54 protein-coding genes (2 of these 54 only partly in view) are annotated in these 56,220 nt (G+C 64.5%); 20 read left to right on the plus strand and 34 right to left on the minus strand.

What is annotated here, in order from left to right; all coding sequences use genetic code 11:
* From SPO_RS00280 to secA, 3 genes are all read right to left on the minus strand, one after another.
* On the minus strand, positions 1-188 hold the 5' end (the start) of the coding sequence (locus tag SPO_RS00280; protein WP_011045828.1) for a substrate-binding domain-containing protein. The gene continues 1,369 nt to the left of window position 1, outside the view; only the first 188 of its 1,557 coding nucleotides appear in the window; its start codon is at positions 186-188; its stop codon lies beyond the left edge, outside the window.
* Between the two features lie 25 nt (positions 189-213).
* On the minus strand, positions 214-1,206 hold the full coding sequence (locus SPO_RS00285; protein WP_030003158.1) for a hypothetical protein: 993 nt from the start codon (positions 1,204-1,206) through the stop codon (positions 214-216).
* 99 nt (positions 1,207-1,305) lie between these two features.
* Positions 1,306-4,011 carry a preprotein translocase subunit SecA gene (gene secA, locus SPO_RS00290; RefSeq protein WP_011045830.1) on the minus strand — a complete coding sequence of 902 codons (2,706 nt, stop codon included), beginning with the start codon at positions 4,009-4,011 and terminating at the stop codon, positions 1,306-1,308.
* Between the two features lie 174 nt (positions 4,012-4,185).
* Between secA and SPO_RS00295 the strand changes: the two genes are divergently transcribed.
* The 4 genes from SPO_RS00295 (at position 4,186) to SPO_RS23400 (ending at position 6,992) form a co-directional block, all read left to right on the plus strand.
* Positions 4,186-5,037, plus strand: a complete 852-nt coding sequence (locus SPO_RS00295; protein WP_044027745.1) for a peptidylprolyl isomerase — start codon at positions 4,186-4,188, stop codon at positions 5,035-5,037.
* A gap of 7 nt (positions 5,038-5,044) precedes the next feature.
* A complete protein-coding gene (gene argJ / locus SPO_RS00300; protein ID WP_011045832.1) occupies positions 5,045-6,271 on the plus strand; it encodes a bifunctional glutamate N-acetyltransferase/amino-acid acetyltransferase ArgJ in 1,227 nt (408 codons plus the stop codon).
* Positions 6,268-6,666, plus strand: a complete 399-nt coding sequence (gene mutT / locus SPO_RS00305; protein ID WP_011045833.1) for an 8-oxo-dGTP diphosphatase MutT — start codon at positions 6,268-6,270, stop codon at positions 6,664-6,666. Before argJ ends, mutT begins: the two co-directional genes overlap by 4 nt.
* A 194-nt stretch (positions 6,667-6,860) precedes the next feature.
* A complete protein-coding gene (locus SPO_RS23400) occupies positions 6,861-6,992 on the plus strand; it encodes a hypothetical protein (protein WP_268957420.1) in 132 nt (43 codons plus the stop codon).
* A gap of 150 nt (positions 6,993-7,142) precedes the next feature.
* On the opposite strand, the gene infB is transcribed toward SPO_RS23400, so the two are convergent.
* From infB to pip, 6 genes are all read right to left on the minus strand, one after another.
* Positions 7,143-9,650: a translation initiation factor IF-2 gene (gene infB, locus SPO_RS00310; protein ID WP_011045834.1), complete on the minus strand. Its 2,508-nt coding sequence runs from the start codon at positions 9,648-9,650 to the stop codon at positions 7,143-7,145.
* An 8-nt stretch (positions 9,651-9,658) separates the two neighbouring features.
* Positions 9,659-10,282, minus strand: a complete 624-nt coding sequence (locus SPO_RS00315; protein ID WP_011045835.1) for an RNA-binding protein — start codon at positions 10,280-10,282, stop codon at positions 9,659-9,661.
* Between the two features lie 24 nt (positions 10,283-10,306).
* Positions 10,307-11,932 (minus strand): transcription termination factor NusA, encoded by a 1,626-nt coding sequence (gene nusA, locus SPO_RS00320; RefSeq protein WP_011045836.1) that lies wholly within the window; start codon positions 11,930-11,932, stop codon positions 10,307-10,309.
* Positions 11,932-12,558, minus strand: coding sequence for a ribosome maturation factor RimP (gene rimP, locus SPO_RS00325; RefSeq protein WP_011045837.1), 627 nt, complete (start codon positions 12,556-12,558; stop codon positions 11,932-11,934). The genes nusA and rimP overlap by 1 nt, the downstream gene beginning before the upstream one ends.
* A 156-nt stretch (positions 12,559-12,714) precedes the next feature.
* On the minus strand, positions 12,715-13,536 hold the full coding sequence (locus tag SPO_RS00330) for an ABC transporter substrate-binding protein (RefSeq protein WP_011045838.1): 822 nt from the start codon (positions 13,534-13,536) through the stop codon (positions 12,715-12,717).
* The gene (gene pip / locus SPO_RS00335) at positions 13,533-14,513 is read right to left on the minus strand and encodes a prolyl aminopeptidase (protein ID WP_044027748.1); all 981 of its coding nucleotides are present in this window, start codon (positions 14,511-14,513) and stop codon (positions 13,533-13,535) included. Before pip ends, SPO_RS00330 begins: the two co-directional genes overlap by 4 nt.
* Positions 14,514-14,562: 49 nt before the next feature.
* Between pip and ubiG the strand changes: the two genes are divergently transcribed.
* Positions 14,563-15,309, plus strand: a complete 747-nt coding sequence (gene ubiG, locus SPO_RS00340) for a bifunctional 2-polyprenyl-6-hydroxyphenol methylase/3-demethylubiquinol 3-O-methyltransferase UbiG (protein ID WP_011045840.1) — start codon at positions 14,563-14,565, stop codon at positions 15,307-15,309.
* Positions 15,310-15,399: 90 nt separating this feature from the next.
* On the opposite strand, the gene SPO_RS00345 is transcribed toward ubiG, so the two are convergent.
* The 4 genes from SPO_RS00345 to SPO_RS00360 form a co-directional block, all read right to left on the minus strand.
* Positions 15,400-15,840: a MarR family winged helix-turn-helix transcriptional regulator gene (locus SPO_RS00345; RefSeq protein WP_011045841.1), complete on the minus strand. Its 441-nt coding sequence runs from the start codon at positions 15,838-15,840 to the stop codon at positions 15,400-15,402.
* 12 nt (positions 15,841-15,852) lie between these two features.
* Positions 15,853-16,683 (minus strand): carbon-nitrogen hydrolase family protein, encoded by an 831-nt coding sequence (locus SPO_RS00350; RefSeq protein ID WP_011045842.1) that lies wholly within the window; start codon positions 16,681-16,683, stop codon positions 15,853-15,855.
* Complete coding sequence (gene grxC, locus SPO_RS00355; RefSeq protein ID WP_011045843.1) at positions 16,680-16,940, minus strand: glutaredoxin 3; 261 nt, start codon at positions 16,938-16,940, stop codon at positions 16,680-16,682. Before grxC ends, SPO_RS00350 begins: the two co-directional genes overlap by 4 nt.
* A gap of 92 nt (positions 16,941-17,032) precedes the next feature.
* Complete coding sequence (locus SPO_RS00360; RefSeq protein ID WP_011045844.1) at positions 17,033-17,761, minus strand: ComF family protein; 729 nt, start codon at positions 17,759-17,761, stop codon at positions 17,033-17,035.
* 16 nt (positions 17,762-17,777) lie between these two features.
* Between SPO_RS00360 and SPO_RS00365 the strand changes: the two genes are divergently transcribed.
* A complete protein-coding gene (locus SPO_RS00365; RefSeq protein WP_011045845.1) occupies positions 17,778-18,611 on the plus strand; it encodes a methyltransferase domain-containing protein in 834 nt (277 codons plus the stop codon).
* 58 nt (positions 18,612-18,669) lie between these two features.
* Complete coding sequence (gene hemH, locus SPO_RS00370; protein WP_044027749.1) at positions 18,670-19,719, plus strand: ferrochelatase; 1,050 nt, start codon at positions 18,670-18,672, stop codon at positions 19,717-19,719.
* A gap of 96 nt (positions 19,720-19,815) precedes the next feature.
* Here the strand turns inward: hemH and SPO_RS00375 are convergent, their stop codons facing one another.
* Together SPO_RS00375 and SPO_RS00380 are read right to left on the minus strand one after the other, a co-directional pair.
* On the minus strand, positions 19,816-20,001 hold the full coding sequence (locus tag SPO_RS00375; RefSeq protein WP_011045847.1) for a hypothetical protein: 186 nt from the start codon (positions 19,999-20,001) through the stop codon (positions 19,816-19,818).
* A 141-nt stretch (positions 20,002-20,142) separates the two neighbouring features.
* Entirely contained in the window at positions 20,143-20,742 is a 600-nt protein-coding gene (locus SPO_RS00380) for a L,D-transpeptidase (protein ID WP_044027751.1), read from the minus strand.
* Between the two features lie 167 nt (positions 20,743-20,909).
* On the opposite strand from SPO_RS00380, the gene SPO_RS00385 reads away from it, so the two are divergent.
* Positions 20,910-21,422 carry a CAP domain-containing protein gene (locus tag SPO_RS00385; RefSeq protein ID WP_044027753.1) on the plus strand — a complete coding sequence of 171 codons (513 nt, stop codon included), beginning with the start codon at positions 20,910-20,912 and terminating at the stop codon, positions 21,420-21,422.
* Positions 21,423-21,489: 67 nt separating this feature from the next.
* Here the strand turns inward: SPO_RS00385 and SPO_RS00390 are convergent, their stop codons facing one another.
* The 8 genes from SPO_RS00390 to betB form a co-directional block, all read right to left on the minus strand.
* On the minus strand, positions 21,490-21,954 hold the full coding sequence (locus SPO_RS00390) for a PTS sugar transporter subunit IIA (RefSeq protein ID WP_011045850.1): 465 nt from the start codon (positions 21,952-21,954) through the stop codon (positions 21,490-21,492).
* Positions 21,955-22,017: 63 nt separating this feature from the next.
* Positions 22,018-22,581: a ribosome hibernation-promoting factor, HPF/YfiA family gene (gene hpf / locus SPO_RS00395; RefSeq protein WP_011045851.1), complete on the minus strand. Its 564-nt coding sequence runs from the start codon at positions 22,579-22,581 to the stop codon at positions 22,018-22,020.
* 249 nt (positions 22,582-22,830) lie between these two features.
* Positions 22,831-23,589, minus strand: coding sequence for an LPS export ABC transporter ATP-binding protein (gene lptB / locus SPO_RS00400; protein WP_011045852.1), 759 nt, complete (start codon positions 23,587-23,589; stop codon positions 22,831-22,833).
* Positions 23,589-24,080 carry an LptA/OstA family protein gene (locus SPO_RS00405; protein ID WP_011045853.1) on the minus strand — a complete coding sequence of 164 codons (492 nt, stop codon included), beginning with the start codon at positions 24,078-24,080 and terminating at the stop codon, positions 23,589-23,591. The genes lptB and SPO_RS00405 overlap by 1 nt, the downstream gene beginning before the upstream one ends.
* A gap of 3 nt (positions 24,081-24,083) precedes the next feature.
* Entirely contained in the window at positions 24,084-24,692 is a 609-nt protein-coding gene (locus SPO_RS00410) for a hypothetical protein (RefSeq protein WP_011045854.1), read from the minus strand.
* A gap of 3 nt (positions 24,693-24,695) precedes the next feature.
* Positions 24,696-25,664 (minus strand): KpsF/GutQ family sugar-phosphate isomerase, encoded by a 969-nt coding sequence (locus SPO_RS00415; RefSeq protein WP_011045855.1) that lies wholly within the window; start codon positions 25,662-25,664, stop codon positions 24,696-24,698.
* The gene (locus SPO_RS00420; protein WP_011045856.1) at positions 25,661-26,275 is read right to left on the minus strand and encodes a ribonuclease D; all 615 of its coding nucleotides are present in this window, start codon (positions 26,273-26,275) and stop codon (positions 25,661-25,663) included. The genes SPO_RS00415 and SPO_RS00420 overlap by 4 nt, the downstream gene beginning before the upstream one ends.
* A gap of 266 nt (positions 26,276-26,541) precedes the next feature.
* Entirely contained in the window at positions 26,542-27,996 is a 1,455-nt protein-coding gene (gene betB, locus SPO_RS00425; protein ID WP_011045857.1) for a betaine-aldehyde dehydrogenase, read from the minus strand.
* A 181-nt stretch (positions 27,997-28,177) separates the two neighbouring features.
* Between betB and SPO_RS00430 the strand changes: the two genes are divergently transcribed.
* From SPO_RS00430 to SPO_RS00455, 6 genes are all read left to right on the plus strand, one after another.
* Complete coding sequence (locus SPO_RS00430) at positions 28,178-28,507, plus strand: hypothetical protein (protein ID WP_044027756.1); 330 nt, start codon at positions 28,178-28,180, stop codon at positions 28,505-28,507.
* A gap of 113 nt (positions 28,508-28,620) precedes the next feature.
* The gene (locus SPO_RS00435) at positions 28,621-29,883 is read left to right on the plus strand and encodes an imelysin family protein (protein ID WP_011045859.1); all 1,263 of its coding nucleotides are present in this window, start codon (positions 28,621-28,623) and stop codon (positions 29,881-29,883) included.
* Positions 29,884-29,946: 63 nt separating this feature from the next.
* Complete coding sequence (locus tag SPO_RS00440; protein ID WP_044028884.1) at positions 29,947-30,966, plus strand: porin; 1,020 nt, start codon at positions 29,947-29,949, stop codon at positions 30,964-30,966.
* A gap of 71 nt (positions 30,967-31,037) precedes the next feature.
* Positions 31,038-32,453 carry a di-heme oxidoredictase family protein gene (locus SPO_RS00445; RefSeq protein WP_051420295.1) on the plus strand — a complete coding sequence of 472 codons (1,416 nt, stop codon included), beginning with the start codon at positions 31,038-31,040 and terminating at the stop codon, positions 32,451-32,453.
* A 1-nt stretch (position 32,454) separates the two neighbouring features.
* Positions 32,455-33,450, plus strand: coding sequence for an imelysin family protein (locus SPO_RS00450; RefSeq protein WP_011045862.1), 996 nt, complete (start codon positions 32,455-32,457; stop codon positions 33,448-33,450).
* 3 nt (positions 33,451-33,453) lie between these two features.
* Positions 33,454-34,530, plus strand: coding sequence for a DUF1513 domain-containing protein (locus SPO_RS00455; RefSeq protein WP_011045863.1), 1,077 nt, complete (start codon positions 33,454-33,456; stop codon positions 34,528-34,530).
* A gap of 6 nt (positions 34,531-34,536) precedes the next feature.
* Here the strand turns inward: SPO_RS00455 and SPO_RS00460 are convergent, their stop codons facing one another.
* Positions 34,537-35,442 carry a rhodanese-related sulfurtransferase gene (locus SPO_RS00460; protein WP_011045864.1) on the minus strand — a complete coding sequence of 302 codons (906 nt, stop codon included), beginning with the start codon at positions 35,440-35,442 and terminating at the stop codon, positions 34,537-34,539.
* Positions 35,443-35,518: 76 nt separating this feature from the next.
* Positions 35,519-36,742, minus strand: a complete 1,224-nt coding sequence (locus SPO_RS00465) for an Hsp70 family protein (protein ID WP_011045865.1) — start codon at positions 36,740-36,742, stop codon at positions 35,519-35,521.
* Positions 36,743-36,889: 147 nt separating this feature from the next.
* Between SPO_RS00465 and pncA the strand changes: the two genes are divergently transcribed.
* The 3 genes from pncA (at position 36,890) to pncB (ending at position 41,164) form a co-directional block, all read left to right on the plus strand.
* On the plus strand, positions 36,890-37,480 hold the full coding sequence (gene pncA, locus SPO_RS00470; RefSeq protein WP_011045866.1) for a bifunctional nicotinamidase/pyrazinamidase: 591 nt from the start codon (positions 36,890-36,892) through the stop codon (positions 37,478-37,480).
* Between the two features lie 78 nt (positions 37,481-37,558).
* Complete coding sequence (locus tag SPO_RS00475) at positions 37,559-39,790, plus strand: ATP-binding protein (protein WP_011045867.1); 2,232 nt, start codon at positions 37,559-37,561, stop codon at positions 39,788-39,790.
* A 30-nt stretch (positions 39,791-39,820) separates the two neighbouring features.
* Complete coding sequence (gene pncB / locus SPO_RS00480) at positions 39,821-41,164, plus strand: nicotinate phosphoribosyltransferase (RefSeq protein WP_011045868.1); 1,344 nt, start codon at positions 39,821-39,823, stop codon at positions 41,162-41,164.
* 56 nt (positions 41,165-41,220) lie between these two features.
* Here pncB and SPO_RS00485 read toward each other — a convergent pair whose 3' ends face one another.
* The 6 genes from SPO_RS00485 to SPO_RS00510 form a co-directional block, all read right to left on the minus strand.
* The gene (locus SPO_RS00485) at positions 41,221-42,111 is read right to left on the minus strand and encodes a DMT family transporter (protein WP_230981756.1); all 891 of its coding nucleotides are present in this window, start codon (positions 42,109-42,111) and stop codon (positions 41,221-41,223) included.
* Positions 42,112-42,137: 26 nt separating this feature from the next.
* Positions 42,138-43,589, minus strand: coding sequence for an aldehyde dehydrogenase family protein (locus SPO_RS00490; protein WP_011045870.1), 1,452 nt, complete (start codon positions 43,587-43,589; stop codon positions 42,138-42,140).
* A gap of 464 nt (positions 43,590-44,053) precedes the next feature.
* Positions 44,054-45,652: an ABC transporter ATP-binding protein gene (locus SPO_RS00495; protein WP_011045871.1), complete on the minus strand. Its 1,599-nt coding sequence runs from the start codon at positions 45,650-45,652 to the stop codon at positions 44,054-44,056.
* Positions 45,649-46,464, minus strand: a complete 816-nt coding sequence (locus tag SPO_RS00500; protein WP_011045872.1) for an ABC transporter permease — start codon at positions 46,462-46,464, stop codon at positions 45,649-45,651. The genes SPO_RS00495 and SPO_RS00500 overlap by 4 nt, the downstream gene beginning before the upstream one ends.
* Entirely contained in the window at positions 46,461-47,408 is a 948-nt protein-coding gene (locus tag SPO_RS00505) for an ABC transporter permease (RefSeq protein WP_011045873.1), read from the minus strand. Before SPO_RS00505 ends, SPO_RS00500 begins: the two co-directional genes overlap by 4 nt.
* 108 nt (positions 47,409-47,516) lie before the next feature.
* The gene (locus SPO_RS00510; RefSeq protein ID WP_011045874.1) at positions 47,517-49,004 is read right to left on the minus strand and encodes an ABC transporter substrate-binding protein; all 1,488 of its coding nucleotides are present in this window, start codon (positions 49,002-49,004) and stop codon (positions 47,517-47,519) included.
* Positions 49,005-49,174: 170 nt separating this feature from the next.
* Here SPO_RS00510 and panB point away from each other — a divergent pair, with 170 nt between their 5' ends.
* The 3 genes from panB (at position 49,175) to glpK (ending at position 52,417) form a co-directional block, all read left to right on the plus strand.
* A complete protein-coding gene (gene panB / locus SPO_RS00515) occupies positions 49,175-50,014 on the plus strand; it encodes a 3-methyl-2-oxobutanoate hydroxymethyltransferase (protein ID WP_011045875.1) in 840 nt (279 codons plus the stop codon).
* Positions 50,011-50,868, plus strand: a complete 858-nt coding sequence (gene panC / locus SPO_RS00520) for a pantoate--beta-alanine ligase (protein WP_011045876.1) — start codon at positions 50,011-50,013, stop codon at positions 50,866-50,868. The genes panB and panC overlap by 4 nt, the downstream gene beginning before the upstream one ends.
* 70 nt (positions 50,869-50,938) lie before the next feature.
* Positions 50,939-52,417 (plus strand): glycerol kinase GlpK, encoded by a 1,479-nt coding sequence (gene glpK, locus SPO_RS00525; RefSeq protein ID WP_011045877.1) that lies wholly within the window; start codon positions 50,939-50,941, stop codon positions 52,415-52,417.
* On the opposite strand, the gene SPO_RS00530 is transcribed toward glpK, so the two are convergent.
* The 3 genes from SPO_RS00530 to recQ all read right to left on the minus strand — a co-directional run.
* Positions 52,414-53,673, minus strand: coding sequence for a flavin-dependent oxidoreductase (locus SPO_RS00530; protein WP_011045878.1), 1,260 nt, complete (start codon positions 53,671-53,673; stop codon positions 52,414-52,416). The two genes, glpK and SPO_RS00530, sit on opposite strands and share 4 nt — an antisense overlap.
* Positions 53,674-53,734: 61 nt before the next feature.
* Positions 53,735-54,505 (minus strand): peroxide stress protein YaaA, encoded by a 771-nt coding sequence (yaaA, locus tag SPO_RS00535; RefSeq protein WP_011045879.1) that lies wholly within the window; start codon positions 54,503-54,505, stop codon positions 53,735-53,737.
* A gap of 33 nt (positions 54,506-54,538) precedes the next feature.
* On the minus strand, positions 54,539-56,220 hold the 3' portion of the coding sequence (gene recQ, locus SPO_RS00540) for a DNA helicase RecQ (RefSeq protein WP_011045880.1). 358 nt of this gene lie beyond the right edge of the window; 1,682 of the gene's 2,040 nt are visible here — the last part of the coding sequence; the start codon falls outside the window, past its right edge — the gene reads right to left on this strand; the stop codon is at positions 54,539-54,541.

The raw sequence follows: 56,220 nt of genomic DNA on the forward strand, positions 1-56,220 counted from the left end.
CCGGAACCGTCCACCGTCAGTTCACCGAAGCGGGTTTCGACGCGATAGAATTCGCCGTCGAAACCAAGCAAGTTTCCGCTGATCTCGACCTTGCCGTCATGCGAGGTGAGGGTGATGTCCTGCGCGGCGGCCGGGACCGCCGGGAAAACGGAAAGTGCGGCGAGAGCCGCCGCACGAAGCCAATTCATGAGATACCTGAAAATTGCCTGCGGATTACCTGGCGGCGATCTTCAGGTCTTCGACCAGATTATTCAACACCAGAAAGTCACCGGCAGCAGAACAATCGGGCATGGACATGTCCAGATCATGGGTTGTCAGCGATCCGGCGCCGCGCAGTTCCAGCGACTGTGCCGAGATGTCGCGGCCGCAATTGGTGGCGGTCACCTCGGCCTCGATCGACAAGGTGATGGTACCTGCGGTATCGCTCTCGCCGTTCGGATAGCTGTAGATCTCGGCCAGTTGCGGTTCCAGCGTGTCGGGCTCTCCCAGACGGATGACCTGTCCGATACCCTGGTCAGTGGACTGGGACCAGACATGGCCGGTCTCGCCATAGCCGGCGCCGAATTCGCGCGCGTGCAGCTGAAAGCCCGCCGCGCCCGACCATTGCACGACAACCCGGTCGATCCGGTCGAGCCCCTCGACAGGGCTCATCGCGACGGCACCACGGCCATTCTGGAAAGCCACGACAAAAACGGCGGTCTCGGACAGGGCCGGGACGGTCACCGACAGGGTGCCCGCGTCATCTGTCGTATCGGTAAAGATCAGGCCGCTGTGATGCACGGTGACACGCTGGTTGCCATAGCAGGGCGCGCTGACGTCAAGGGCGACGCTGGCCATGGGGGCAGGTGCGGCGTTTGCGATAATCGCACAACCCAGTTGCGGCTCTTCGGGGTCGCTGGGCGCGTCAGGCAGAAGGATGTCCCGCGCGGGCAGGGGCAGGGCGCCTTCGAGCGCCGGTTCGGGCAGGCGGCGGGGCTGTTCCAGAGCGGGCTGGGCCGAGGTCAGCTTGATCGCGTGCAGTTCGAACTGGGCAAAGTCATCCACATCGGATGCGCCCGAGGGTTTCAGAACCGATTGCTGGATGAACGATTTGCGTGCCGCCACCTGCTGCGTCTCGCGCGCGGCGTTCTGCTGCATCAGAAACCCGATCAGCGCCGCGCAGAGAACGGTTCCGCCAGCTGTCAGTATCTTGCGTCGTTGTGCCATGACCACACTCCATCGCCCATTGGTGCGCGAGAAGTGTCGTTAAAGAAGGCGGCCAGTTTATGGCCGCCCGGGGGAGTCATTGTGGCGGGGGGGGCGGCCTCAGGCGAGCCGCCCGTGGCAATGCTTGAACTTCTTGCCCGACCCGCAGGGGCACAGATCGTTGCGCGCGGGGTTGCCCCAGGTGCTGGGGTCATCCTCGACAAAGCCGGGGCGCGCATCGCCCGAGGCCTTGGCCTCGGCCACCGCTTCGGCCTGAACAGCCGCCTGTTCCGCCTGGTTTTGCTGCGCCATCATCTGCGCCATCATCTGGCGCTGTTCCTCTTCGCTCAACATGCGCACGCGCGACAGTTGCTGTGTCACTGTCTCGCGCAGGCTGTCCAGCAGCCCCTCGAACAGCTGAAAGCTTTCGGTCTTGTATTCGTTCAGCGGATCGCGCTGCGCGTAGCCTCGGAAACCGACGACCGAGCGCAGGTGTTCCAGCTTGAGCAGGTGTTCGCGCCATTTGCTGTCGATGGTCTGCAACAACACCTGTTTTTCGATGTTGCGCATGTTCTCGGCACCGAAGTCGGCGGCCTTGCTTTCCATGTAGTCGCCCGAGGCCTTGATCAGGCGTTCGCGGATCTCGTCATCGTCCACGCCCTCTTCGGCGGCCCATTCAATCACCGGCACGTCGATGCCCAGCTTTTCGATAACGGCGGCATAAAGGCCTTGGGTATCCCACTGATCGGCATAGGTCTTGGGCGGCATGTATTCGTCGATCAGGTCGTCGATCACCTGTTCGCGCATATCCGCAACCACGTCCGACAGGTCCTCGGTCGCCATGATCTCGCGCCGCTGGTTGAAGATCACCTTGCGCTGATCGTTCATCACGTCGTCGAATTTCAGCACGTTCTTGCGCATGTCGAAATTGCGGCCCTCGACCTTGGCCTGGGCGCGTTCGAGAGATTTGTTCACCCAAGGGTGAATGATCGCCTCGCCTTCCTTCATGCCCAGCGTGGTCAGCACCTTGTCGAGCCGCTCGCTGCCAAAGATGCGCATCAGGTCGTCTTCGAGACTGAGGTAGAACACGGTGCGGCCCGGGTCGCCCTGGCGGCCGGAACGGCCGCGCAGCTGGTTGTCGATACGGCGGCTTTCGTGCCGCTCCGAAGCCATCACATAAAGGCCGCCGGCATCCAGCACCTTTTGCTTTTCCTCGGCATGGCGGGCCTCTTCGGCGGCGCGCAGTTCGACGGGGTCGGCCTCGGGGTTTTCGGCAAGTGCTTCGAGAACCTTCATCTCGACATTGCCGCCCAGCTGGATGTCGGTGCCGCGACCGGCCATGTTGGTGGCGATGGTCACCGCGCCATAGCGGCCCGCCTCGGCCACGATCTGCGCCTCGCGCTCGTGCTGGCGGGCGTTCAGGACGTTGTGTTCGATGCCTTCCTTGGTCAGCATCTGGCTCAGCATCTCGGATTTCTCGATCGAGGTGGTGCCCAGCAGGACCGGCTGGCCCTTTTCATGCGCCTTCTTGGTCTCGTCGATCATGGCGCCGTATTTCTCGGCGGCGGTGCGATAGACCTGATCGTCCTCGTCGGTACGGGCGATGGGCCGGTTGGTGGGAACCTCGACCACGCCCAGACCATAGATCTCGGCGAATTCCTCGGCCTCGGTCAGGGCGGTACCGGTCATGCCGGAAAGCTTGTCATAGAGGCGGAAGTAGTTCTGGAAGGTCACGCTGGCCAGCGTCACGTTCTCGGGCTGGATCTGGGCGTTTTCCTTGGCCTCGATCGCCTGGTGCAGACCGTCCGACAGGCGGCGGCCCGGCATCATGCGGCCGGTGAATTCGTCGATCAGCACGACCTCGCCGTCGCGCACGATGTAATCCTTGTCGCGTTGGAACAGCTTGTGCGCGCGCAGGCCCTGGTTGACGTGGTGCACGATGGTCGTGCTTTCGGGATCATAGAGCGACTGACCCTCGGGCAGCAGGCCGCGCGCGACCAGCTGCGCCTCGAGGAACTCGTTCCCCTCGTCGGTAAAGGTGACGTTGCGGGTCTTTTCGTCCAGTTCGAAATGATCGTCCGACAGCGCGGGCAGCAGCGCGTCGATGGCGACATAAAGGTCCGAGCGGTCCTGTGCCGGGCCCGAGATGATCAGCGGCGTGCGCGCCTCGTCGATCAGGATCGAGTCGACCTCGTCCACGATCGCGAAATTGTGCTGTTTCTGATAGACCTCACTCAGCTCGCCCTTCATGTTGTCGCGCAGATAGTCGAAGCCAAGCTCGTTGTTGGTGGCATAGGTGATGTCGCTTTCATAGGCGGCCATCTTCTCGGCATCGGGCTGGCCCGACCAGATCACGCCGGTGGTCATGCCCAGCGCGGCAAACACCTTGCCCATCCATTCCGAGTCGCGCTTGGCCAGGTATTCGTTCACCGTGACCACATGCACACCCTTGCCGGTCAGCGCGTTCAGATAGGCGGGAAAGGTTGCGACCAGCGTCTTGCCTTCGCCCGTCTTCATCTCGCTGATATTGCCCTGGTGCAGAAAGATGCCGCCCATCAGCTGGGTGTCGAAGGCGCGCAGGCCAAGCGCCCGCTTGCCGGCTTCGCGGCAGTTTGCAAATGCCTCGGGCAGCAGCGCATCCAGGCTTTCGCCGTCCAGCGCGCGTTTGCGCAGCTCGTCGGTCTTCTGCTTAAGCCCCTCGTCGGTGAGCTTGGCAAACTCTTCTTCCAGCGCGTTGATCTGGGCGACCACCGGACGGGTTGCCTTGATCTTGCGGTCATTCGGCGTTCCGAACACCTTTTTGGCAAGCGTTCCAAGTCCCAGCATGTGCACTCCAGCGGATTTGTTCTGTCATGGTTACGACAGGCTTGTCCGCCTTGCGCGCAACCCATAGATACGGGGGGTGAAGGCGGTCCTGTCAAAGGCTTCAAGCGATGTAAGCGGCAGGGTCCAGAGTGTCAACGCCGCGCCCTGTTGCGGCCGGGAAATAGGATGATTTGAATGCCCAAAGGTCTCACAATCTTGCCATCGCTGGCGTTTGCGCTGGTCATGGCCCTGCCGGTCGCGGCCGAGACAAAGGCCGAGGCGGACACGGTTGTGGCCCGCGTCAATGGCGAAGAGATCACGCTGGGTCACATGATCATCGCGCGCGCCTCGCTGCCGCAGCAGTATCAGCAATTGCCCGACGATGTGCTGTTCGACGGTATCCTGGACCAGCTGGTCCAGCAGACCCTGCTGAAACAGCAGCAGAAGGGCGAGACCCCGAAACAGATCGTGTTGTCGCTGGAGAACGAGGAACGCTCCTTGCTGGCGGGTGAGACCATCGAAGAGATCATGGCCGTCGCAACCACCGAAACGGCGATCCAGGCGGCTTATGACGCGCAATATGCCGATGGGTTCGGCGGCGAGGAATACAATGCCTCGCATATCCTGGTCCCCTCCGAGGACGAGGCCAAGGCCGTCAAGGAACTGCTCGACAATGGCGCCGATTTCGCCGCCACCGCCAAGGAGAAATCCACAGGTCCGTCCGGGCCCAATGGCGGTGCGCTGGGCTGGTTCGGTGCCGGCGCGATGGTGCCGGAATTCGAACAGGCGGTTGTGGCGCTGAACGCGGGTCAGGTTTCGGACCCGGTGCAGACCCAGTTCGGCTGGCATGTGATCATCCTCAATGACAAGCGCAAGTCCGAGGCGCCGGCGCTGGACGAGGTGCGTGACGAACTTGCGGGCCGTATCCAGCAGGACGCCATCGAGGCGCGGCTGGCCGAGCTGACCAAGGACAGCGAGATTGAAAAGCCCGAGCTGACCGGGGTCGAACCCGCCGTGCTGCGGCAATTGGAACTGGTGCGGGAGTAAGGCCGAAATGGCGAAGATCACCAAGGTTTCCCCTCTGGCGCCTGCGGCGTTTCCGACGCTGCCGGTCATCGACGGCGTGCGGCTGGCCAGCATCGCGGCGGGTGTGCGCTATCAGGGTCGCACCGATGTGATGCTGGCGGTGCTTGACCCCGGCACTTCGGTCGCGGGTGTGTTCACCCGCTCGGCCACCCGGTCGGCGCCGGTGCTGGACTGTCAGGCCAAGATCGGCGGCGCCAGCGACGGGCCCGCCGCGATCCTGGTCAACTCGGGAAATTCCAACGCCTTTACCGGCCATTACGGCCAGACTTCGGTGGCCGAGGTTACACAGGCGGTGGCGGATGTGACCGGGGTTCCGGTCGGGCGGGTCTTTACCTCGTCCACCGGGGTGATCGGCGAGCCGATGAAACACGAGCGTATCGTTGCCAAGCTGGGCGATCTGAACGCGGCGCTCAGCCCCGACGCGCTGGAAGACGCCGCCCGCGCCATCATGACCACCGATACCTTTGCCAAGGGTGCCAGCCGGACCGTCGGGATCGACGGCAAGATGGTCAAGATCGCGGGCATCGCCAAGGGTTCGGGCATGATCGCGCCCGACATGGCGACGATGCTGGTTTACATCTTTACCGACGCCCGCGTCGAACAGGGCGCGTTGCAGGCGATGCTGTCGGCAATGACCGACAAAACCTTCAACTGCATCACCGTGGACAGCGATACCTCGACCTCGGACACGCTGCTCTTGTGCGCGACCGGTGCCTCGGGCGTGGACGCAGAGGGCAATGCCGAATTTGCCGCCGCGCTTGAGGCGGTGATGCTGGACCTGGCCCAGCAGGTGGTACGTGATGGCGAAGGCGCGACCAAATTCGTCGAGATCCGGGTCACCGGCGCGGCCAACGATGTCGACGCCAAGGTGCACGGGCTGGCGATTGCCAATTCACCGCTGGTCAAGACCGCGATCGCGGGCGAGGACCCGAACTGGGGTCGGGTGGTGATGGCGATCGGCAAATCCGGCGCCGCTGCGGACCGTGATCTGCTGAGCATCTCGTTCGGCGATATCCTGGTGGCGGAAAAGGGTTGGGTCAGCCCCAACTATCGCGAAGAGGACGCCGCTGCCTATATGAAGGGTCAGGATCTTGTGATCGGCGTCGATCTGGGCCTGGGCGCAGGCAAGTCCACCGTCTGGACCTGTGATCTGACCCATGGCTATATCGAGATCAACGCGGATTACCGGTCGTGAAAACCGTCCTTGTTTCCGCCGTCGCGCTGATCGACGTGGATGGCCGGGTGCTGCTGGCGCAGCGCCCGGAAGGCAAGTCGATGGCGGGCCTGTGGGAGTTTCCCGGCGGCAAGGTCGAACCCGGAGAGACACCCGAAGTGGCGCTGATTCGCGAGCTGCACGAGGAGCTGGGGATCAATACCTGGGCCTCGTGCCTGGCGCCACTGACCTTTGCCAGCCATGGCTATGACGATTTCCACCTGCTGATGCCGCTGTTTGCCTGCCGCAAATGGGAAGGTATCCCGCAATCTCGCGAAGGTCAGGCGCTGAAATGGGTGCGTGCCACCGAGTTGCGCAACTATCCGATGCCGCCTGCGGATGTTCCGCTGATCCCGATCCTGCGAGATTGGCTGTAATTCTTAATTAACAAATTTAGTGCAAACTTTATGCATGGTCACGGCCCGTACATCTTGCGGATGGAGTGTAGCTCTGACCGAAATGTTGTGAAGTACACCTTAACCGGCGATGTTTGCTGACTTCTTTTTGCATGATTTCGTGCAACCTGTGGTGTATGCTGACGGTGTCGGTTCATTGGGGAGGATGCGACGTGATGAGAACCATAGCGATCGGTGGCCACTTGCTGATCCAGGGAACGTTTGTACGCAAATTGCCGGACGGACGGATCTCGGTGAAGGTGGACCAGCAGATCTATACCGGATACCCGGTTCAGGCTGCGGCTTGAGTCAAACAGACGTTTAAAGACCACCACTCACATCGGTCTTGAGGGCAAGGAAAGACATGGGGTCTTTCCTTGCCTCTTTTTTTGAAAGCGCAAAGAGAAAGGGCGGCACCTGCGCGCCGCCCCTTGTATCTGTTTCCGCGTCCGGTCCGGTCAGGTCAGCGTCCGCGTCACTTCCTCGCGTTCGAAAATCTCGATCACATCGCCGGGGCGGATATCGTCGTAGTTCTCGAAAGCCATGCCGCATTCCTGGCCAGACTGAACCTCGGCCACTTCGTCCTTGAAGCGTTTGAGGGTCTTGAGCGTGCCTTCGTGGATCACCACGTTGTCGCGCAGCAGGCGCACACCGGCCGAGCGGCGGGCGACGCCTTCGGTGACCAGACAGCCGGCGACCTTGCCGACGTTGGAGACCTTGAAGACTTCCTTGATATTCGCGTAACCGATGAAGTTCTCGCGGATTTCGGCGCTCAGCAGGCCGCTGGCCGCCGCTTTCACATCGTCGACCAGGTCGTAGATCACCGAATAGTACCGGATTTCGACGCCCTTCTGGTTAGCGGTGTTACGGGCAGACGCATTGGCTCGGACGTTGAAGCCCATGATCGGCGCGCCCGAGGCCTCGGCGAGGCCCACATCGGTTTCGGTGATGGCACCGACGCCCGAATGCAGCACGCGTACGCGTACCTCGTCGTTGCCGATCTTTTCCATCGCCTGAACGATCGCCTCGGCAGAGCCCTGCACGTCGGCCTTCACCAGGATCGGCAGCTCGGCGACATTCTCGTCGGCCTTGGCCTTGGCCATCAGCTGTTCCAGCGTGGTGGCTGCACCGGCGGCGGCGCGCTTGTCCTTGGCGACCTGAGCGCGGTATTCCGCGATCTCGCGGGCCTGCGCCTCGGTCGAGGTCACGTTCAGAACGTCACCCGCCTCAGGCGTGCCGTTGAGACCCAGAACCTCGACCGGAACCGAGGGGCCGGCTTCGCTCACGCGCTCGCCCTTGTCGTTGATCAGGGCGCGAACCTTGCCGTATTGCTCGCCCACGACAAAGATGTCGCCCTGGCGCAGCGTGCCCTTCTGGATCAGAACGGTGGCGACCGGGCCACGACCCACATCCAGCTGCGCCTCGATCACCGCGCCCTGTGCCGGACGGTCGGGATTGGCCTTCAGCTCCAGGATTTCGGCCTGCAGTGCGATCGCTTCGAGCAGCTCGTCCAGACCTTCGCCAGTCTTGGCCGAAACTTCGACATCCTGCACTTCGCCCGACATCGCCTCGACCACAACTTCGTGTTGCAGCAGGTCGGTGCGCACCTTGGTCGGGTTCGCCTCGGGTTTGTCGATCTTGTTGATCGCCACGATCATCGGCACACCGGCTGCCTTGGCGTGGTTGATCGCCTCGACGGTCTGCGGCATCACCGCGTCATCGGCAGCGACAACCAGAACCACGATATCGGTCACCTGAGCACCGCGCGAGCGCATCGAGGTAAAGGCCGCGTGGCCCGGCGTATCGAGGAAGCTCAGCGTTGCGCCGCCATCGGTTTTGACCTGATAGGCACCGATATGCTGGGTGATGCCACCGGCCTCGCCCGCAACAACCTTGGCGTCGCGGATGGCATCCAGAAGCGAGGTTTTGCCGTGGTCGACGTGACCCATGATGGTGATGACCGGCGGACGCGGCTTGAGGTCTTCTTCGGCGTCCTCGATATCGGAGATGACATCTTCGACGTCGGAATCCGAGACCCGGACGACCTTGTGGCCGAATTCCTCGATGATCAGTTCGGCGGTGTCGGCGTCGATGGTCTGGTTCTGGGTGACCATCATGCCCATTTTCATCAGTTCCTTGACCACATCGGCCACGCGTTCGGCCATGCGGTTGGCAAGCTCGGAAACCACAATGGCTTCGGGCAGCTGAACTTCGCGGATGACCTTTTCACGCTCGGCGGCGCCACCCATGGCCTTTTGCCGGGCGCGTTCCTGCTTGCGCTTCATCGCGGCGAGCGATTTCTGGCGCCCGCCTTCACCGTCGGTAACCTGGCTGAGCGTCAGCTTGCCCGAGCGGCGGCCGTCCTGACGGCCCTTGCCGCGGGTCTGGCGCTGCTCGCGTTCGCGATCGCGATCCGTGGTGCGGCGGGCATTGTCGCCACCCTCGGGGCGCGCGGCAGCCGGAGCGCGCTCGGCGCTGCGTTCGGCTTTCGGCGCTTCCTGCTCGGCCGCGGCACGCACGGCGGCGCGCTTGGCCTCCTCTTCGGCCTCGCGGCGCTGGCGCTCTTCTTCCTCGGCCTTTTCACGGGCGCGCTGTTCGGCCTCGCGCTGTTCGCGTTCCTTGGCCTCTTGCTCGGCCCGGCGGCGTTCGCGCTCTTCGGCGCGCGCCTTTTCCTCGGCCTCGCGCTGCGCGGCTTCTTCGGACTCGCGGGCCTTGGCGGCCTTGAGCGCGTTCAGCCGGCGCTCCATCTCGGCGTCGGAAATCCCTGCGGGACGGCGCGAAGGGTCTCCGGCCGGCGAGGAGCCGCCGGCGCTGGGCTTTCCGGCACCGGGCTTGGGGACCACCACGCGCTTGCGCTTGGTTTCCACCACGACATTCTTGGTCCGTCCGTGGCTGAAACTCTGTTTCACATTCCCGGGGCGGGAACCACGCAGACCCAATGTCTTTTTGCCGTCAGTATCGCTCATAAAGCTTCTTACCCTTCCGCGCGGCCCTTGCCGCCGTCATCCGTTTTGCGCATTCCACGAAGGCGTTGCGCTTCCTCTACAACACGTTTGGCGAGTCCACCAGAGGCCAGCGCCGCATGTATCACTGTTTGGCGGCCAAAAGCCATGCCCAATTCATCCGCCGTGAGCCAACCAATGTATTTGCCGAAATGCGGCGTGCTCAGTTTGGTCTTGCCCCGGCCTGATCCGTCCGAGGCCTGGATCAGGACCTGCGCCTCTTCCTTGTCGAGCCAGGTCTTGACCTTTTCATATCCCGAGACCGCGTCGCCGGATTTGCGGGCCAGGCTGAGCAGATCGACGACGCGACGGATCAGTTGCCGTTCGACCTCGTCCACCAGCCCGTCGGGCACCTGCACCTGCTGTTTCAGGCCGCGGGCAAAGAGTTTCTTGTCCACCGCCTTTTGCAATGCCTCCCGGTCTGCGGCCACATAGGTGCCGCGCCCGGGAAGTTTGCCCGCGATATCGGGCACCAATTGCCCGTCGGGGCCGGCCACGAATCGGATAAGCCCGAATCTAGGCTGCGATTCGCCCGTGGCAATGCACTTGCGTTCGGGACCTTCGGTCCGGTCTTTATGTGCACCGCCACGTGTCATGTCTTATCTCCGCCGGGCCCGGGATCAGGCTCCGGCCTCCTCGTCGGTTGCGGTTTCGCCTTCTTCGGTCTCTTCCGCCTCTTCGAGCAGTTCGGTCGGATCGACCCAGCCCAGCATAACGCGGGCGGTCATCACCATGTCCTGCGCATCTTCCAGCGAAACGCCGAAGGGCTCCAGAATGCCGTCATCCTTGACCCGCTGACCGTCGACCGTGGTCCAGCCACCGGCCAGTTCCCAGTCGGCGCAGGTTGCGAAATCTTCCAGCGTCTTGACGTCGTCCTTGGCCAGCGCCTCGACCATCTGGGGCGTCAGGCCCTCGAACTGGATCAGGCTGTCCTCGGCGCCCAGCGCGCGGGCATTGTCCAGCGCCGCCTTGGCCTGTGCCTCGAGATAATCGCGGGCACGGGCCTGCAGCTCTTCGGCGGTGCCCTCGTCGACCCCGTCGATCACCAGCAGTTCGTCAAGCTCGACATAGGCGACCTCTTCGAGATTGGTGAACCCTTCGGAGACCAGCAGCTGGGCAAAGAATTCGTCCAGATCCAGGGTCTCCATGAACAGGTTGGTGCGGCTCTCGAATTCCTTCTGACGGCGCGCCGATTCCTCGGCCTCGGTCATGATGTCGATGTCCAGACCGGTCAGCTGGCTGGCCAGGCGCACGTTCTGGCCGCGACGGCCGATGGCCAGGCTCAGCTGTTCCTCGGGCACCACGACCTCGATCTTGCCGGCTTCTTCGTCCAGCACAACCTTGGACACTTCGGCCGGTTGCAGCGCGTTCACCAGGAAGGTCGGCTGATCCTCGTTCCACGGGATGATGTCGATCTTTTCGCCCTGAAGCTCGTTCACCACGGCCTGCACACGGCTGCCGCGCATACCGACGCAGGCGCCGACCGGGTCGATCGAGTTGTCATAGGAGATCACGGCGATCTTGGCGCGGCTGCCCGGGTCGCGGGCCACGGCCTTGATCTCGATGATGCCGTCATAGATTTCCGGCACTTCCATCTTGAACAGCTCGGCCATGAATTCCGGCGCGGTGCGCGACAGGAAGATCTGCGGCCCGCGCGGCTCGCGGCGCACATCCTTGATGTAGCAGCGGATACGGTCGTTGGGGCGATAGCTTTCGCGGCCGATCTTCTCGTTGCGACGCAGGATCGCTTCGCCCGCGCCCACATCGACGATGACGTTACCGTATTCCTCGCGCTTGACGAGGCCGTTGATGATGGTGCCGGCGCGGTCCTTGAACTCTTCGTACTGGCGGTCACGTTCGGCTTCGCGCACCTTTTGCAGGATCACCTGCTTGGCGGATTGCGCGGCGATGCGGCCCATCTCGACCGGGGGCACCTCTTCGACGAAGGTATCGCCGATCTGCGGGTTTTCCATGTACTGCTTGGCCTGGTCGACGGTGAACTCGGCCTGATAATTCTCCAGCTCTTCATCGGCGACGACGGTACGGACGCGGGTAAAGGTCGCCTTGCCGGTCTTGCGGTCGATGCTGACGCGGATATCCATCTCGGCGCCGTAGCGGCTCTTGGCCGCGCGGGCGAGGGATTCCTCCATCGCTTCGATCACCAACCCGGGGTCGATCATCTTCTCACGGGCCACGGCCTCGGCGGTTTGCAGCAGCTCAAGCTGGTTTGCAGAGGTGATTGCCATTACTTCGTCTCCTCTTCGGACCCGTCGCGGGCCATGGTCGTGGCGCCCGTTTCGGGCGCTTCCTCTACGATTTCGTCGAATTGATCTTCGTTCAGGACACCGGCAGCCTTGCGCTGGCGCAGCATTTCCTTGATCAGGTCGTCGGTCAGAACCAGCTTGGCATCGCTCAGCCAGTCGAACTCCAGGCCGATGGTCACCGTCTCGCCATTCTGGTCGAGGTTGATCAGCACCTCGTTGCCCTCGATGCCGGCCAGCTCGCCCCTGAACCGGCGGCGGCCGTCGATCATCTCGGTCGTTTCGATCTTGGCCTCATAGCCTTCGAACATCTCGAAATCCTTGAGCCGGGTCAGCGGCCGGTCGATGCCCGGGCTCGACACTTCGAGCGTATAGGCATCCAGGATCGGATCCTCGACATCCAGCGTGGCGCTGACCGCGTTCGAGATCGCGGCGCAATCGTCCACCTCGATGCCGCCATCGGGCTTGTCGGCCATGATCTGAAGCGTGGTGCTCTTGCCGCTCATCAGGCGAATGCGCACCAGCTCGTATCCCAGATCCGCGATCACGGGGCTGACGATCTCGGCCAGGCGCCGGTCGATGGCGGCCTTTGCTATCAGGTTGTTGGTCATCTCGTGTCTTACCCAAGCTCCGGGCACAAAAAAACGGGCGCGCGGCCCGTGGAACTATTCCGGTGGAACCCCGGGACCAGTGCCCGACGCGCCGCTGTTGTCAAGGCATATACGCGGGATGGATCGAGTCTGCAAGGGGGGGATTCGAAAGGTGGTCTATCCCACCCACCAGCGTTCCGCGAGGCGGCCATCGTCCAATGCGCTGCGGCTGCTGATCTGGCGCGGCAGGCCGACCGAGACGGCGGCGGCAAGCGCCATGTCGTCCTCGGAGGGGTGATAGCGGAACCGGGTGCGATCGCGCAGCCCGTCGGGCAGGGGCAGGGCGGCGACATCGACATAGCCGTCGCGCAGCGCCTCGGCCCGGACCGCGGGGTCGGGGATCACGATCACCTCGACCGTGTCGGCCCAACCGGCCTGACCTTGCTTGTAATGCCCCACCACCTTGCGGCCGAGGAAGTGCCGCCCGTCCTGCGCCCGTTCGACCCGGTAGCAACCGGTGCCGTTGGCCTGCTCCAGCGGCGTGACCGCCCCGCCGGCGCGGGTGATGGCAAAGCGGGTATCGGCCAGCCGGAAGGGCAGGCCCGGATCGGCCTCGGCCAGTTCCAGCCGCAGCCGCGTGGGGCCAAGCGCCTCGGCCAGGCCGATTTCGGCGAGCGACGCAGCGGCATCGCTGGCAGAGAATCGCGTGCCATCGTGAAAGGTGACGTCTTCGCGCAGATCAAAGCTCCAGACCCGGGCGCTGTCATCGGGTTGCCAGCCGGTTGCCAGCTCTCCCCTGAGGGTGCCGTCGGGGGCAATCTCGGTCAAGGTGTCGAACACCGCGCCGCGCGCGATCCGTTCCAGACTGTCATCGCGCGGCACCGCCAGGCGCAGGCTGCCCCCCGCCCGGGGCCGGTCGGCCAGCGACATGCCCGCCGAGGCCAAGAGCGCGGCGGCGGCACCCGAGGCAAACAGCGCGCGGCGGTCGATCCGGGTCATGCGGTGACCTCCTCGGCGATGGCGTCCATGATGCGCACCAGTTCGGCGCTGATTCCCGGTTCGGACAGGGCGTGGCCGGCGTTGCGGATCATCCGCAGGTCGGCATTCGGCCAAAGCTCGCTGAGCTTCCAGGCCGAGTTGGGCGGGCAGATCATGTCATAGCGCCCCTGCACGATATGGCCGGGAATATGCGAGATGCGCCCCATGTTGGCGAGGATCTGGCCGTCGAATTCCAGGAAGCCGTCATTGATGAAATAGTGATTCTCGAGCCGGGCAAAGGCGCGGGCATAATCACCGGGGCTTTCGCCGGTGGTGCCGTTGGACTGGATCGAGGCGAGCGCGTTTTCCCAGGCTGACCAGGCGCGGGCATAGCGGATCTCCTGCGCCATATCGCCCGAGAACAGGCGCTTGTGATAGGCCGCGATCATGTCGCCGCGTTCATTCTCGGGGATCAGCGCGGCAAAGCGCGACCAGGGTTCCGGCCAGAACCGCCCGGCACCGCCGCCATAGAACCAGTCAAGCTCGGCCTGGGTCATCAGAAACACACCGCGCAGCACCAGATGGGTAACGCGGTCGGGATGGGTCTGGGCATAGATCAGCGCCAGCGTTGCGCCCCAGCTGCCGCCAAAGGCGATCCAGCTGTCGATTTCCAGCGTCTTGCGGATACGCTCGATATCGGCGACCAGATGCCAGGTGGTGTTGTCGGTGACCGAGGCATGCGGCCGAGACCGGCCACAGCCGCGCTGATCGAAGAGAATCACCCGGTAGACGGACGGATCGAAATAGCGCCGCATCGCCGGGCTACAGCCGCCACCCGGGCCGCCATGCAGCACCACGACAGGGATGCCGTTTGGATTGCCGCTTTGCTCGACATAGATGCGGTGGCCCTGGCCGACATCCAGCATCCGCTGATCGAACGGCTCGATCGGCGGGTGAAGATATTGCACTGCGCGCTTTTGGTCCGGGTACTTGTCCATTACAGGCCTATATAGTCCGCACTGGGTAAAAGAGCATACGGAGACAGGAATGCAAGCGCATCCGAACACGGTCGACCCATCCGAGATCGCGAAATTCGAGGCGATGGCCGCCGAATGGTGGGATCCGCATGGCAAGTTCAAACCGCTGCATATGCTCAACCCTTGTCGGCTGGATTATATCACCCGGCAGATCGCAGGTGAATTCGACCGCGACCTTGGCACCGAGCGCCCCTTTGCCGGGCTGCGCCTGCTCGATATCGGTTGCGGTGGCGGGTTGCTCAGCGAACCGATGGCGCGGCTGGGGGCCGAGGTGGTCGGGGCCGATGCGGCCGAGGGCAATCTGCCGGTGGCGCGCATCCATGCGGAACAGTCGGGCCTGGAGATCGACTATCGCCACACCACCGCCGAGGCGCTGGCCGAGGCGGGCGAGCAGTTCGACGTCGTGCTGAACATGGAGGTGGTCGAGCATGTGGCCGATCCGCTGTCCTATCTGCGGGCAACTCATGATCTGCTGAAACCGGGCGGGCTACAGATCTGCTCGACCATCAACCGCAATCCCAAATCCTATGCGATGGCGATCCTGGGGGCCGAGGTGGTGATGCGCTGGCTGCCGCGCGGAACGCATGATTGGTCCAAATTCATCACCCCGGACGAGTTGTTCGACCTGCTGCGACAGGCGGGGCTGGAACCGGTGGACCGCAAGGGATTCGTGTTCAATCCGATCTCGTGGCAATGGTCGATCTCGGACCGTGACCTGAGCGTGAACTATGTGACCGCCAGCCTGCGGCCCCGGTAGCGGGCCGTTTTCCGGCACGGAAAACGGGAAGGAAAATTGCAAATTTTCCTGGCCGGAAATCTTCGATTTCCGGTTCGTTGCCGGTGCAGGTCAGTTGATTTCCAGTTTGATCCGCAAATCGCGCAGCACAGGCAGAGCCAGCCTGACCCGTTCGGCCCCCAATTCGCCCACGACCTGATCAATCAGCGGCGAGATCATCGAGATCGCCTGATCGCGCGCCTGGCGACCGGCGGGGCTGATCGCCACCATCTTGCGCCGGGCATCGTCCCAGTCCGGGCGGATATGGATGTATCCGGCCCATTCCAGCTTGGCCAGCGTATTGGTCATCGCGCCGCGGGTCACGTGAAATGTGCTGGCCAGTTGCGCCGGCGTCCGCTCGTCTCCGACAAAGACCAGGTGGTTCAGGACCGAGAAATGCGAGATCTCCATGCCCTTGGGCAGCACCCGGCTGAGCCGGTTGCGCAACAGCTGATCTGCTGTCAGGATTTCGCTGAACAGCGATACCGCCAGGGTGTGGATCTCGTCAGCCATCTCGCCACAGGGTCAGGGTCCATCGAAGGCGCGTTTGTGAGTCAAGCTTGGGACTCTGCGCCGGGCCTCTGTAACAGATGTATCATCCAGATCGAAGATGTGAATCCCCGGTTCGCTGCCTGCGTCGATCCGCACCTCTCCCCAGGGCGCAACGACCAGGCTGTGACCGTGAGTGCGGCGCGGTTTGCCGCGGCTGTTTGGGTGGGTGCCGGTCTGTGCCGGGGCCAATACCCAGCAGCCCGTCTCGATCGCGCGCGCCCTGAGCAGCGATTCCCAATGTGCGGCACCGGTCACCGGCGAAAAGGCTGCCGGAACGGTCAGGACGGTCGCCCCCGCCTGTGCCAGCGCCGCGTGCAGATGCGGAAAGCGCAGATCGTAGCAGATCGTCATGCCCACGGTGCCGAATTCGGTCGGGGCCAGCACGGCCCGGTCACCGGGCCGGTAATTGGCCGATTCGCGAAAGGTTTCGGTCTCGGTTACCTGCACGTCGAACATGTGGATCTTGTCATAGCGGGCCACGATCCCCCCATCCGGTCCGATCATGAACGAGCGGTTGGCAAACCGCCCATCGGCGTCATGCGTCTTGAGCCCGAGCGAGCCGATCAGCAGCCAGATGCCCAGCTCGGTCGCCTGCGCCCTGAGCCCGGCCAGGGTGATGTCGTCCTCTTCGTGCTGCAACACCTCGCGCTGGCGTGTGGTGCTGTTCGAGACACAATTGGTCACCTCGGGTGTCAGCACCCAGCGGGCGCCCTGTGCCGCGGCCTCGGCAACCATGCCCCGAACCATGTCCAGATTGGCCGCCGGGTCGTCCGACGAGGTGAGTTGCAGCAGCGCGGTTTTCATCTCGAGGCCAGCATCGGGTCGAGCTTGCCGTCCTGTTCCAGCGCATAGAGATCGTCGCAGCCGCCCACATGCTGTCCATCGATGAAGATCTGCGGCACCGTGCGGCGCCCGCCCGCGCGCTGGATCATCTCGGGCTTGCGCTTGGGGTTGGTGAGCACGTCGATTTCGGTAAAGGCGATGCCCTTCTGGTCCAGCAGCCGCTTGGCCGCGTGGCAGTAACCGCAGAGCGGTGAGGTATAGATTTCGACGGGTTTCATCCGGGTATCCTTCGTTTCGCGCCAATCTAGATCATTTCCGGCGAAAGTGGAGACCGGATTTGCGGGCCAGCGCGGGTCTGATGCCTGCGCAGCTAAGCCTCGCGGGTGACCCGCGCCAGTACCAGAACGAAAACTTGATCAGCGCCCGCGTTCAGACAGGCCTGCGCCGAGGCCGCCAGGGTCGCGCCCGAGGTCATCACATCGTCGATCAGCAGCAGTTTGCGCGCGGTCAGCCGGTGCCGGCGCTTTGGATGAACCGAAATCGCACCGCTCAGGGTCTTGGCCCGCTCTGTCATGCTCATCCCTTCGAGCATCGGTGTGGCGCGATCGCGAACCAGAAGGTCGGGGCAGACCGGCAGACCGGTCTGGCGCCCGACGCTTTGCGCCAGCAGGGCGGACTGGTTGTAGCGGCGGCGCAACAGGCGGGACCAATGCAACGGCACCGGCGCGATCAGCATGTTGGGCTGCAACAGAGGCGCGGCCGCGCGGGCCATCCACAGCCCGCCGGGCCGGGCCAGTTCGGGTCGGTCGCCATGTTTCAGCGCCAGAACCATGCGCCGGGCCCGCCCGGTATAGAGCAGCGCCGCGCGCCCGTCCGACCAGGGGCGCGGATGGGCCATGCAGTCGTCGCATTCAATCCGGTGCCCGTCACGGGCGCCGGGCAGGGGGGCGCCGCAACTGTCGCAGACGGTGCCGTCGATAAAGGGCGTGTCGCGCCAGCATTTGCCGCACAGGCCGAAATCGGATGTTACCAGATCGCCGCAACCCAGGCAGCGCGGCGGATAGACCGTTTCGATCGCGGTTTGAATCTGTTGCCACATGGGTTAACTGCGCCTCATGACGACACCCGGTTCCTCTCTGCCCCCCGCGCTGGTCGATCGCACCGCATTGGCCGCACGCCGTGCCCGGATGAGGGACGCGGCGCTGTTCCTGCACCACGCCGCGCTGGACGAGGTACAGGATCGCCTGTCTTTGGTTAACAGAACCTTTACGGACATGGCGGTGGTGACCCCGGCACCGGCGCTCTGGGCAGGGTCCTTCCCGATGGCCCGGTTCGTGGCTGAGGATGAGATGCTCGACCTGGCCCCGCAAAGCTGCGATCTGGTCGTGCATGCCATGGCGCTGCACTGGGCCAACGACGCGGTGGGGCAACTGATACAGTGCCGGCGCGCGCTCAGGCCCGACGGGCTGCTGTTGGCGATCTGCTTTGGCGGTCAGACCCTGCATCAACTGCGCGCGGCGCTGGCCGAGGCCGAGGCCCAGGTGTCCGGCGGCATCAGCCCCCGAGTTGCGCCGATGGCCGAGATTCGTGACCTCGGCGCGCTGCTTCAGCGGGCGGGACTGGCGCTGCCGGTGGCCGACAGCCTGACGCTCACCGCCGAATACCGCGATCTGCCGCACCTGATGCGGGACCTGCGCCAGATGGGCGAGGCCAATGCCCTGTCCGCACGGCTGCGCCACCCAACGCAGCGCGCGGTGTTCGAGCGCGCCGAAGAGATCTATGCCGCCCATTTCGCCACGCCCGATAACCGCCTGCCCGCCACGTTCGAGCTGATCTGCCTGACTGGCTGGGCACCGGATGACAGCCAGCCCAAACCGTTGCGCCCGGGATCGGCCAGCGCCCGGCTGGCGGCGGCTCTGGGCACATCGGAAACGCCCTTGCCCGATTGACGGCAGGGGATTTGCCGTTATCTCAGACCGGAACCCGCAGAAATTCAGGAAGCCAGATATGTTCGACGCCACCCGCCCCCCGCATGCGCCCGCCGACCACCCCAAGGTGAAAATGGGCCGCGTCGGCGTGTTGCTGGCCAATCTCGGCACGCCTGACGACTATTCCTATTGGCCGATGCGGCGCTATCTGAACGAGTTCCTGTCGGACAAGCGGGTGATCGACTATCCGGCCTGGAAATGGCAGCCGATCCTGCAGGGCATCATCCTGACCAAGCGGCCGTTCAGCTCGGGTGCGGCCTATGAATCCATCTGGAATCACGACAAGGGCGAAAGCCCGCTGATGACGATCACCAAGGACCAGACCGCCAAGCTGCGCGCGGCGCTGGCCGAGCGCTATGGCGACCGGGTGATGGTGGATTTCTGCATGCGCTACGGCAATCCCTCGACCAAGTCGAAGGTGCGCCAGATGGTGACCGAGGGCTGCGACCGTATCCTGTTCTTTCCGCTCTACCCGCAATATGCCGGGGCGACGACGGCAACGGCCAACGACCAGTTCTTTCGCGCGCTGATGGACGAGACCTGGCAGCCCGCCGCGCGTACCGTGCCGGCCTATTTCGATCAGCCCGCCTATGTCGATGCGCTGGCGCAGTCGATCGAACGGGCCTATGCGGCGATGGACAGCCGCCCCGACGTGCTGGTCTGCTCGTATCACGGCATGCCCGAGCGCTATCTGATGCAAGGCGACCCGTACCATTGCCAGTGCGTGAAAACCACGCGACTGCTGCGCGAGCGGCTGGGCTGGGACGAGAGCGAGGTGGTATCGACCTTTCAGTCGCGATTCGGCCCCGAAGAGTGGCTCAAACCCTATACGGTCGACCACGTGGCCGAACTGGCGCGGCAGGGTAAGCGGAACATCGCGGTGGTGGCGCCGGCCTTTTCAGCCGATTGCATCGAGACGCTGGAAGAGATCAACGAGGAAATCCGCGAGAGCTTTGAACATGCGGGCGGTGAGCGGTTCACCTATATCCCCTGCCTCAATGACGAGGATGCCCATATCGCGGCGCTGGCCGGTGTGGTGGCAAGCAATCTGGGGGGCTGGCTGGACTGACGGCCGCCCCGCTTCTGCGGCTCAACCTGTTGAGCGGGAAATAAAAAAGGCGGTGGAAACCACCGCCTTTTTTACAACTGGCACTAGGCCGGTCTATTAGTTGTTGGCTGCAACAGCGGCGCCGACCAGAACCAGCAGGATCAGGGGCAGCAGGATGCCGCTCGACGAGCTCTGGGTCTCTTCGACGATGACCGGTGCTTCGACAACCGGCTCCGACAGGTTGCCAGCAAATGCGGTCGATGCGGCAGCGGTCAGAGCAGCGGCGAGAACGAGTTTCTTCATGTTAACCTCCAGAATTTGCGCGATTCATCAATTTTTGAACCGCGCACCCAAGACTTACCTCGTGAGCTTTTTCTAATCAGCTATGCGGTTGGAATGCAAACGGTTGTTGCGCGACAAGCCGCTTTGCCCGCCAGAATGTCGTCAAATTAGCAACACCTGCGTGCCAACTTTGGTCAGATCGAACAGCTGCGAGATATGCTCGTTGTAAAGACCGATGCAGCCGTTGGATGATCTGCGGCCGATCTTGCGCGTATCGTGGGTTCCGTGGATGCGGTAGTATTTCCAGCTGAGATACAGCGCATGGGTGCCCAGCGGGTTGTCCGGACCCGGCGGAATGTAGTCGGGCCATTCGGGATTGCGCTTCTTCATCGACGGGGTCGGGGCCCAGCTGGGGCCGACGACCTTGCGAATCACGCTGGTGCGGCCACGGCGGGTCAGCTCGTCGGTCAGTGGCACCGACGAGGGGAACAGCCGATAGACGCTCTGATCCTCGGACCAATAGTGCAGCGCCCGCGAGACGGTATCGACCAGGATGGCGCCATTGCGGGTGTTCGAGAAATAGGGCCGCCAATCCAGCGCGCGGAAGCTGGAGGTGTTGCGACGGACCGGTGCCTCGGGCTCGGGCGCGGGGCGCAGGGGGTCTTCGGGGGTGAATTGGGCCAGCGCAGGGGTGCCGAGCGCTGTGGCGGCACCGACAAGAAAGCTACGCCGGGTCGAAAGGGTGGTGGGTTTCTTGACCATCAAAAGGACCTTTACGCAGAAATTCACAGGATGATGTACATAATATGGCCTAAGGGACGCAGTCGCAAATCAATCTGCGCCGATATCGGGGCCATGATCGAGGCAGGGTTTGCATCGGCCCCTGTCAAAGGTTATCTGAGTGGCCGACAATAGGATGCGGTGTGACCATGACACGACTGATTTCCCTTCTCCTTGCCGGCTTTCTGGCGCTGGCCGCCTGTACCGATACCGGAGGGTCTGGGCAGCTTGGCTCGGACGGCAAACCTTTGCCCAAGGTCTACCGGATTCGGGGTGATGCCTCGAAACTGCAGTTCAGAATGCTTGATTCGGTCAACGCGCTGCGCCAGGCCTCGGGTCTGGGTGTCGTGCAGCTCAGCCCCGAGCTGAACGCCGCCGCAGCCACTCATGCCCGCGACATGTCGGTGCAGAACCGGCCCTGGCATTTCGGTTCGGACGGGTCCTCGCCGATCGATCGTGCCCGCCGTGCCGGATATACCGGCATCTTCCTGGGCGAGGCGATCTCGGAGACTTACGAGACCGAGGTCGAGACCCTGGCCGCCTGGATGGAAGAGCCGGGCTCGCGGTCGGTCATCCTCGACCCCAAGGCGATCATGATGGGCTTTGCCTGGTTCCAGGAGAACAACGGCAAGATCTGGTGGGCGCTGGAAATGGGGTCCTGACCCCGACGCGACGTCACTAACGGAAAAGGGCCCCGTCGGGGCCCTTTGTCGTTTCTGCGCTGGCCTGTCACGCCGCTTGAAGCGGGTGTGATTCGGTCAGGATGGCATAGAGCTTGGTCGGATCCGGGTTGGCGCGCAGCTTGGTGCAGACCGCCTGCTCGCGCAGGGTGCGCGAGACCAGCGCCAGCGCCTTGAGATGTTCGACACCGGCGTCTTCGGGCGCAAACAGCGCAAAGGCCAGGTCGACCGGCTGACGGTCGACAGCGCCGAAATCCAGCGGCTTTTCCAGCAGGACAAACACGCCCGCCACCTGATCCAGGCCCGCGACGCGCGCATGCGGCAGCGCGACGCCATGGCCGACTCCGGTCGGGCCCAGGCTTTCACGCTCGAGCAGGGCCTCGAGGGTTTCCTGAGCGTCCAGCTTCAGGGTGGCCTCGGCCAAGTCCGTGATTTCCTGAAATAATCTTTTCTTGCTCGATGCGGCACCGATGACGCGGACCGCGTTTGGTTTGAGGATGCTCGAAAGCTCCATAAGGTCTTGCTCCTCGCGCGCGCCGCGAGGTGGGCCGGGCGCGCGCAGTTCGTGTCTTGCCTATTACGGATCGATCCAGCCGATATTGCCGTCTTCGCGGCGATACACGACGTTCAATCCGTCCTTGCTTTCATTCCGAAATACCAGCACCGGGGCGCCAGCCAGTTCCATCTGCATCACGGCTTCACCCACTGACAGCGATGGAATCTTGGTCTCCATCTCGGCGACGATCATCGGTTGCAGCGAGTCGGGCTCGCTTTGCGCGTCCGGTTCTTCAGAAGCGAGGATATAAGACGAGGCTCCGAAGAGTTCAACCGGCTCGGCCCGGTCCTTGTGGTGGTCCTTCAGCCGCCGCTTGTAGCGCCGCAACTGCTTGTCCATCTTCTCGCAGCACCCATCGAAGGCGGCATAGATCTCGGTCGCATGCGCCTTGGCCTGGGCGGTCAGACCGGTCGACAGATGCACGGTGGCTTCGCATACATATTCATGCGCCGAACGGGAAAACACGACATGAGCGTCGGTCGGACGCTGCGCATATTTCGACACCACCTCGCCCAGCTCGGTCTGAACATGACTTTGCAGGGCAGCACCGATGTCGATCTGTTTTCCGCTGATTTGATAACGCATGTGATCTCCTTCACAAAATTCACCCTTATTCACGCCGCGAAATACGGCTTGCCTGTTATTTTCGGGTGACGGGAATTGACGAGGCGCCGGGTTGTGGCCGTTTGTTCCCTTCTCCGAAGGGGTGACCAGAAACAGCTTCGATCCAGCGCTTTGCCATACCCCAATTGAGGCAAGAGACGCGCCCGCTGTCAATGGCAACCGCGCGGGCGCGACATGATTTCCATCGGGGTGGCGGGTCTTTGCAGGCGATCAGGAGATGCGGAAGTTCTCGCCCAGATAGACGCGGCGGACATTCTCGTTCTCGACCACTTCCTCGGGGCTGCCCGACATCAGCACCTGCCCGTCATGCAGGATATAGGCGCGGTCGACGATCTCGAGCGTTTCGCGCACGTTGTGATCGGTGATCAGCACGCCGATGCCCCGATTCCTGAGATCCGAGACAAGGTGGCGGATGTCGCCGACGCTGATCGGGTCGACCCCGGCAAAGGGTTCGTCAAGCAGCAGGTATTTCGGATCGGCGGCCAGGCAGCGGGCAATCTCGACCCGGCGGCGCTCGCCACCCGACAGCGCCAGCGCCGGGGCGCGGCGCAGGTGTTCGATCGAGAAATCCGACAGCAGCTCTTCGAGCCGCTCACGCCGCTTGTGGGCGTGTTTCTGGGTGATATCGAGAACCGACAGGATGTTGTCCTCGACGCTGAGACCGCGAAAAATCGACATTTCCTGCGGCAAATAGCCGATCCCCATCCGGGCGCGGCGATACATCGGCAGGGTGGTCACGTTCTGGCCGTCGATGCTGACCTTGCCGGCCTCGGGAAAGACCAGCCCGGCGACCGAATAGAACGTGGTCGTCTTGCCCGACCCGTTCGGCCCCAGCAGCGCCACCACTTCGGATCGGCCAAGCGTCATGGTGACGTCGCGGATCACGGTCTTCTTGCGATAGGATTTGCGCAACTTCTCGATTCGAAGGCCCGAGGATCCCTCGGTCACGGTCAGCTGGGGCTTGCTCATCAGTCGCTGCCCGAGTTGAGGATGGTTTTCACCCGCCCGACCATCTGGGCGGTGCCCGAGGTCAGGTTGACGGTCATCTTGCCCGAGCTCAGCGCATTCTTGCCCTGGGTCAGCAGGACATCGCCGGTCATCACGATGACACCGGTGCCGATGGTGTAATCGGCGCGCTGGGCCTGGGCGGCGTCGGACCCGCTGACCAGCACCACGTCGCCGGTTGCCTCCAGCCGTTCGATCCCCGAGGCCTCCTGATTGTAGATCACCAGCACCCGTTTGGCCGACAGACGCATCTCGCCCTGCGAGACCAGCACATTGCCCTGGAACTCGGCCGAGCCGTCCTCCTGGCTCACATCCAGACTGTCGGCGGTCACCTCGACCGGCAGCGTCGGGTCGGCCTTGACCGCGCCGAATGCAACCTTGGTGCCCTCGGCCTGGGCCGCAACGGCACCAAGGGCAAGGACGAGGCCCAGGATCAATGCACGAATTTCGATCACACGTTATCTTTCCGCAGCTTTGGGGTCATATAGCAGCTTCACGCCATTCTTGAAACGAATATGGATAGGGCCGTCCTCGTTTTCAGCCCCCATTTGCATAGAACCTGCTGTAAACTCTCCGATAGGTCCGGTTCCGCGCACGTTGCCGGGGGTTTCGCCGGATATTCCGCTCAGCCCTGCGTTGAGCTGATCGGTGGTCACCGTCAGCCCGTCCGACGTCGTGATCACCACATTGCCGGTGAAGATCGCCAGATCCTTGTCCAGTTGCACGGTGCCCAGATCCGAGGTCAGCCGGATACGCTTGCCACCGAGCAGAAGCAGTTCGGCGATCAGGTCGGTCGCCTCGGCAGGTGCGTTCTCGCCGCCCGGGCGGGCCAGCGTCGCCTGCACCTGGATCTGCTCGCCCTTGGGGGTGACTGCCGTAAAGAACGGGCCGGTGATCTGCTGGCCGCGGGTGCGGTCGGCGATCTCATCCTCGGCAAAGGGAATCGGGGCCACGGAATCGGTGCCGCGCGACGACAGCAGGAACACGGCCGACAGCAGGCCAAGCGCCGTAAGGGGCAACAGCACCTTGAGGTATTGGACAACCCGAGAGTAGCTGTCGATCGCCATCGCCTAGCCCAGTCCGACGCGCAGACAGTCGTGGATATGCAGCAGCCCGCGCGCCACGCCCGGTTCCGCCGGATCGACCACGAAAAGCGAGGTGATCTTGCGCGCGTTCATGATAGCCACCGCTTCCTCGGCCAGCGAGTCGGGGGCGATGGTGGTCGGGTTGGCGGTCATCACCTGGGCGGCGGTCTTGTCGAGCAGGCCCGACATGTGACGACGCAGGTCGCCATCGGTGACGATTCCGGCCAGATGTCCGGCGCCATCGGTCACGCCGACCACGCCAAACCCCTTGCGGCTAATCTCCAGCAGCGCCTCGCTCATCGGGGTGTCGGCGGCGATCAACGGTACCGCCTCGCCGCCATGCATCAGGTCTGACACCCGGCTGAGCCGCGCGCCCAGCTTGCCGCCGGGATGGAAGACGCGGAAGTTCTCGGGCCGGAAATCGCGGTACTTCATCAGCGCGATGGCCAGTGCGTCGCCCATGGCCAGCGTCAGCGTGGTCGAGATCGACGGCACCATGCCAAAGCCGCAGGCCTCGCCCAGCGCCGGGATCAGCAGATGCACATCGGCCTGCTGCATCAGCGAGCTCTCAGATTTGCTCGACAGCCCGATCAGCGGAATGGCGAAGCGGCGGGTAAAGGCCAGCAGATTGGCCAGTTCCGGCGCCTCGCCCGAGTTCGAGATGGCCAGAACCACGTCATCCCCGGAGAGCATTCCCAGATCGCCATGGCTCGCCTCGGCCGGGTGCACGAAATAGGCGGGCGTGCCGGTGCTGGCCAGCGTCGCGGCGATCTTGTGGCCGATATGGCCCGACTTGCCAATGCCCGAAACGATCACGCGCCCCTTGGTGCGCAGGATCAGCTCCACCGCCTCGGCGAACCCGTCGCCCAGGCTCTCGGACAGCGCATCAAGCGCCCGGGCCTCGTCCAGCACGACCTGGCGTGCGGTGTCGATGAAAGAGCTGCGATCGGTCATGAGTGGGCAAAGATATCGGTTTCGGGCCAGCCCACAAGGTCGAGCCGCGCCCGTGTAGGCAGGAAATCGAAGCAGGATTGCGCCAGATCGGCGCGGCCTTCGCGCGCCAGCCGGCCATCCAGCGCCTCGCGCAGGCGGTGCAGATAGAGGACATCGGAGGCGGCATAGTCCAGCTGCGCCTCGCTCAGCGTCTCGGCGCCCCAATCGCTCATCTGCTGCTGTTTCGAGATATCGACGCCCAGCAACTCCTGGCACAGGTTCTTGAGCCCGTGGCGATCGGTATAGGTGCGCACCAGGCGGCTGGCGATCTTGGTGCAATAGACCGGTGCGGTCAGGGCGCCAAAGGCGTGATAGAGCGCGGCAATGTCGAAACGGCCGAAGTGGAACAGTTTCAGCACCTCGGGGTTTTCCAGCATCGCACACAGGTTGGGCGCGGCGGTCTGGCCCTTTTCTACCTGCACGATATGGGTGTTTCCGTCGCCGCCCGACATCTGGATCACACAGAGACGGTCGCGATGGGGGTTCAGTCCCATGGTCTCGCAGTCGATGGCCACCACGGGGCCCAGATCCAGCCCGTCGGGCAGGTCGTTCTTGTAGAGATGATTTGCCACGGAAATGTCCTTTGCACCGTATCGGCCCCGAAATAGGCGCTTTGTGCGCCGAACTCAACTGCGGGGAAGGGGCAGGACGGTTCCAAGGCTTTGTCGGCAGGACAATCTTTCACGGCAGACCGCAGGCGGCGCGCGTGGAATGAGTATTTATGACCAGAAAGAAGCAGCAGCATTCCGGCTTCTTTCTGGTTCGAAATACTCCCGCCGGAGGCTCCTGCCCTCGCGGCTGGCGCTGAGGGCAGGGAAGGGGGGCATGCTGGCCGCGTTCAGTAGGGCGCCTGGATATCGTTCATCGAGACAAACACTGTTTTCATCTCGGAGAAGTGGTTGATCGCCAGTTTCGAGTTTTCGCGGCCCACGCCCGACTGTTTCGAACCGCCAAAGGGCGCCTCGACCGGGGCCAGGTTATAGCTGTTGATATAGCAGGTGCCCGCTTCGAACCCGGCCACCATCCGATGGGCGCGGGTAATGTCGCGGGTAAAGACGCCCGCGGCGAGGCCGAATTCGGTGGCATTGGCGCGCTCCAACACCTCTTCCTCGGTGTCGAAGTCGAGTACCGACATGACCGGGCCGAAAATCTCTTCCCGCGCGATGGTCATGTCATCGGTCACATCGGCAAACACGGTGGGCAGCAGGTAGAACCCGTCGCGATCCAGCCGGGTGCCGCCATAGACCAGCCGGGCGCCCTCGGCCTTGCCCTTGTCGACATATCCCAGGACGATGTTCATCTGCGCCTCGCTGACCATCGGCCCGAAATTGGTGGCCGGGTCCATCGGGTCGCCGATCACCGCCGTTGCCAGACGCTCGGCCAGGCGGGACAGGAACGCCTCCTTGATGCCCTTCTGCACAAACACGCGGGTCCCGTTCGAGCAGACCTGACCCGAGGAATAGAAGTTGCCCAGAATGGCGCCCGAGACCGCGTTTTCGATATCGGCGTCGTCAAACACGACCAAGGGCGACTTGCCGCCCAGTTCCATCGTCACGTGCTTGATGCTTTCGGCGGCGGCGGCATAGACCCGGCGCCCGGTGGGGACCGAACCGGTGAGCGACACCTTGGCGACGCGCGGATCGGTGACCAGGGACGCGCCGACATCGCCATAGCCCTGCACAACGTTATAGATACCCTTGGGCGCCCCGGCCTCGATCAGGATCTCGGCGACCTTGAGGGCGGAAAGAGGGGTGGTTTCCGATGGCTTGAACACCATCGTATTGCCGCAGGCCAGCGCCGGGGCGCCCTTCCAGCAGGCGATCTGGGTGGGATAGTTCCAGGCGCCGATGCCGACGCAGACGCCCAGCGCCTCACGGACGGTATAGGCGAAATCACCGCCGCCCAGCGGGATATGCTCGCCGGTCAGCGACCCGGCCAGCCCGCCGAAGTACTCCAGCGCATCGGCGCCCGAGGTGGCATCGGCAACGGTGGTTTCCTGAATGGGTTTGCCGGTGTCATGGGTCTCGATCACCGACAGGTCGTGGTTGCGGGCGCGCATGATGTCGGCGGCGCGGCGCAGGATGCGGCCACGTTCGGTCCCGGTCATCGCGGCCCATTGCGCCTGCGCCTGCCGCGCGGCCTCGAGCGCCTGATCGATGATCGCGGGTGTGGCCGAGTGCAACCGGGCGATCACTTCGCCGGTGGCGGGATAGATCACGTCGATCACGGCGCCTGCCGTGTCCTCGACATAGGCGCCATTGATGAAATGGCTCGCTTCTGGCTGGAACTTCATGATGCGTCCTTTGTGCCGGTGCCGGAGATGTTGGGGAGTCGTTGCGGATCTTCTACGAGCATGTTGATTGGCCAGTCAATAAAAAAAGATTCGGGCGAAAGGAGTGGCGATAAACGGGCAGAGTTGAAAATGTTCACTAAATGTTCTATATTGGATCTATGGAACATGGAGGGTGGATGCCATGACTCAGCATTACGACGCCATGCCCCAGATGGGGCCGAGCAACGATTATCATCTGCTGCCGGTGACCGAGAAACAGTTGCGCTTTGCGCGATCGATCGCTGCCCGTGCCTCGCTGGACATCCCGATCGAGGCGCAGCGCGACCGGCGCATGTTGTCGGCTTGGATCTCGGCCCATCGCGCGCCCGAATCCTCTCCCTTCGACCGGTATCCCTCGGGCAAGCAGGTCGCCTATGCCGAGCGGATCGCACGGGCCAAGCGGCGGGCCGTGCCCTCGGAATGTTTCCACGACAAGGCGGCGATGTCGGCCTGGATCGACCGCAACAAGTGATCGGTGTGATCGGGGTGTTGACTTAACTGACAAATTTAGTCAGATATAAGCAAAGCCAGACCGGCCGGCACGGCCCGTCAAGCCGCGCCTGACAACATCCAAGGATATTCGCCATGAAAACCCGTGTCTTCGCCGCTGCGGCGCTGGCTTTGTCGTGTTCCGTGCCCGCCTGGGCTGCCGACCGTGCCGCCGTTCTGACCACCTATGCCGACATTGCCGAGGCCAAGTATCAAGACAGCCTGATCACCGCCCGCGCGCTTCAGGTTGCGGTCGATGCGCTGATCGCCGATCCCTCGGCCCAGACGCTGGCCGCCGCCAAACAGGCCTGGCTTGCCGCCCGCGATCCCTATCAGCAGACCGAGGTTTATCGCTTCGGCAATGCCATCGTCGATGATTGGGAGGGCAAGGTGAATGCCTGGCCGCTGGACGAAGGGCTGATCGACTATGTCGATGCCTCCTACCCCGGGGCGAGTGATGAAAACGGCTATGCCGCGCTGAACGTGATCGCGACGCCTGTGTTCGACCTGTCCGGTACGACCGTCGACGCCAGCCAGATCACGCCCGAGCTGCTTTCGGGCACCCTGCACGAGGCGGACGGGGTCGAGGCGAATGTAGCGACCGGTTATCACGCCATCGAGTTCCTGCTCTGGGGACAGGATCTGAACGGCACGGGCCCGGGCGCGGGCAACCGGCCCTGGACCGACTACGCGCCCGGTGCCGATTGCACCGGCGGCAATTGCGACCGGCGTGGCGCCTATCTGCAGGCGGCGACCGATCTGCTGATCTCGGATCTGGAATGGATGGCCGCGCAATGGGCGCCGGGCGGCGACGCCCGTACCTCGGTCACGGCGGACGAGACCGCTGGCCTAGTGGCGATGCTGACCGGCATGGGCAGCCTCAGCTATGGCGAACAGGCGGGCGAGCGGATGCGGCTGGGCCTGTTGCTGAACGATCCCGAGGAAGAGCATGACTGTTTCTCGGACAACACCCACAACAGCCATTACTTCGACGGGCTGGGTATCCGGAACGTCTATTTGGGCAGCTATACCCGTGTTGACGGCACGGTGATCTCGGGCGCCTCGCTGTCCGATCTGGTGGCTGATGCCGACGCGGCGCTGGATGCCGAGGTCAAGGACAGGCTCAACATCACGATGGACGCGCTGGGCGCCATCCGCAGCGCCGCCAAGGGCGGGTTCGCCTATGACCAAATGCTGGCGCGCGGCAATGCCGAAGGCGAGGCGCTGATCATGGCGGGCGTCGACGGGCTGGTCGAACAGGCCCGTTCGTTCCAGCGCCTGTTCCCGGTGCTGGGCCTCGACGACATCGCTTTCGAAGGCTCGGAGTCGCTCGATAACCCCGGCGCTGTGTTTCACTAATCCCATCCTCAGCACAGCAAGCGACACATGCCCGCCAAGCTGCTCATCCAAGAAAGTAGCATCATGACTTACAGACATTTCGCGGCGCTGACCGGCGCCGCCGCTCTCTTTGCGGGCGCAGTGCAGGCGCAAGAAGCGCCCGGCTTCACCTGGGAAGGTTCGCTGGAGCTGGAATACGCCCGCACCTTCAAATCGGACACGCCGGGCAACGAATTCGGTGCCGCCACCGGTACGCTGGAGTTGTCGGGGGCCTATCGGTTCAACGATACTTTCAGCGTCTTTGCCGCCCTGACCGGCGAGAGCCTGAATGACCCCACCCCCGGCGACCGGAACTTCACCGACTGGGGCCTCTATATCAAGGAACTGGGTGTGCAGATCGAAACCGGTTCGGCCAGTTTCCAGCTGGGCAAGGTCTCGCCCAGCTTTGGTATCGCCTGGGATCAGACGGCGGGATTCTTTGCCGCCGATCTGGCCGAGGATTACGAGCTGACCGAGCAGTTGGGCGCGCTGGTCGCCGTCGATCTGGGCGCGGCGGGGATGCTGCATGCGGGCCTTTTCTATGCCGACGACACCGCGCTGAGCCGGTCGGCCGGGTTCCGTCGGGCGCGCAATAGCACTGCGTCGGGTGGCGCGGGCAATACCGGGCAGCTCGACAATGGCGCGGTGACGTGGATCAAGTCCTTTGGCGGGACCGAATTGCGACTGGGTGTACGCCACCTCAGCCGGGGCGCGGGGGATGTGAAATCGGAAAACGGGGTGGTGGCCAGCCTGTTTCATTCCTTTCATCACATGCCGCTCGACCTGTTTGCCGAGGTCGCCAGCTTCAGCGGTTATGGCGGTACCGCTGATGACGCCACCTATGCAACGCTCAACGCCGCCTATGCGCTGGGCGACGTGACCCTGTCGGGCACCTACGCCCGGCGCGATATCGACAGCACCGGGTTGACCGAACTGTTTTCAATCGGGGCTGAATACGAGTTTGGCGAGCGCTACCTTGTGGGCGCGGCGTTGGCGCGCGTGGAAGAGGCGGGTGCCACAGACCATGTCTTCGGGATCAACTTCGAGATCGCATTGGGCGTATGAATATTTGGGGGCCTCATATCGTTCAGGCGCGGCGCGCGGTCGCGATCTTTTGTCGAGGCCTCCTTGTGTTGATGCCTGCGCTGTCACTCCTTGGCCTCACCGCAGAGGCCGAGCCGCGCAGCGCGGATGACCGCCAGAGGATTGCCGCCGTCACCGCCCCGGCAACGGGGTTCACGGTGGCGGAACCCTTTGAACAGTTGCCCGGTGGCGCCGCCACGGTATCGGGCGATCTGGGGCGCGATGCCTTCTCGCGCCCTTCGGCCAATATGAGCTTCGAGCGGGAACTGGATTTCCACCTGGGTCAGGCCCTGTTTGACAAGCTGTGGGTGGCGTCACCCTCCTCGACCAAGGCATCCGACGGGCTGGGGCCGCTCTACAATGCGCGCAGCTGTCAGGCCTGCCATATCCGCGACGGGCGCGGTCAGGTTTCGGGTGGACCGGGGCTGGTGCTGCGGATCGGCAGGGTCCGGGGTGACGGGGTGCTGCCCGATCCCCTGTTCGGACTTCAGATACAGGACAGCGCCGTGCCCGGCCTACGGCCCGAGGCACGGATCGCGGTGAGCCAAGCCGAGACCGAGGTCACCCTGAACGGGGGCGAGGTGGCGGTTCTGCGCAAGCCCCGATACCGGCTGGACGCGGCCGAGGGCACGCTGCACGCCGAAAGCACGCTCAGCCCCCGGCTGGCACCACAGATGATCGGGCTGGGCCTGCTCGAAGCGATCCCCGAGGCCGAAATCCTGGCCCGTGCCGATCCGGACGACCGGGATGGCGATGGCATATCGGGGCGGCCCAACCGGGTGCACGATCCGGAGACCGGGCAAGAGGCGCTGGGCCGGTTCGGGTGGAAGGCTGGCGCGGCCTCGGTCCTGGATCAGACCGCCGCTGCCTTCGCCTCGGATATCGGCATCTCTTCTCCGCTGCGCCCCGCGCCCTGGGGCGATTGCACCGAATTGCAGGTGGAATGCCGGGCTGCCCTGCATGGCGATGGTGATCCGCGCGGCGCCGAGATCGACGGCCCGGCGCTGGCGCTGACCGCGTTCTACAGCCGCAACCTTGCCGTGCCGGCGCGGCGGGATGTGGATGACCCCGACGTGTTGCGGGGCAAACGGGTGTTCTATGGCATCGGCTGCCCGGCCTGTCATGTCCCCAAGCATGTGACCGCCCAGCTGAGCGATCAGCCCGAGCAGAGCTTTCAGCTGATCTGGCCCTATACCGACCTCTTGCTGCATGACATGGGCGCAGGGCTGGCCGACGAGTTGCCGCAGGGTCTGGCCAGCGGGCGCGAATGGCGCACCGCTCCGCTCTGGGGGATTGGCCTGACCGAACAGGTCAGCGGGCAGGCGCGTTTCCTGCACGACGGGCGGGCGCGCACATTGCTTGAAGCGGTGCTTTGGCACGGGGGCGAGGCTGCGGCGCAGCGCGACCGGGTGATCGCCCTTGCGCCCGAGGACCGCGCCGCCCTGATCCGGTTTCTGGAGAGTCTCTGAGATGAAGCAGCTTGTTGCTCTGATCCTATGCCTTGCCGCCGCGGCAGCATCCGCCGACCCTGTCGATCAGGTGCTCGACGTCCATGTGTTGCCGGGGTTTGCGCGGCTGGCTGACGAGACAGCGTTGCTGGCCAACGCCGCCGATGCCGGGTGCGAAGAGCGCGACCCTGACTTGCGCGCGGCGCTCAACGGCGCGCTGCGCGCCTGGGCCGGGGTTAGCCATCTGCGCTTTGGTCCGACCGAGGCGGAAAACCGCGCCTTTGCGCTGGCCTTTTGGCCCGACAGCCGGGGCATGACGCCCAAGGCGCTGGCGGGGCTGATCGCGGCAGAGGATCCGGTGGTGCAGGAGGCGGAGGGTTTCGCCCAGGTCTCGGTCGCGGCGCGCGGGCTCTATGCGCTGGAGTTCCTGCTCTATGACGAGGGTCAGGCGGGCAACGACCCCTATCACTGTGCCCTGATCCGCGCCATCGTGCGCGACAGTGCGGGGCTGGCACGGGCAATGGCGGCGGACTGGCATGACCGTTACGCGGCGCTGATGCGCGCGCCGGGGCCGGACAGCCCCTATCGCAGTCGCGACGAGGCGATGCAGGAACTGTTCAAGGCGCTGGGCACCGGCTTGCAGATCACCGCCGATCTGCGTCTGGGCCGGCCCTTGGGCAGTTTTGCCAGGCCGCGCCCGAACCGGGCCGAGGCTTGGCGCGCAGGTCTGTCCCTCTTGCTGGTCATCGAGGCATTGCACTCGCAGCGCCAGCTGGCGCTGCTGCTGGCCGAAGAGGATGCCGGGCTGAAAGCCCGGCTTACCGATGCCTTTGACCGGGCGCTGGGGGACGCTGCGGCGCTGGATGATCCGGCATTGGCCGGTGTCGCCACCCCTGCCGGGCGGTTCCGGGTCGAGGCATTGCAACAGCGTGTCAACGAGATCCGGCAGGTGGTGGCCCAGGAGCTGGGGCCGAAACTGGGGGTTTCGGCGGGGTTCAACGCATTGGACGGGGATTGAGCGATGACCACACGACGCGGATTTCTGGCCGGGTTGGCGGCGGCAGGGCTGACCCCGCGCGCCGGTTGGGCCGATGCGGGCGCCCCCGCTTTCCTGAGCGCCGGGCGCGTCGCCGATGGTGCCTACAACCTCTATGGTCTGGATAGGCGCGGCAGGCCGCTGTTCCACCTGCCGATCCCGGACCGGGGTCATGCCGCCGCCGCCCATCCCCAGCGGGCCGAGGCGGTGGCCTTTGCCCGTCGCCCGGGCCGGTTCGCGCTGGTGCTGAACTGTGTGAGCGGGGCGGAAATCGCCCGGCTGAGCGCGCCCGAGGGGCGGCATTTCTATGGTCATGGCGCCTTTGATGCCGAGGGCCGGGTTCTGTTCACCACCGAAAACGATTACGAGGCCGGGCAGGGCCGGATCGGGCTGTGGGACGCCGGCGCGGGCTATCGGCGGATCGGCGAGGTTGCTTCGGGCGGGGTCGGCCCGCATGACATCCGCCTGATGCCGGACGGGCAGACACTGGTGGTGGCCAATGGCGGGGTGGAAACACACCCCGACACTGGCCGGGTCAAGCTGAACCTGCCGGTGATGCAGCCCAACCTCAGTTACCTTTCGCTGGCGGGAGAGGTGCTGGAGGTGGTGCGGATGCCCCCCGAGCATCGGATGAATTCGATCCGTCATCTTGACCTGCGCGCCGACGGGCTGGTGGCCTTTGCCATGCAGTGGCAGGGCGAGGGCACCGAGCTGCGCCCGGTTCTGGGCCTGCACCGGCGCGGCACCGCGCCGGTTGCGGTGACGGGAAACGAGGCGGAAATGCGCGCGATGAACGGCTATGGCGGCAGTGTCATTTTCTACGACCAGGGCCGGCGCGTCGCGGTCTCCTCCCCCCGGGGCGGGATCGTGCAGCTGAGCGATGTCGCGGCGGGCCGGATCATCGGCGGTGTCGCGATCACCGATGTCTGCGGGCTGGGCGTCACCGGCGGCGGGTTGGTCGCCTCGTCAGGCAGCGGTGTCTTCACCCGCGTGGGTGGTAAGGAAGCCAGCCGTTCCGAGATTGCCTGGGACAATCACCTGGTGGCGGTGAACCGCGCCTAGACAGGCTCAGTGCGTGGCCAGATGGTCCTCGCCCCGGGCACGGGCCAGGGCGATCTGTTTCTGCCGTTCGCGGAACCGCATTTTGTCGGCCTCCGAGGTCTCGTCGATGCACAGGTGGCAGCTGACCCCATGCTCGTATTCCGGGCGATTGCGATCCTCGGGCAGGATCGGGCGGCGGCAGCCATGGCACAGCTCGTGCGGCCCCTCGACCAGCCCGTGCCCGACCGAGACCCGGTTGTCGAAGACGAAACATTCGCCCTGCCAGGTGCTGTTCTCGGCTGGTACCTCTTCGAGATAGCGCAGGATACCGCCCTTGAGGTGATAGACATCCTCGACCCCCTGACCCAGCAGGTAGTTGGTCGACTTCTCGCAACGGATGCCGCCGGTGCAGAACATCGCCACGCGCTTGTTGTGGAACCGCTCCTTGTTGGCCTCCCACCAGGCGGGGAAATCCCGGAAACTTTCGGTCATCGGGTCGATGGCGCCTTCGAAGGTGCCGATGGCGACCTCGTAATCGTTGCGGGTGTCGATCAGCACCACATCGTCCGAGCGGATCAGGTCGTTCCAATCCTCAGGTTCGACATAATGGCCGACGCGCGCGCGCGGGTCGACATCCGGCTGGCCCATGGTGACGATCTCTTGCTTCAGCCGCACCTTCATCTTGCCAAAGGGCGGGTGGTCGCTGGTCGCCTCTTTCCACTCCAGGTCAGAGCAACCCGGCAAGGCGCGAATATGGGCCAGCACCGCGTCGATCCCGGCGCGCGGTCCGGCGATGGTGCCGTTGATCCCCTCTTTGGCCAGCAGCAGCGTGCCCTTGACCCCTTGCGCCAGACACAGGTCCAGCAGGGCGGGTTTCAGGTCGGCCGGGTCGGCGAACCGGGTGAAGTGGTAGAGTGCGGCGATCGTGTACATGCCCGCGCCATACGCCGCGCCGCGTGTGATTTCAAGAGGCGCGGCAAGGGGGGAAACATGCGTTTTCGATGTTGTTTTATTGGTCTTCACTGGCCAGTGCGAGGCCGTGAACCACCGCGGTGAATACTTCGGAATCCTGTTGTTCGGCGCCTGGCAGGACGCGCGCCAGCGCGGCGCGGATCACCCCCATCAGGCTGGATCCGCCGACAAACACCACCTGATCGACGCTGTCCGGGCCAACCCCGGCATCGCGCACCGTCTGCATGGCGCAAGTGGCGATCTCATCGGCGAAACCGGCCAGCGCCGCCTGCATCGCCGCATTTCCCAGATCGGCGCCCAGGCCGCGTTCGACGATATCCAGCGCGATGCGGCCCGCTGCGGCCCCATTTGCGGCGATCTTGCCTGCCTCGACCGCATAGGCCACGTCATGGCCCAGATGCGATTCCAACACCTCGGCCAGGCGTTCGAACAGGCGGGGTTGTTCGGCAAGCCGCACCCAGCGCCGTACCTCGCGCAGGGTGGCAGGGTCATAGACAAAGGCGATCTTTTCCCAGCTGGCCAGATCGTGGAACAGAGCCCGGGGGGCGCTGTGGCTGGCCTCGCCCAGCTCGGCCCCGATCTGCGCCTCGTATCCCAGCAGGGGCATGGCGTGATCCAGGCTCAGCACCCGGTCGAAATCGGTGCCGCCGATGCGCAGACCCCGGCTGGCCAGCATCCGGGTGGTGGTGCCCCGCCGGTCGCACAGGGTGAAATCCGAGGTGCCGCCGCCGATGTCGACGATCAGCATCCGCCCCTGACCCGCCACCGCCAACGCGGCAGCTTCGGGTTCGGGTAGAAAGCAGACCTCGCTGAACCCGGCCATCAGATAGGCATCGTGCAGATCGGTACAGGCCTGCGCGTCGCGCTCGGCTGAGGCAGAGTGGAAATGCACCGGACGGCCCGACAGGGCGCGATCAAAACGCTCTCCGCTCAGCCGTTCGGCGCGCGTCCGAATCTCGGCCAGAAAGCGGGCGATGACCTCGATCAGGGTCAGCCGCTCGTTCAGGAACATGCGGGGTTCGCGGGCCAGCGGGGTGCCCAGAATGCTTTTCAGCCCCCGCAGAAAGCGGCCCTCTTGCCCGTCCATCATGGCCCGGGCGGCGTCGGTGCCATAGACATAGCGGCGCGCGGCAAAGTCGATGAAGACGGCGGTCGGCAGGGTCTGTGCGCCCGGCTCCAGCGGCAGAACCCGGGGATGACCCGCCTGTACCAGCCCGGCGGCGGTGTTGGACGTTCCGAAATCCACGCCAAGACGTGCCATGATTCCTCTCCCGGTTTTTGCGAAAGACGCCCGGATATCGCAGGGCGGCAGACAAGGCAACGGGGGTTTTCCCACATCGCCCGGCGCGATGGGTGCTTTTCCGGCATAACGCCACGCGCTAGGCTTGCCCCCAAAAGGGAGGCGCAAATGCATGGCCTGATCGTGATCGACGTCCAGAACGACTTCTGCCCCGGCGGTGCCCTGGCGGTGCCCGAAGGCGACGCGGTGGTGGCGCCGATCAACGCCATGATGAAGGATTTCGACGCGGTGGTCCTGACGCAGGATTGGCACCCGGCGGGGCATTCCTCTTTCGCTTCGTCCCATCCGGGCCAAGCACCGTTCGAGATGATCGAGATGGCCTATGGGCCGCAGGTGTTGTGGCCCGACCATTGCGTGCAGGGCAGCCCCGGCGCTGCGTTTCACCCGGCGCTGCGGACCGATGCCGATTTGATCCTGCGCAAGGGGTTCCGCGCCGCGATCGACAGCTATTCGGGCTTCTTCGAAAACGACCGCAGCACGCCCACCGGCCTCGAGGGCTATTTGCGCAGCCGGGGCATCACCCGACTGACGCTGGCCGGACTCGCCACCGATTTCTGCGTGCAGTATTCGGCGCTGGATGCGGCGCGGCTGGGCTTTGCCGTCGAGGTGCGGATGCAGGCCTGTCGCGCCATCGATCTGGACGGGTCGCTGGCGGCGGCGATTGCCGCGATGAAGGCGGGCGGGATTGCTCTGACCTGAGATCTGGTTGCGATTTGTTAACGGACTGACCGGTATAGATTGGGGGCGAAAGGTCTTGATCTATCCTTGGGGTCGCCGATGCATGTTGCCGGGTCGCCCGATGTCGACCACCTGTCTGAATACGAACGAAGATACAGCCGGCGCGGCCTGCTGATCCGCTACGCACGCGGGCGGGTCAGGAATTTCGCCGGTCGTCAGATCATGACATTCGCCGGCAGTTTCATTCTTGCGATGACTGAGGGTCTTCATACCGCCATGTTGGCGGCCTTTGCCGCCTTGCTGGGCGAGGTGATCGACTGCCTCTACCTGCACCGGCTGCCAGAGCGCTTGCGCCAGGGTCAGGGTTACCGCCGCCTGCTGATTGGCAGTACCCTCACCGCCTTAGTTCAGGCGCTGACGATCAGCTTTTGCGTCTGGCTGGCCTGGACAGGCGCGCGCAGCGGGCTGTCGCCGCTGTTCATCGGGTCGTTCCTGGCAGGGGCTGCGATCAATGCCGGGCTTGTGCTTCCGTTTCATCGCCCCGCCGCCGTGGCGCGTCTGGCGGTCTATGCGGGGATCGGCCAATACCTGTTCCTGATCGAGGCGATGGAGCCGGGGCGGCTTGGCGACGCGCTGTTGCTCAATGCCGCCGGTGCGGTGATGTTGGCCTTCATGGTTGGCCTGTTCCTGAATTTCGTGAACTGGGGCTTTCGTCAGCATCGCCGGACTACGCTGGATTTGATCGAACAGGGACGTGACCTGCTGCGACATCAGAAGGAGGCGCAACTGCTGTCGCTGGTCGCCCGCAACGCCAATGACAGCGTCATTCTGGCAGATTCCGAAGGCCGCATCGTCTGGACCAACGAGAGTTTTACCCGCACCACCGGGTATTCGCTGGACGAAGCCAAGGGGCGCTATCCCGGCGAGTTGCTGAATGGCGACAAGACAGACCTTGAGGTTTCGAATGCGATTGCCGATGCCGTCGAGGCCGGCCGCCCGTTTCGAACCGAGATATTGAATGTGACCAAGGACGGTCGCGAGATCTGGATGGAAACCAATCTGGTGCCGGTGCTTGACCGGAACGGCAAGGTCGAAGTCACCGTTGCGATCGAGCGTGACGTGACAGCCGCCAAGGCGCAGGCCGAGGAACTGGCCGCCGCGCGCGTCGCCGCCGAGGAGGGCGCGCGCGCCAAGGCCGAGTTTCTGGCCACTATGAGCCACGAGATCAGGACGCCGATGAACGGCGTCGTGGGTATGGCCGAGCTGTTGTCGGAAACCAAGCTTTCGATCGAGCAGCGGCAATATGTCGATACCATCCGAAGCTCTTCGACCGCCTTGCTGGCGATCATTAACGACATTCTGGAACTGTCGCGCCTGGATGCCCGGAAGATGGAATTGCATCCGGTGAATTTCGATCCGGTGTCCTGTGTCAGGGACACCATGCGCCTGCTGAAACCGCAGGCGCAGGCCAAGGGGCTGAGGCTGTCTCTTGAAACAGGGGCCGATGTTCCCCCCCTCGTGTATGGTGACGATGGGCGATTGCGCCAGGTTCTGATCAATCTGCTTGGCAACGCGATCAAGTTCACCGAACGCGGCGGTGTGACCCTGCGTTTGCGGTCCGAGGCGCAGGACCCGGGATATCTGTTGACGCTCGAGGTCGAGGATACCGGCATCGGCATCGCCGCCGAAAAGATCGAGAGGGTGTTCGAGCGGTTCTCGCAGGCGGATGCCGACACCACGCGTCTTTACGGCGGGACCGGCCTTGGGCTGACGATCTCGCGCGAGCTGGTTGCGCTGATGGGCGGTCGGATCACCGTTGACTCGACGCTTGGGCAGGGGTCGTGTTTTACGCTGTGCCTGCCGTTGGGGTCGCCCGATGACGACGCCGGACAATCAGATGGGCAGGTGCTGTCACCGGCTGAGCTTGACCGGTTGCGCGGCCTGCGTGTGCTGGTTGCCGATGACAACCGTGTCAACCGTTTGCTCATGGGCAAGTTCCTGGCCGATCTGCCGATCCGCCTGGACTTTGCCCATGATGGTCAGCAGGCGGTTGCCATGACGCAGCGGCAAAAGCCTGACATCGTGTTCATGGACATGTCGATGCCGGTGATGAGCGGCATCGAGGCGACCCGGCAGATCCGTGCCGCAGAGGGCAGGCAGCCCTTGATCGTGGCGCTGACCGCAAATACGTTCGACAGCGACCGCGAAGCCTGTCTTGCCGCCGGGATGGACGATTTCCTCAGCAAACCGGTGGGCCGGGCAGATCTGTTCCGGTGCCTGCTGCACCATTTGCCACCCACCGACGCGGCACCAAGAACCGCATCCGGCTGATCTTGCGCCGCAATCCCCGGGCGAATTGCCATGGCGGTTCGGCTGGCGTATCCATGGGTGATCCATTCCGAACGAGGGCCATCCGTGGACATCGCAACCCGCGTCTATAATCACAAGTGGAAGATCGACCCGATCGTCCGGTCGCTGATTGATACCGATTTCTACAAGTTGCTGATGTGCCAATCGGTGTTCCGCAACAAGCCCGACACTCAGGTCACCTTTTCCCTGATCAACCGCACGATGCGGATCCCGTTGGCCCGTATCATTGACGAGGGCGAGTTGCGCGAGCAGCTCGATCATATCCGCTCGCTGCGGCTGAGCCGGGGCGAGAGCACCTGGTTGCGTGGCAATACCTTTTACGGCAAGCGGCAGATGTTTAGGCCGGACTTCATGGAATGGTTCGAGGGGCTGCAGTTGCCGCCCTATCATCTGGAACGCCGCGACGATCAATATGAGCTGACCTTCGAGGGCAACTGGCCCGAGGTGATGCTGTGGGAGATACCGGCGCTGGCAGTGCTGATGGAACTGCGCTCGCGCGCGGTGCTGCATGACATGCGCCGGTTCGAGCTGCAGGTGCTTTATGCCCGCGCGATGACCCGGGTCTGGGAGAAGATCGAACGCCTGCGCGGGATCGACGGGCTGACCATCGCCGATTTCGGCACCCGGCGGCGGCACTCCTTCCTCTGGCAGGACTGGTGCGTGCAGGCGATGATCGAGGGGCTGGGCGCGAAATTCACCGGCACCTCCAACTGTCTGATCGCGATGCGTCGCGAGGTCGAGGCGATCGGCACCAATGCGCATGAACTACCGATGGTCTATAGCGCCCTGGCCGAGACCGACACCGAACTGGCGCGCGCGCCCTACGACGTGCTGAGCGATTGGCACGAGGAGCATGACGGCAACCTGCGCATCATCCTGCCCGATACCTATGGCACCAAGGGGTTCCTCGACCGGGCGCCGGACTGGCTGGCAGGCTGGACAGGCATCCGGATCGACAGTGGCGATCCGGCCGAGGGGGCGGAAACCGCCATCTCCTGGTGGAAGGATCGCGGCGAGAACCCGACCGACAAGCGTATCATCTTCTCGGACGGGCTCGACGTGGACAAGATCGCCGAACTGCATGCCCGGTTTTCCGGGCGGGCCAAGATTTCCTTCGGCTGGGGCACCCTGCTGACCAATGATTTCAGGGGCCTCGTGCCGGACGATGGGCTGGCGCCGTTCTCGCTGGTGTGCAAGGCGGTCTCGGCCAATGGGCACCCGACGGTGAAACTGAGCGACAATCCGGAAAAGGCGATGGGTCCCGCCGACGAGGTCGCGCGCTACAAGCGGGTGTTCGGAGTGGGGCGGCAAACCAGCTATGCGGTCGAGGTGTAAACCGAAATCCGGCACGGATTTCGGATCGTTTTCCGTTCCGGAAAACGGGCCGAATTTCAGTTTGAAATTCGGCGCCCCGCCCGCGATCTGATCCTTTCGCGCCAAACGATCATGAGCCCACCACCCGCGATGAAGAACGCCCCAGGAAACAGGTCGGCCCAGGGCGTTTCGTCAAACACCAGCCAGCCCGCGACAAAGGCGATGGGAATGCCGAAATAGCTGAAGGGGGCCAGATTGCTCTGCTCGGTCATCCGGTACGAGGCCACCAGACACAGCACCGCTGTCCCTCCGAACCCTCCCATTGCCGCAATCCATCCCAGGTCGGACCATTGAGCAAGCGGAGTGAACCCACCGCTCAGCAATGCCAGCGCCAATGCCCCGACCAGCGCGGCCACAACCGAATAGAGGTTGATCAGCGCGCTTGGCACCGCGCTGTCCATCTGCCGCGCCGACACCCCGGTCAGCGCATAGAGGAATGCGGCCCCCAGCGGCGCCAGCGCATCCGGCGTGAAACTGTCACTGCCCGGCTTCATCACCAGAAGCACCCCGGCAAACCCGAGCAGCACCGCCGCCCAGCGCATCAGCCCCACCCGCTCGCCCAGCAGAGGTACCGCAAGTGCGGTCATGAACACCGCATTGGCATAGGTGATGGTCGAGGCGGTGGCAAAGGCCAGCTTGCCCAGCGAATAGTAGAACAGGAACTGGGCAAAGGTCACATAGACCCCGCGCATCAGCCCCAGCCGCCACTGCCGGATGCGCCAGGGCCGCCCCGCCCGATGCCACCCGGGCGAGGACCACAGTGCGATCACGCTGGGAAAGACGCCGAAGAAGTTGCGATAGGCCGACAGCTCTGCCGCACCATAGCGCGGCGACAGGTATTTGATGATCAGCCCCATCATGTCGAACAGGACCAGCGCCAGCAGCGACAAAAGGATGGCAAGAACCACGTTATCTCCGCTGCGCGCGTTCATCCTCAGCCGTGCCGCGCGGCGACGGTCTTGAGCTGCGAGAAACCGTAGAGCGCTTCGAAGCCTTTCTCGCGTCCGTGGCCGGATTTGCCGACCCCGCCAAAGGGCAGTTCGACCCCGCCGCCGGCACCGTAATTGTTGACGAAGACCTGTCCGGCCCGCAACCGCTTGGCCAGACGCATCTGGCGCGCGCCGTCGCGGGTCCAGATGCTGGCGACCAGACCGTAATCGGTGCCATTGGCGATGGCGATCGCCTCTTCCTCGGTGTCAAAGGGGATCAGGACCTGTACAGGGCCGAAAATCTCGTCTCGGGCCAGCGCATGATCGGGGGGCACATCGGCGAACAGCGTCGGTCGCACATAGGCCCCGGTTTCGGGGGCGTGGTCCACGATCCGGCCCTGTGCCGCGATGGTCAGGTCGGCGCCCTTGTCCAGAAACCCGGTCACGATCTCCTTTTGCCGGGCCGAGATCAACGGCCCCACCCGCAGATCCTCCATCGCGGGGCCAACCGTCAGTTCGGCATAGGATGCGGCCATGCGAGCCTTGACCTCTTCATAGACCCCGCGCTGGGCCAAAATGCGGGAAGAGGCCGAGCAGGTCTGACCGGCATTCTGGCACCCCGCATTCACCAGGAACGGCAGCGCGGTATCCAGATCGGCATCGTCGAACACCAGCTGCGGCGACTTGCCCCCCAGTTCCAGCGTGACCGGCACCACATTGCGCCCCGCCGCCTGCTGCACCAGCGCGCCAGTGGCGACCGATCCGGTGAACGAGATATGGTGCACGCCGGGATGAGCGGACAGTGCCGCGCCCGCCTCGGCCCCCAGCCCCGGCACCACGTTCAGTGCACCTGCGGGCAGCCCCGCCTGTTTCGCCAGATCGGCAAAGGCCAGCGCGGTCAGACAGGCCTCTTCGGCCGGTTTCAGAACGCAGGCATTGCCCATGGCCAGCGCCGCGCCGACCGAACGGCCGATGATCTGCATCGGATAGTTCCAGGGCACGATATGTCCCGTGACCCCGTGCGGTTCGCGCAGGGTATAGACGGTATAGCCCTCGAGATAGGGAATGGTCTCGCCCATCACCTTGTCGGCGGCACCGCCGTAGAATTCGCAATACCGCGCCAGTGCCACCGCATCGGCGCGGGCCTGGGTCAGCGGTTTGCCGACATCCCAGGCCTCGATCACTGCCAGATCCTCGACCCGCTCCAGCACCAACTGGCCCAAACGGGACAGGATGCGGCCCCGCTCGGTCGCGGTCATCCGGCCCCAGTCACCGGCCAGCGCGGCCTCGGCGGCTGTCACCGCCGTGTCAATATCGGGTGCGGTGCCACGGGCGATGCGGCAGATTTCGGTCCCGTCGGACGGGTTGATCAGCGGCAGGGTATCGCCACCCCGGGGGGCCTGCCAGCGGCCTCCGATCAGGCAGAGGGTGGGATCGAACCAGAGGGGTAGGGTCATTTCGGTCTCCTTGTCGAAGGCAAAGGAATAGCTGTGGCTTTGCAGTGGGGTCAGCGCAGCGCCCCGGCTCAGGTCGCGCAATCCAGGCAGACCGGGCAGCAGTTGGTCCCAGAACCCTGCCGCGCGCGGTGCCCCGGCAGAGACACCCAGCCGCCAGGGGCCCGGGTGACGCTGAAGGACCAGTTGCACGGCGGCGCGGCCCTGGCCAGTGCCGCGATGGGCCGGAAAGATGGTGAACTCGGCCAGTTCGCGCAGCCCGCCGGGGTGCAGCATGACCAGGGCAAACCCCACATGACGGCCCGCCTCGGTGATCCAATAGGGACAGCGCCCGGTTTGTCGCCACCAGCGGGCGGCGATCCGGTCGGCGGGCAGGCCCGCGCCCGGCGCCACCTCGTCCAGATAGGGGGACAGGGCGGCGGCGAGGGCCTGTTCTTCGGCCTTGGGGATATCGGTCAGGTGCAGGGTCATGCCCGCCGCGCCCCGGTTTCGGGCAGACGCGGCGCGGCGGCGATCAGGGCCCGGGTATAGGGATGCGCGGGGTCCGAGAAGACCTGTGCGGTCTCGCCCTGTTCGACAATGCGGCCCGATTGCATCACCAGCACCCGGTCGGTGATCGTGCGCACCACGCTCAGATCATGGCTGATGAACAGATAGGTCAGGTCATATTCGGAGCAGAGCTGCGCCAGCAGGTCAAGGATCTGCGCCCGGACCGAGACATCAAGCGCCGAGACCGCCTCGTCGAACAGGATCAGCTGAGGCCGGATGATCAGCGCACGGGCAATGGCGATGCGCTGGCGCTGACCGCCGGAAAACTCGTGGATATACTTTCCCGCATCGTCGGGCGACAGGCCGACGGCGGTCAGCATCTCGGCAATGCGGTCGCTGCGGTCCGACCCGGTTGGCGGCGCATCGAGCAGATGAAACGGTTCGGTCACCAGCCGGTCGACACGGTGGCGCGGGTTGAAGCTGCCGTAAGGATCCTGAAACACCACCTGCATGCGGCGGCGGATTTCGGGATTGGCGCGTTTGCCGTCATAGACCGGTTGCCCCGCCAGACGGATTTCGCCGCCCTGTACCGGCTCCAGCCCCAGGATGGCGCGTGTCAGGGTGGATTTGCCACAGCCGGATTCGCCGACCAGCCCCAGCCGCTCGCCCCGGTTCAGGGCAAAGCTGACATGATCCACGGCGCGGTGATGCCCCGGGTGCGCAAACAGCCGGGTGCGCGGCAGGGCATAGTCGCGCACCACCTCCGACACCTCCAGCAGCGGTGCCGGTGGCGGTGGCGCGGGCAGGGTCACGCGGTGATCCGAGGCGGCGAACAGCATCTTCGTATAGGGATGACTCATACCGGTCAGCAGGCGCTGGGTCGGGGCGGCCTCGACCACCTCGCCATGGCGCATGACGGTGATATGGTCGGCCATGTCGGCAACAACGGCCAGGTCATGGGTGATCATCAGCATGCCCATGCCGTATTCCTGCACCAGCCCCTTGAGCAGGTCGAGGATCTGCGCCTGCGTGGTGACGTCGAGCGCGGTTGTCGGCTCGTCCGCGATCAGCAGTTTCGGGCGCAGTGCGATGGCCATGGCGATGACCACGCGCTGGCGCTGGCCGCCGCTGAGTTCATGCGGATAGCGCGAAAGCGGGAACCGGTCAGGCGGCAGGCCGACACGGGTCAGCACTTCGCGCGCGCGCTCTTCCGCCCTGATGGGCGTCATCGCTTTGTGGATCAGGATCGTTTCCATCACCTGATCGCCGATGGTCTTGACCGGGTTCAGTGCGGTCATCGGTTCCTGAAACACCATCCCGACCGCCGCGCCGCGCAGGGCGCACATTTCTGCCTCGGGCAGGGTCAGAATCTCTTGTCCGTCCAGCCGGATCGAGCCGCTGGCTCGCGCTCCGCCGGGCAACAGCTGCATCACGGCCAGCGCCGTCATCGACTTGCCCGAGCCGCTCTCGCCGGTGACGGCCACGATCTCGCCCGCGTCGATGGTCAGTGAGACGCGCTTGAGGATGTCATAGGCATGGATCGACAGCGACAGGTCGGTGATCTGCAACAGGCTCATGTGCGCGCCACCCTGAGCCGGGGATCGAGCCAGTCGCGCAGCCCGTCGCCCATCAGGTTCAGACCCAGCACCGTCAGGATGATCGCCAGTCCGGGGATCAGCGCCAGATGGGGGGCGAAACTGACCATGGTCTGCGCGTCCGCCAGCATCCGGCCCCAGCTGGGCGTCGGCGGCTGCGCGCCAAGGCCGACATAACTCAGCCCCGCCTCGGCCAGGATGCCCAGCGAGAACTGGATGGTGCCCTGCACGATTAGCAGGTTCGCCACGTTTGGCAGGATATGTTCGGCCGAGATGCGCGCTGCCCCCTTGCCCGCGACGCGCGCCGCCAGGATGAATTCGCGCTCCCACAGGCTGAGCGCGGCGCCACGGGTGATGCGGGCAAAGACCGGGATGTTGAAGATGCCGATGGCGATGATGGCGTTGACGGCGCCAGCGCCAAAGACGGCGGTGATCAGGATGGCGATCACCAGCGAGGGGAACGCAAAGACCAGATCGTTGCCGCGCATGATCAACTCGTCCAGCCACGATCCCTTGCGCGCCGCGGCCGCCAAGCCCAGCGGCACGCCCAGGCTCATGCCGATACCCACCGCCAGCAGGGCCACCGCGATCGAGGTGCGCGCGCCGACCATGATCATGGAAAACATGTCGCGCCCGAAATGGTCGGTGCCGAACCAGTGCCGCGCATTCGGGGTTTGCAGCTTGGCCGGGATGTTCAGCGCGGCATGGTCGTAGGGAGTCCAGATGAAAGAGATGAGCGCGGCCAGCACCACCAGCGAGGACAGGCCCGCGCCCAGGATCAGGTTGCGGCTCATGTCCGCGTCCTCAGGCGCGGATCGACGAGAGCATAGGCCAGATCGACCAGGAAATTGACCACGATCACCGCAAAGACCAGCAGCATGACGACCGATTCCACCACGATCAGGTCGCGTGCCGAGATCGCCTGGAATACCAGCCGCCCGAGGCCGGGCAGATAGAACACCTGCTCGATGATGATCGATCCCGCCAGCAGGAACGAGAATTGCAGGCCGATGATGGTCAGCACCGGGATCAGTGCATTGCGCAACCCATGCCGCCACAGCGCCTGACGGCGGGTGAGCCCCTTGGCCCGCGCGGTGCGCATGAAATCCTCACCCAGGATGTCGAGCAGGGCCGAACGCATCACCCGCGCCAGGATCGCCGCCTGCGGCAGGGCCAGAGCGATGGCGGGCAGGGTCAGCGAATGCAGACCGGCGGTCAGCCCCTTGTCCCAGCCGGCAAAACCGCCGGCATTGAACCAGCGCAGGTTGATGGCAAAGATCAGAACCAGCATCATGGCGAACCAGAAGTTGGGCACCGCGACGCCCAGCTGGGTCGCGCCCATCACGGCCAGATCGCCGGGTTTGCCCCGGCGGGCTGCGGCATAAATGCCGGCGGGCAGGGCGATGGCGGTGGACAGTGCCAGCGCGTAGAGCGCGAGCGGCAGCGAGACCCAGAGCCGGTCCGCGATCATCTGCGAAACCGGGGTGCGATAGGTGTAAGAGGTGCCAAAATCGCCACGCAGCATGCCGGTGACCCAGCTGACATAACGTTCGGCCTTTGACTGATCCAGACCCAGCTCGGTGCGCAGCGCGGCCAGCGTATCGGGCTGCGCATTGACCCCCAGCATGAACGAGGCCGGATCCCCCGGAGCGATCTCGATCACCGCAAAGATGACCAGGCTGGCGACGGCCAGGCTGATCGCAAGCGAGAGCGCGCGTTTCAGGCTGTAACGGAGCATGTCGGGTCGATACCACCCATTCGGAAAAAAGGCCCGCCACCGGAGCGGCGAGCCAGAAAATCGCAGATTTTCTGAACCATTTTCTGTGTCAGAAAATGGTCCCGCGCCCTATTCGGACCAGCTGATCGCCGAAAGGTCGTTGGCGGCCGTGGGGGCGTTGACCCACAGGCCCTGCACGCCGGCCTTGGCCACGCTCAGCGCCGCCAGCTGGAACAGGTAACCGTTCACGTAATCTTCGGAGATGATCCGCTGCGCCTGTTGCATCAGCTCGGTTCGCTTGTCCGGGTCGGTGGTGGAGTTCAGCGTGCCCATCAGCTCCTGGAAGGTCGCGTTGTCATACTGGAAGTAATATTCGGGACGGGCGTAGATGCCGATATCCATCGGCTCGGTATGGCTGACGATGGTCAGCCCGAAATCCTTGCCCTTGAACACGGTTTCCAGCCACTGCGCCCATTCGACATTGATGATCTCGGCCTTGATGCCGACCTCGGCCAACTGGGCCGCGATGATCTCGCCGCCGCGCCGCGCATAAGAGGGGGGCGGCAGGTGCAGCGTGGTCTCGAACCCGTTCGGCAACCCGGCCTCGGCCAGCAGTGCCTTGGCCTTGTCGGGATCATGGGCAGAGGTGCCGGTCAGATCGACATAAGCCGGGTTGTGCGGTGCGAAATGGGTGCCGATCGGCGTGCCGTATCCGAACATGGCGCCATCGATGATGGCCTGACGGTCGATGGCATGCGCCATCGCCTGGCGTACCTTGACGTTGTCAAAGGGCGCCTGCTTGTTGTTGGTCGACAGGATCGTTTCCCCCTCGGTCGACCCGACCAGCACCTGGAACCGCGGGTCCGCCTCGAATTGCGGCAGGTTCTCGGGCGCGGGGAAGCCGGTGAACACGTCCACATCCTCGGCCATCATTGCGGCGAAGGCGGCTGTGGGGTCCGAGATGAACTTGAACGTCGCTTGCGCGAGCGCTGGCTGGTCACCCCAGTAACCGGTGTTGCGGTTCAGCACGATCTTGTCGCCTTGCACCCATTCGCCCAGCGTGTAGGGGCCGGTGCCCACCGGCGCGGTCTTGATGTTCTCGATGCTCTCGGGCGCCACGATCACCGCGTCACCCCAGGCCATGTTGAACAGGAAATTGCCGTTGGGCTCTTTCAGGGTCACCTTGACGGTCAGCGGATCGACCACATCGACGCTGTCGATCCCGGCGAACAGTGCCTTTTGCGCGTTGGCGCTGTCTTCGGCGCGGGCGCGATCCAGGCTGAACTTGACGTCCTCGGCATCCATGGCCGAGCCGTCATGGAAGGTCACGCCCGCGTGCAGCCTGAAGGTATAGACGGTGCCATCGCCCGAGATTTCCCAGCTTTCGGCCAGGGCAGGCACGATCGAGCCATCGCCCATGAAGCGGGTCAGCCCCTCGAAGATGTTGACATAGACCACCGAGTCGATGGCCTGCGCGGCGGCGCTGGTCGGGTCCAGATGCGGCGGCTCCAGCTGCATCGCGATGGTAATGTCATCCTTGGCCCAGGCGGCCCCGGCGAAGAGCGCGGCGCTTAGCGCAAGGCCAGAGACAACCCCTTGTTTTACAAACCGTTTCATTCCAACTCTCCCCGTTCGGTTTCGTCTGACGGGATCGTGATCCCGCCACGGCTCGCCTCACTGTTTCCGTAAATCCCGGGGCAATCAAGGAATTGTTGGCGCAACCGGGCTTTCTCTGCGAGCGCGAAATGCATATGCTGCAATGCAACATTTTCCCCGGAGGACTGGAAATGAGTGCGACTGCCCGCAAGACTGCCCCCAATGCGCAGGATATCCGCGCGCGCAAGGGCGGGGTGCCGCTGGTCAGCCTGACCGCCTATACCACGCCGATGGCGCGGCTGATGGATGGGCATTGCGATTTCGTGCTGGTGGGCGACAGCGTCGGCATGGTGCTGCACGGGCTGAATTCCACCCTGGGTGTGACGATGGAGATGATGATCCTGCACGGTCAGGCGGTGGCGCGCGGGCTGGACCGCGCGATGCTGGTGATCGACATGCCATTCGCCAGCTACGAGGAGGGTCCGGCGCAGGCGTTCCGCAATGCCGCCCGGCTGATGGCCGAGACCGGCGCTGGTGCGGTCAAGCTGGAAGGCGGGGTCGAGATGGCCGAGACCATCCGCTTTCTGGTCAAGCGCGGCATTCCGGTGATGGCCCATATCGGGCTGACGCCGCAGTCGATCAACACGCTGGGCGGATACAAGGTGCAGGGCCGCGACGATCAGGCCCAGGCGGTGCTGGCCGATGCCCGCGCGGTGGCCGATGCGGGCGCTTTTTCGGTCGTGCTCGAGAAGGTGCCTGCGACGCTGGCCGACCGGATCACTGCCGAGGTTGCGATTCCGACCATTGGCATCGGGGCCTCTGCCGGGTGCGACGGGCAGATCCTGGTGGTTGATGACATGCTGGGCTTTTTCACCGCGTTCAAACCGAAATTCGTCAAACGGTACGCCGATCTGGGTCCGCTGGCCGAGGCGGCGATTGCCGAATACGCCGCCGAAGTGCGCGCGCGCAGCTTTCCGGCGGCGGAACATGTGTTTGGCGATCAGGCCCCGGCCAAAGGTGCCAAGGCATGAGCGCGCCGATCCTGCGCAAGCTGGCCGATCTGCGCGCCGCCACCGCCGGCTGGAAGCGCGCGGGCGAGAGCATCGGCGTGGTGCCCACGATGGGCGCGCTGCATGACGGGCACCTGTCGCTGGTCGCGGCGGCCAAGGCGGGCTGCGACCGAGTGGTGGTGACCATTTTCGTCAACCCGAAACAGTTCAACAACCCCGAAGATCTGGCCAAGTATCCCCGCACCGAACTGGCCGACGCGTCCAAGCTGGCGCCCTATGGGGTCGATGCGATCTATGTGCCCGATCCTGACCAGATCTATCCCGAGGGGTTTGCGACCACCGTTTCGGTCTCGGGCCTGACCGACGTGATGGAGGGCGCGTGCCGCCCTGGTCATTTCGACGGCGTGGCAACCGTGGTGGCCAAACTGTTCCTGCAAACCGGGGCCGATCAGGCCTATTTCGGCGAAAAGGACTATCAGCAGATGATGCTGGTGACCCGCATGGCGCAGGATCTGGATATCCCGATCACCGTGGTGGGGTGCCCCACGGTGCGCGAGGCCTCGGGCCTTGCGATGTCGTCGCGCAACATGCGGCTGTCGGCTGAGGGGCTGGAGCGGGCCGGTCGGCTGCATCCCGTCATGCGGCAGGTGGCCGAGCGGCTGGCGGCTGGCGCCTCTTTTGGTGATCTGGCGCCCGGGGCGCGCGAGGCGCTGGGCGCCGCCGGTTTTGTCGATATCGAGTACTTCGATCTGCGCGCGGCGGACAGCCTGCGCGCACTCGACCGTCCCACCGAACCCGCGCGCCTGTTGGTGGCGGCCTGGCTCGACGGGGTTCGGCTGATCGACAATATCGCGGTTTCCCAACTAAACGATTAGTAGGGGCTTCCTGACACGCCGGAAATGCGGCTACAGTCCCGGGTCAAGAGACGATGACAGGGGGCAGAGAATGACCTTTATTCTGGCGATCGACCAGGGCACCACTTCGAGCCGGGCGATCCTGTTCGATGGCGAGATGCGGCGGGTGGCGACCGCGCAGCGTGAATTCACCCAGCATTTCCCCGAAGCGGGCTGGGTGGAACACGACGCCGAAGAGATCTGGCAAACGACGGTCGAGGTCTGCCGCGAGGTGATCGCCGGGCAGGGGATCGGGCCCGAACAGATCGCCGGGATCGGCATCACCAACCAGCGGGAAACCACCGTGGTCTGGGACAAGGCCGGCGGTGCGCCCGTGCATCGCGCCATCGTCTGGCAGGACCGGCGCACCGCTGCGATTTGTGAGCGGCTGCGCCATGCGGGGTGCGAGGATGACTTTACCGCCCAGACCGGTCTGCTGCTGGACCCGTATTTCTCGGGCACCAAGGTGAAATGGATCCTCGACACCGTGCCGGGCGCGCGGGATCGCGCGGCGGCGGGCGAGCTGCTGTTCGGCACCATCGATTCGTTTTTGATCTGGCGGCTGACCGGTGGCCGGGTTCATGCGAGTGATGCGACCAACGCCGCGCGCACGCTGATGTTCGATATCCATCAGGGGGAATGGAGCAAGGACATCTGCGAGCTTCTTGACGTGCCGATGTCGATGCTGCCCGAGGTGCGCGACTGCGCTGCCGATTTCGGCACGACGGATCTGTTTGGCGGGCAGGTGCCGATCCTGGGCGTTGCCGGCGACCAGCAGGCGGCCACCATCGGGCAGGCCTGTTTCCAGCCCGGCATGATGAAATCCACCTATGGCACCGGTTGTTTTGCGCTGCTCAATACCGGGACACAGCCGGTCGCCTCGCAGAACCGGCTGCTGACGACCATCGCCTATCAGCTGGACGGCCAGCGGACCTATGCGCTGGAAGGCTCGATCTTCATTGCCGGGGCGGCGGTGCAGTGGCTGCGCGACGGGCTGGGTATCATCGAGAACGCGGCGCAAAGCGGCGCGTTGGCGGCTCGCGCCGATCCGGCCCAGAATGTCATCCTGGTGCCCGCCTTTACCGGTCTGGGCGCCCCCTATTGGAAGCCCGATTGCCGGGGCGCAATGTTCGGGCTGACGCGCAACTCCGGTCCGGCCGAGTTCTGCAAGGCGGCGCTGGAAAGCGTGGCCTATCAGACCCGCGATCTGTGGGAGGCGATGCAGGGCGATTGGGGTGCGGATGCGGATGTGATCCTGCGTGTCGATGGCGGTATGAGCGCGTCCGACTGGGCGATGCAGGGCCTGGCCGATCGTCTGGGCGCGCCGGTGGACCGCCCGGTGATGCAGGAGACCACGGCGCTGGGCGCGGCCTGGCTGGCCGGGATGCGGGCAGGGGTTTACCCCGATCAGGCAGGCTTTGCCGCGACCTGGGCGCTAGATGCCCGGTTCACCCCCAAGATGGTCGAGGGCGACCGCGAAGCCGCCTATCGCCGCTGGAAAGCGGCAGTGGCGGCGGCGATGATGGTCTAGGCTGGTATCCGCGCGCCTTCGGCGATGGTACGGGGGCGCGCATTCAGCTCTTCTATCGAGAACCCGGCGATGGATTTGTACCTGGCCGCATGCGCGGCCAGTTCGGCGTGGGGGATCACGGTGTCAATATCGTCGAAATCGCCGCCGCACAGATCCTCGACCCGTTGCAGCACCCCGTCCGGCCCGCCGCCCGCACGATTGGCCTGGCCAACGGCGGTGGTCACCGGGCGGACCTCGGCCTCATAGGCCGCCAGCGCCCTGGGTGTTATCCCATGCTCCAGCAGCCGGGCACCAATGATGCGCGCATCCAGAATCGCCTGACTGGCCCCGTTCGATCCCACCGGATAGGTGGGATGCGCCGCATCGCCCATCAGGGTCACCGACCCGCCCGTCCAGCGGGGCAGGGGGTCGCGGTCGACCATCGGGTATTCATAGACCACCTCGGCCCCTTGGATCAGCGCGGGAACGTCGATCCAGTCGAACCGCCAGTCGGCGAAATCGGGCAGGAAATCACCGATATCGGCGGCGCGGTTCCAATCCTCTTTCTTCCACGCGGCATCGAGGGGAAAGCGTTTCTCGGCGATCCAGTTCATTTCGACCATGCCGTCGCCGTCCGGCTCCGAAATCGGATAAGACACCAGCCGCAGGTCGTCATGGCCGATCATCGCCATGGCGCCGCCACCGAAATAGGCGGGTGCCCGGGTGGTGGCGCGCCACAGCACGCGCCCGTTCCAGATCGGTTCGCCCTCGTTCGGGTACATCTGAGCCCTGAGTGCCGAATGGATACCGTCGGCGGCGATCAGCAACCGCCCCTCGACCCGGCGCCCATCGCTCAGGATCAAGGTCGCACTCTCTGGCCCGGTTTCGAACCCGGCAGCGCGTGCACCGGTCACCACGCAATCTGCCCCGGCGCGGGCGATCAGCGCCTCGTACAGCATCATCTGCAAGGCGCCGCGATGCACCGAGTACTGCGGCCAGGCATAACCGGCCCAGATGCCGCGCGGCTCTTCCCAGATGGTCTTGCCGAGTTTTGAGTAGAACCCCAGTTGGCGCGTCCGCACCCCGATCCGGTCCAGTTCCGCTTCCAGCCCTAGATCCAGCAACTCGCGCACCGCATTGGGTTGCAGGTTGATCCCCACCCCCATCGGGCGCAGCACCGCCGTTGCCTCGTAGATGCGGAACGGCACCCCGATCTGGTGCAGCGTCAGCCCCAGGCTGAGCCCCGCGATACCTGCACCGGCAATCAGAACGGTCATGAAAGTCTCCCTCTCTCTTGACGCCAGACTGCCCGGCGCCGGGCATGAGGTCGAGAGGAAATCAGCCTTGATAGGGGCGCAGGAACACTGGCTTGTCGGGTGCGGACAGGTCAGCGTTGTACTGGTATCCGCCGCTGTCGAACTCGCTCAGCGCCTGTGGATCGGTCAGACGGCGTTGCACGATGTAACGGGCCATCGCCCCGCGCGCCTTCTTGGCGAAAAAGCTGACGATCTTGGGCGCGCCGCCCTTGTCCTCCATGAACACGGGCGTGATCACCCGCAGTTTCAGCGCCTTGGGGTCGACGGCGCCAAAGTATTCCTGGCTAGCGCAGTTGACCAGCACATCCGTGCCGATTTCATCGGCCTGAGCGTTCAGCGTCCGGGACAGCTGGTCACCCCAATAGTCATAGAGAGAGGTCCCTCGCCGGGTCTTCAACCGGCTGCCCATTTCCAGACGATAGGCCTGGATCGCATCCAGCGGACGCAACACGCCGTAAAGCCCCGACAGGATGCGCAGGTGCTGCTGCGCCCAGTCCATTTCCTCGGAGTCGAGCGAGGCCGCCTCGAGCCCCTGATAGGTGTCACCGGCAAAGGCCAGCGCGGCAGGGCGGGTCACATCCGCGCCCGGCGCATCGGCGAATTCGCGGAACCGGTCGCGGTTGAGCCGGGCCAGATCGTCGCTCAGCCCCATCAGTTTCTTGAGATCGCCGAGCGTCAGGTTGCGCGCGGTCTTGGCCAGCCGCACCGCATCGTCCTGAAAGGCGGGCTCGGTCGTCGCGACGTCGCGCTCTGCCCAATCCAGCCGCTTGGCCGGAGAGATCACCACCAGCATATCCTGCCCCTTCGTCCTTGGTTTCGTGGGTATCTAGGTCGTCTGGCCCAGCACGTCCAGAAAGGCCTCACCAAAACGTTCCCAGCGTCGATCACCCAACAGCGCCTCAAGTCCGCTCCGATCGTCGGGGCGCATTTGCGCCACCTTGGCCAGTTGCGACGCCGAACAGCTGAGCGGTTTGTCGATGCCGTCAGGGCCGCGCGCCAGATCGGCCTGCACAGCCAACAGCCGGTCATAGATGTTGCCGGTCTGCCGCCCGGCCAGCTTGCGGCGGGCGGGGTGCAGCATCTCGGCAGCACCGCTCACCACCTCCAGAAACATGGCGCCGTAACGCTCCAACTTCTTTGCGCCGATGCCGCCGATGCGGGCCATCTGGTCCAGCGATGCGGGGCGCTTCTCGGCCATTTCGATCAAGGTGCGGTCGGGAAAGATCACATAGGCCGGGACCCGTGCCGCCTCGGCCAGCGCCCGGCGCTTGGCCTTGAGCGCGGACAGCAGCGGCGCGTCCTCGTCATTGACCATGGCCTTGACCGCCGGACGCCGCGCCGCCTTGCTCACCGTATCCTTGCGCAACTCGATCCCGGCCTCGCCGCGCAGGATCGGCAGCGCCGCCTCGGTCATCCGCAGCGCGCCGTGGCGTTCGGGATCTGGGCGCACCAGGTCGCGGCCCATCATCTGACGAAAGATCGCCTGCCACTGGGCGCGGTTCCATTCGGTGCCGACCCCATAGGTGGGCAACTGGTCATGGCGGCGGTCGCGGATCTTGTCGGTCTGGTTGCCCAGCAGGATGTCGATCAGATGGGTCGCGCCGAACCATTCCTCGGTCCGCAGCATCGCCGACAAGGCCATGCGCACTGCGGTTGTGCCATCGAACCGTTCCGCCGGGCTGTCGCACAGATCGCATTTGCCGCAGGTGATCTCGGTCTCGCCAAAATAACCCAGCAGGGTCTGTCGACGGCAGGTCATCGCCTCGGCCAGACCCAGAAGCGCGTTCAACCGGGCATGATCGGCGGCGCGGCGCTCGGGCGGGGCCAGGCCTTCGTCGATCTGGCTGCGGCGCAGGCGGATGTCGTCGGGGCCGAACAGGGTCAGTGTCTCGGCCGGCCCGCCATCACGGCCCGCACGGCCGATCTCCTGATAATAGGCCTCGATGGATTTCGGCAGATCGGCATGGGCGACCCAGCGGATATCGGGCTTGTCGATACCCATGCCAAAGGCCACCGTCGCCACCACGATCAGCCCGTCCTCGCGGGCAAAGCGGGTCTCGACGATGCGGCGGTCCTCGGCCTCCATGCCGCCGTGATAGTGACAGGCGCTGTGGCCGTCCTCGCGCAGGGCCTGCGCCAGCGTCTCGGTCTTGGCCCGGGTGCCGCAATAGACGATGCCCGACTGGCCGCGCCGGGCGCCCGCGAAATCCAGGATCTGGCGGCGCGGGCTGTCCTTGGCGGCAAAGGCCAGGTGGATATTGGGCCGGTCGAACCCGCGCAGGAAACTGCGCGGTTCCTCGCCATCGAACAGTTTCGCAACGATCTCGGCCTGGGTCTCGGCATCCGCCGTGGCGGTAAAGGCGGCCAGCGGCACGCCCAGCGCCCTGCGCAGCTCGCCGATACGCAGGTAATCGGGGCGAAAATCATGGCCCCACTGGCTGACGCAATGAGCCTCGTCCACCGCGATCAGGCTGACCCCGATCCGCCGCAGCATCCCCATCGCCGCGC

It is taken from the genome of Ruegeria pomeroyi DSS-3 (assembly GCF_000011965.2).
Taxonomy (GTDB): Bacteria; Pseudomonadota; Alphaproteobacteria; order Rhodobacterales; family Rhodobacteraceae; genus Ruegeria_B; species Ruegeria_B pomeroyi.

Excerpts from the sequence above, each read along its gene's own strand:
- SPO_RS00390 (WP_011045850.1), bottom strand. The coding sequence starts at position 21,954 with ATGGAGCTTTCGAGCATCCTCAAACCAAACGCGGTCCGCGTCATCGGT.
- lptB (WP_011045852.1), bottom strand. The coding sequence starts at position 23,589 with ATGAGCAAGCCCCAGCTGACCGTGACCGAGGGATCCTCGGGCCTTCGA.
- yaaA (WP_011045879.1), bottom strand. The coding sequence starts at position 54,505 with ATGCTGGTGGTGATCTCTCCGGCCAAGCGGCTGGATTGGGCAGAGCGC.
- pip (WP_044027748.1), bottom strand. The coding sequence starts at position 14,513 with ATGGACAAGTACCCGGACCAAAAGCGCGCAGTGCAATATCTTCACCCG.
- SPO_RS00360 (WP_011045844.1), bottom strand. The coding sequence starts at position 17,761 with ATGTGGCAACAGATTCAAACCGCGATCGAAACGGTCTATCCGCCGCGC.
- SPO_RS23400 (WP_268957420.1), top strand. The coding sequence starts at position 6,861 with ATGAGAACCATAGCGATCGGTGGCCACTTGCTGATCCAGGGAACGTTT.
- SPO_RS00315 (WP_011045835.1), bottom strand. The coding sequence starts at position 10,282 with ATGACACGTGGCGGTGCACATAAAGACCGGACCGAAGGTCCCGAACGC.
- SPO_RS00375 (WP_011045847.1), bottom strand. The coding sequence starts at position 20,001 with ATGAAGAAACTCGTTCTCGCCGCTGCTCTGACCGCTGCCGCATCGACC.
- SPO_RS00385 (WP_044027753.1), top strand. The coding sequence starts at position 20,910 with ATGACACGACTGATTTCCCTTCTCCTTGCCGGCTTTCTGGCGCTGGCC.
- SPO_RS00380 (WP_044027751.1), bottom strand. The coding sequence starts at position 20,742 with ATGGTCAAGAAACCCACCACCCTTTCGACCCGGCGTAGCTTTCTTGTC.
- SPO_RS00415 (WP_011045855.1), bottom strand. The coding sequence starts at position 25,664 with ATGACCGATCGCAGCTCTTTCATCGACACCGCACGCCAGGTCGTGCTG.
- ubiG (WP_011045840.1), top strand. The coding sequence starts at position 14,563 with ATGCAAGCGCATCCGAACACGGTCGACCCATCCGAGATCGCGAAATTC.
- infB (WP_011045834.1), bottom strand. The coding sequence starts at position 9,650 with ATGAGCGATACTGACGGCAAAAAGACATTGGGTCTGCGTGGTTCCCGC.
- SPO_RS00450 (WP_011045862.1), top strand. The coding sequence starts at position 32,455 with ATGAAGCAGCTTGTTGCTCTGATCCTATGCCTTGCCGCCGCGGCAGCA.
- SPO_RS00455 (WP_011045863.1), top strand. The coding sequence starts at position 33,454 with ATGACCACACGACGCGGATTTCTGGCCGGGTTGGCGGCGGCAGGGCTG.
- SPO_RS00365 (WP_011045845.1), top strand. The coding sequence starts at position 17,778 with ATGACGACACCCGGTTCCTCTCTGCCCCCCGCGCTGGTCGATCGCACC.
- SPO_RS00295 (WP_044027745.1), top strand. The coding sequence starts at position 4,186 with ATGCCCAAAGGTCTCACAATCTTGCCATCGCTGGCGTTTGCGCTGGTC.
- SPO_RS00350 (WP_011045842.1), bottom strand. The coding sequence starts at position 16,683 with ATGAAAACCGCGCTGCTGCAACTCACCTCGTCGGACGACCCGGCGGCC.
- secA (WP_011045830.1), bottom strand. The coding sequence starts at position 4,011 with ATGCTGGGACTTGGAACGCTTGCCAAAAAGGTGTTCGGAACGCCGAAT.
- SPO_RS00465 (WP_011045865.1), bottom strand. The coding sequence starts at position 36,742 with ATGGCACGTCTTGGCGTGGATTTCGGAACGTCCAACACCGCCGCCGGG.
- nusA (WP_011045836.1), bottom strand. The coding sequence starts at position 11,932 with ATGGCAATCACCTCTGCAAACCAGCTTGAGCTGCTGCAAACCGCCGAG.
- SPO_RS00510 (WP_011045874.1), bottom strand. The coding sequence starts at position 49,004 with ATGAAACGGTTTGTAAAACAAGGGGTTGTCTCTGGCCTTGCGCTAAGC.
- hpf (WP_011045851.1), bottom strand. The coding sequence starts at position 22,581 with ATGCGTTATCAAATCAGCGGAAAACAGATCGACATCGGTGCTGCCCTG.
- SPO_RS00505 (WP_011045873.1), bottom strand. The coding sequence starts at position 47,408 with ATGCTCCGTTACAGCCTGAAACGCGCGCTCTCGCTTGCGATCAGCCTG.
- SPO_RS00495 (WP_011045871.1), bottom strand. The coding sequence starts at position 45,652 with ATGAGCCTGTTGCAGATCACCGACCTGTCGCTGTCGATCCATGCCTAT.
- rimP (WP_011045837.1), bottom strand. The coding sequence starts at position 12,558 with ATGACCAACAACCTGATAGCAAAGGCCGCCATCGACCGGCGCCTGGCC.
- SPO_RS00460 (WP_011045864.1), bottom strand. The coding sequence starts at position 35,442 with ATGTACACGATCGCCGCACTCTACCACTTCACCCGGTTCGCCGACCCG.
- SPO_RS00445 (WP_051420295.1), top strand. The coding sequence starts at position 31,038 with ATGCCTGCGCTGTCACTCCTTGGCCTCACCGCAGAGGCCGAGCCGCGC.
- SPO_RS00490 (WP_011045870.1), bottom strand. The coding sequence starts at position 43,589 with ATGACCCTACCCCTCTGGTTCGATCCCACCCTCTGCCTGATCGGAGGC.
- pncA (WP_011045866.1), top strand. The coding sequence starts at position 36,890 with ATGCATGGCCTGATCGTGATCGACGTCCAGAACGACTTCTGCCCCGGC.
- SPO_RS00475 (WP_011045867.1), top strand. The coding sequence starts at position 37,559 with ATGCATGTTGCCGGGTCGCCCGATGTCGACCACCTGTCTGAATACGAA.
- grxC (WP_011045843.1), bottom strand. The coding sequence starts at position 16,940 with ATGAAACCCGTCGAAATCTATACCTCACCGCTCTGCGGTTACTGCCAC.
- SPO_RS00345 (WP_011045841.1), bottom strand. The coding sequence starts at position 15,840 with ATGGCTGACGAGATCCACACCCTGGCGGTATCGCTGTTCAGCGAAATC.
- glpK (WP_011045877.1), top strand. The coding sequence starts at position 50,939 with ATGACCTTTATTCTGGCGATCGACCAGGGCACCACTTCGAGCCGGGCG.
- SPO_RS00440 (WP_044028884.1), top strand. The coding sequence starts at position 29,947 with ATGACTTACAGACATTTCGCGGCGCTGACCGGCGCCGCCGCTCTCTTT.
- SPO_RS00430 (WP_044027756.1), top strand. The coding sequence starts at position 28,178 with ATGACTCAGCATTACGACGCCATGCCCCAGATGGGGCCGAGCAACGAT.
- panC (WP_011045876.1), top strand. The coding sequence starts at position 50,011 with ATGAGCGCGCCGATCCTGCGCAAGCTGGCCGATCTGCGCGCCGCCACC.
- hemH (WP_044027749.1), top strand. The coding sequence starts at position 18,670 with ATGTTCGACGCCACCCGCCCCCCGCATGCGCCCGCCGACCACCCCAAG.
- SPO_RS00500 (WP_011045872.1), bottom strand. The coding sequence starts at position 46,464 with ATGAGCCGCAACCTGATCCTGGGCGCGGGCCTGTCCTCGCTGGTGGTG.
- pncB (WP_011045868.1), top strand. The coding sequence starts at position 39,821 with ATGGCGGTTCGGCTGGCGTATCCATGGGTGATCCATTCCGAACGAGGG.
- SPO_RS00285 (WP_030003158.1), bottom strand. The coding sequence starts at position 1,206 with ATGGCACAACGACGCAAGATACTGACAGCTGGCGGAACCGTTCTCTGC.
- SPO_RS00435 (WP_011045859.1), top strand. The coding sequence starts at position 28,621 with ATGAAAACCCGTGTCTTCGCCGCTGCGGCGCTGGCTTTGTCGTGTTCC.
- panB (WP_011045875.1), top strand. The coding sequence starts at position 49,175 with ATGAGTGCGACTGCCCGCAAGACTGCCCCCAATGCGCAGGATATCCGC.
- SPO_RS00330 (WP_011045838.1), bottom strand. The coding sequence starts at position 13,536 with ATGACCCGGATCGACCGCCGCGCGCTGTTTGCCTCGGGTGCCGCCGCC.
- SPO_RS00410 (WP_011045854.1), bottom strand. The coding sequence starts at position 24,692 with ATGGCGATCGACAGCTACTCTCGGGTTGTCCAATACCTCAAGGTGCTG.
- SPO_RS00530 (WP_011045878.1), bottom strand. The coding sequence starts at position 53,673 with ATGACCGTTCTGATTGCCGGTGCAGGTATCGCGGGGCTCAGCCTGGGG.
- betB (WP_011045857.1), bottom strand. The coding sequence starts at position 27,996 with ATGAAGTTCCAGCCAGAAGCGAGCCATTTCATCAATGGCGCCTATGTC.
- argJ (WP_011045832.1), top strand. The coding sequence starts at position 5,045 with ATGGCGAAGATCACCAAGGTTTCCCCTCTGGCGCCTGCGGCGTTTCCG.